Here is a 57,671-nt window from a genome sequence, read left to right on the forward strand (position 1 = left end):
CAATTTCAGCTCATCTGGTTGCAGGTATCTGGGGCACATTGGCTGTGGCCATTACAGATGCAGACGCAAGTCTCGCTGTTCAGGCAACCGGAATTGTCGCAATTGGTATCTTTGTCATCATTACAAGCACCGTGCTTTGGCTTGCATTGAAATATACTGTTGGCATCCGCGCTAGTGAAGAAGACGAGTTTGGCGGGTTGGACAAAGCGGAATTGGGCCTCGAAGCCTATCCGGAATTTGGCCCCTCAAGCAGCTAACAATTCTCTAAACAGGCAGCTGTACCTCCCTCTTTACAGCTGCCCGTTGAAACGGCAAATGCGCAAATTTTAGTCTTATGTTGATTACTATTTGAGCATTTGCCTGTTTTTTATTGGGTAATAATTAGCCAGACGCCCCATTTTTCACCATTCCTTCAACTGGCACATTCCTTGATAGACACCTCTCCATCAGATATCGGACCGATATCGAATGAGGGAGCTCGCCAAAAGATTACGATCAAATCTCATTTTGGTGACCAGAAAACAGGAGTGTAAAAATGGACGCGTCAGTAACAGGAACAGATGTCCTGTTTATTTTGTTGGGAGCCATCATGGTGTTTGCCATGCATGCCGGATTTGCTTTTTTAGAGGTCGGCACTGTCCGACGCAAAAATCAAGTTAATGCACTAATCAAAATTCTTGTCGATTTCGCCGTTTCGACTGTCTGTTATTTCTTCGTCGGATACGGGGTGGCTTACGGAATTGACTTTTTGGTCAACGCTGCTGTGCTGTCGGGTTCCACCCAATCAGAAGGCTACAGCTTTGCATCCAATGGCTACGATCTGGTCAAATTTTTCTTCCTGCTGACATTCGCTGCTGCGATACCGGCCATTATCTCTGGTGGTATAGCAGAAAGAGCCAAATTCTGGCCTCAACTGATTGCAACCGCTGTACTTACTGCTATTGCCTACCCACTGTTTGAGGGAATTATCTGGAATGGTAATTTCGGAATTCAGGAAATGCTGGAAAATCACTTTGGTGTTGGATTTCATGATTTTGCTGGATCTATTGTCGTACATGCTGTGGGCGGCTGGATCGCGCTCGGCGCTGTATATCTGCTCGGGGCCAGAATGGGTCGTTATAAAAAAGATGGCCGGGTGGTCGGAATTCCACCTTCGAATATCCCGTTTTTAGCCCTTGGCTCTTGGATCCTTTGTATCGGATGGTTCGGCTTTAATGTCATGAGTGCCCAAGCAATCGATGGCGTGTCTGGATTAGTTGCCCTTAATTCCCTCATGGCAATGGTTGGCGGAATATTGGCCGCACTGGTAACAGGTAGAAACGATCCCGGGTTTGTCCATAACGGCGCATTAGCGGGTCTGGTGGCAGTCTGCGCTGGCTCAGATATCATGCACCCTCTTGGCGCCCTGGCAACAGGGCTCGGGGCGGGCGCACTGTTTGTGTACGCTTTTACCTATTGTCAGAACAAACTCAAAATCGACGATGTGTTGGGTGTATGGCCACTCCACGGTCTGTGCGGATTATGGGGAGCAATCGCTGCAGGGATTTTTGGTGCTGAGGCGCTTGGTGGTCTCGGCGGTGTTAGCCTTACCGTTCAGATCATCGTCAGTGTGGCAGGTTGCCTTTACGCTTTGATCGCTGGACTGGTTGTTTATGGAATCCTGAAGGCCACCATGGGCATTCGTCTTGATGAACAATCAGAATTCGAAGGGGCCGACCTGAGTATTCACAAAATCGGCGCCTACCCGGAAGAAGATATTAGATAATTTTATTACAACTCTAGCGTTCACGATTTCGTGAACGCTTTTTTTCCCCAAAAAGCAATACAATTTATTAGTATTTAGCGAATACTTGGAACAAAACAAAAACATCCATATATATTGTGGACTCCGAATTTAGCCGAATTGCATTTGCTAAACCAAATGTAAAACCATCCCCCGAAAATTCGCCCTATGCTATAGCATGTTTCCGTTTTGTACCTCCGTTACAAACAGTCACATTTTTCTTGCAATCCATAGCAGAACCGATTTTACAAGCAAAAAACAGGTGTAATTGCACTCAGAAGATGGCACAAGAAAACCAGCAATCTTCTTTCTGACCTGAGGCCACTAATCTATGAATCCTGATCTTGCCAGTCTTAGAAATTCACCGTTCGTCGCGTTGCGGCAATTGCTGGACCCAATTCAGCCTGCTGCTAATCTGGAGCCGTTGGCATTAACAATTGGGGAGCCTCAAAACCAGCCTCCGCAAATCATGAAAGACGCCTTAAGGGAATTTGACCATTTATATGGAAAATACCCACCCGTAGATGGTACCCCCGAACTTCGCCGCTCCATTTGCCGTTGGTTGCAACGCCGCTATAACCTCGACAATTCACTCGTAGACCCGGATGCGAACATTACACCTGTCAACGGAACAAAAGAAGCGCTTTTCATGCTCGCCCAGGTCGTTACAGACCGAAAAAGAGAAAATGAACAGAAACCGGCGATCCTGATCCCCAATCCCTACTATCATGTCTATCACGCATCGGCGATCATGGCCGGGGCAGAGCCAGTATTTTTGAACGCAACCAGCGATACGAATTTTTTTCCTGATTTGGATCTGCTAAGCGAAGAATTATTGCAACGAACTTCCGCCTTTTATCTCTGCAGCCCCTCAAACCCGCAAGGAACTGTAGCAGGATTTGAATATTTAAAAACCGCCTTGAATCTTGCCAGAAAGTACGATTTCACCCTAATCATGGATGAATGCTACGCGGAAATTTATGACAAAGCTCAGCCTCAGGGAATACTGGAAGTCTGCAAAGCAGAAGGTGGCTCCCTTGAAAATTTAATGGCTTTTCACTCCTTATCCAAAAGATCAAGTGCGGCAGGATTGCGATCTGGTTTTATTGTCGGAGATGAAACACTTACTAAAACATTCATCAATTTGCGAAATTTTGCGGGCGCAGCCTCTCCTTTACCAGTGTGCGCGGCAGCTGCGGCTCTTTGGGCAGATGACACTCATGTAGAAATTAATCGTGCGCTTTATCAAAAGAACATTGATATTGCGGAAAAACACCTTGCAGGTCGTTTCGATTTTTACCGTCCACCCGGGGGATTTTTTCTCTGGCTAAATGTTGGCGATGGCGTCGAGGCCACCAAAAAGCTTTGGCGGGAGGCAGCAATCAGAGTATTACCCGGTGAATACCTAAGCGGAACAGATGAAAACGGATTTAATCCCGGGTCTGAATATATTCGGGTGGCATTGGTATTTGATCCAGATATGATGGATGAGGCTTTATCTAGAATTGCGAATTGCTTATAGAAACAGGTTATGACTCTAAAAGGCTCAGATACCAAATCCATCTCATTGCTGCCAAGTGGCAGTACAGATTTTCTTGCTCGACTAGCGTTCAGGCTAATTGGCATATTATTGCTACTGCTCGCTTTGCTCGCAACTGTCGCCCTAATCTCTTATGACGTCGCTGATCCAAATTTCAATCATGCAACTGATACTGCACCCAGCAACTGGTTGGGTATAATTGGTGCCCACGCAGCGGACCTGATGCTGCAGACGATAGGTTTGGGGTCTGCCGGATTAATTCTTGGTATTCTTGCTTGGTCCTGGCGTATTGGAGCGCAACGTGGACTGCGCTGGGGCTGGGCACATCTTGCGGCCATGCCATTTGCAATCTCTTTTTTGTCTGCGACCCTGTCTTCTTTTCCGGTGCCTGATAACTGGCCACTAAATGCGGCGCTCGGCGGAATCGTGGGTGAGGTTATATTCAATAACTTGCTGGTTATGTTCCAACAGGTTGGCGCCCCCATACCGGGATTTGCACTTGCCATAGCCCTAGGCGTGATTTCCATGGCGCTGCTAGTGTTTGCCTACGCATTGCCGTTACATGAATGGCTCGCCATTGGCCGCGGAGTTATGACGGGAGGTCGCGCTGTAGTAAAGGCCTCCTCAGCGGTTCGTTCCTTACGGTTCAAAAAACAAACCAGCGATGAAGATGAAGACCTTCTGGATTTAGGAGGCACGACAGAAGACACCCCGCCTGTTCGCAAAAAAACGGCTAAGCGCAAAAAAGCTGTTGAACCTAATGTGGAAACAAGTAAAGAGCCGAAAATTGAAACTCGCTCCACCAAAGTCAAAGCAAGTAAACGGGTAGCTGCGGAAAAACAGGCTGCACTGGATCTTGGGCCTTCAGATGTATACCAGCTTCCTCCCCTGAGCCTGTTGGCGTTACCAGACAGCAAACTGGTCAACAAACCGCTTAGTGAAGAAGCGTTGCAGAATAACGCTCGAATGCTGGAAGGGGTACTTGATGACTATGGTATCAAAGGAGAAATCACCAGAGTTCGCCCGGGGCCGGTGGTCACCCTTTACGAGTTGGAACCAGCCCCCGGACTGAAAAGTTCCCGTGTCATCGGGCTGGCGGATGATATCGCGCGCTCAATGAGTGCGATTTCAACTCGTATTGCCGTGATCCCGGGTCGCAATGCAATTGGTATTGAATTGCCAAACCAACGCCGCGAAACAGTTCTCCTGCGCGAGTTACTCTCCACAGCCACCTACGAAAGCAACAATTCAAAACTCACACTGGCATTGGGTAAGGATATTGGCGGTGATCCCGTAGTTGCTGATCTGGCACGAATGCCGCATCTGCTGATAGCCGGTACAACAGGGTCGGGTAAATCAGTTGCTGTAAACACCATGATACTGAGCTTGCTGTATCGCCTGCCGCCGGAACAATGCCGTTTCATCATGATCGACCCAAAAATGCTGGAGCTTTCCGTCTACGATGGGATACCTCACCTGCTAGCACCAGTTGTTACAGAAGCGACGAAAGCGGTGAGCGCTCTTAAATGGGCTGTAAAGGAAATGGAAAACCGCTATCGCAAGATGGCCGAGCTCGGGGTTCGAAATATTGACGGCTATAACCAGCGCATCCGTGAGGCAGCCAAACGCGGCGAAGAAATAAAGAGAACGGTACAAACAGGATTTGATGCGACAACAGGTGAGCCTGTTTTCGAAGAAAGGGTTCTCGACACCGAACCGCTTCCCATGATCGTTATCATCGTAGATGAAATGGCTGACCTTATGATTGTCGCCGGCAAGGAAATTGAAGCGACAGTGCAACGGCTCGCGCAGATGGCAAGGGCTGCGGGTCTACATGTAATTATGGCCACACAGCGACCTTCAGTGGACGTGATTACAGGCACCATCAAGGCTAACTTTCCAACCCGAATTAGTTTCCAGGTTACTTCGAAAATTGACAGCCGTACTGTTCTGGGAGAACAGGGAGCTGAACAATTGCTCGGACAGGGTGACATGTTATTCATGCCGGGCGCTGGTCGTGTCCAACGTGTTCACGGACCTTTCGTTTCAGACGAAGAAGTTGAACAGGTCGTTGCTTTCCTTAAAGAACAGGGTGCGCCCGATTATCTGGAAGAAGTCACTGAAGAGAGTGAAGTGGATATTCCCGGTTTGGACACCGGATCCGGCGCGAGCGGTGGTGGCGGTGGAATGGATGACGCCCTCTATGATCAGGCCGTCGCACTTGTCTGCCGCGAACGAAAAGCTTCAACCAGTTTTGTGCAGCGCCATTTACAAATTGGATATAACAGGGCCGCGCGGATCATTGACGAGATGGAAAAACAGGGGGTTATCAGCTCTGCCAATCACGTTGGAAAGCGCGAGGTTCTAGCCAGAAACATCGATGATCGTGAAAGTTAAAGCATTTTGCCATTGTTTTGACCATTTGTCTGATTACCTGTGTTGAAAGCTTACTCACTAAACATAAACGGATTGAATGAATGCGCGTATACAAATGGCTCTTCATTGCACTAATACTCTCCTTTCAAGTCACCGGCACAAAGGCCGCTGAACTTTCACTGGATGATCAGGAGAGTGTGGCCCGTGTTGAAGCTTATCTAAACGAAATTACAACGCTTAAAGCGCGTTTTCTTCAAATAAATGCTGAAGGTCAGTATGCACGCGGGACGGTTTTAATTAATCGACCCGGTCGCGCCCGCTTTGAATATGATCCCCCCGCACAAATTCTTGTTGTCGCAGACGGTACTTGGCTCGTTTTCCACGACAAAGAGCTAGAAGAGACAAACAGGATCCCGCTTTACTCGACACCCATTTCAGTCATCCTGAAGGAAAAAGTCGAATTGAAAGGAGATGTAACTGTCACATCAGTTGAAAAAGATGGTGGCATTTTGCGGATCAATATAATCGACACTGATGAGCCGGATCAGGGTGGACTAACACTCGTCTTCACATTAGCGCCGTTCGAATTGCGAAAATGGCTCGTCACCGACGCACAGGGAAGTACAACAAGTGTAGCCATCTCAGAAGTGGAAGAAGGTCTCAGTTTTGAGCCAAAATTATTTGTCTTAACAGACCCAAGTTATGACTAACCGTTTCAAATCGAATTAAGGCATGTTATTCATATCTTCCTTATTCCAATTTTCGGATTTTCGATTGCAATGACGTTTGACCCAAACGACGAATTTGAAGACCTGCCTGACCTGAACGACTACCCCACGCTCGTCTCAGTCGTTCGCTTTAATAAACTGCTTCCCGCCGTTAACTGGTTTCGATCTGTTGGCTTGCCGATGGGTGCCGCGACCCTTCGCACAGCGGAATTTTATGTTGAGACACTGGGCTTTCCAGGAACGCTTATTGCACCTATAGACAACTGGGAAGATGCTGCCTACGCCGCAGCCAATCCAGATTTCAATTCCCTGTGGTGGGAGACCGAAGAACAAATTCGTGTTGGTCTCACCGCCAGTGCACTGGAACTTATCTCAGAGGAAGATCTGACGGCTGCCCTCACTCATATATCCGCAACGGCATCCCCACTTATTCAAAATGCGGTTGAAAACCTTGCCGAGGAAGAGGGTATTGAAGATGAAGAACTGATCCGTGCCGCCATTGGTTCGGGTATCCAGACTTGCCATCAAGCCGCGTTGGTTTTGGCCGCAGGTGAAGAAGATACCCACCCCTTTGCCCTGAAATACAAACTGTTTGAATTGGGACGCTGGCCTATCGCCATCACAGGCAGCAGCTTCAATCTTTTTTAATCTAACCAATAATGGAAAAATAAAATGCGTTTGGTTACCTGGAATATCAACTCTGTTCGCGCTCGCCTCGCCCATGTTGAAAAAATGGTAGAATCCCATAATCCGGATGTTATCTGTTTGCAGGAAACCAAAGTTGTCGATAATGACTTCCCAATGAAAACATTCAATAAGCTGGGTTACGAATACTCGGCTATTGCGGGGCAGAAAAGCTATAACGGGGTAGCTATTTTCGCTCGATCCCCCTTCACAATTGAAGAAAGCCCATTGTGGTGCAGCAAGGACGACAAAAGGCATTTAGCAGTTCGTTTTGAAAACGGAACAATTATTCATAACTTCTACATTCCTGCCGGTGGTGATGTTCCGGATGCGGAACTAAATGATAAATTTGCCCATAAACTGGCTTTCATCGACGAAGTAACCGAATGGTTTACCGAGAAAAAACACCCTGAGAACAAATTTATTCTTGTCGGAGATCTCAATATTGCTCCTCTTGAACAGGATGTTTGGAGCCACAAGCAATTACTCAAGGTAGTTAGTCACACACCAATTGAGGTGGAGTATCTAAATCGAATGCAGGCCTCCCATGACTGGATAGATGCCATGAGGGAATTCGTTCCAGCTACTGATCCGCTTTTCAGTTGGTGGAGCTATCGCGCCCGTGATTGGCGGGCTTCAAACAAGGGCCGTCGCCTGGACCATATCTGGGTAACCCCTGCCTTGAAGCAGTCACTTAAATCAATGTTTGTCGATTTGGATATACGGGGATTGGAAAAACCATCTGATCACGCGCCGGTCTTTATGGATTTCGATCTGGACCTTTAATTCAGGATTAATCACTGCAAATCGGCGCAGTGAAATCATCTATGTTTTTTGATAAATAAAATACCTGCCCGGCTTAACACCTTCAGGCAGAGGCTGAACAACCCATCCATCGACCTGGATATCCTGATCACTGACAATGTAGCCGCCCGTTTGTACCAGTTTATTCAAATAAACGCTCATTTTCATGGCAAGCGCAATACTCGCTTCCTTGTCACCGGTACCAATATCGCAATGTGCAAGTTTTGCTCTACCTTCAAAGCGATCAACAAAAGCCGGTAAAGTCTGCAACACATCCCCAAGTATCATATGATCATCATCGGGAATACAATCCGGGTGGGCATTCACCTGACGGTCAAAAACATAAATATCCTCAGGTCCAAACAAACTTCTCAAATGATCATATGTTCGCCCGTTACCCAGACCGAACTCCAACACTATTCCCGTACGCCCCTGCATTTCCTTTGACACCATGTTGAGGCAATCGCGCTGCGCACTTACTCTCCTGATGAAACTATCCAGTCTACTCATTTTCAAACTCTTTCAGCGATAACTGCCATTCCTCAACAACAGCAGGGTCCAGTTCATTTCCTATATTTACACTATAGACATTTTCAAACTGCGTTTTCGACGTCAGTCGTCCCAATGCCCAAACCGCAGCCAACCTGACCATAGAGGCCGGGTCACGCAGTAAATCCAGTAACTGCTTCACATATACATTATTTGCGCTATTACCAGTGGCAATGATCACATTCCGAATAAACCGGTTTCGTCCAAGACGTTTTGCGGCAGAACCTCTAAACAGCTCACGAAATGATGCATCATCAAGTTTAAGCAGATCGCTTAAGCTCGGACCGTTCAGTTCTTGCTTCGCTTGCAACTTCAATTCTTTAGAATTGCTGGCGTATTTATTCCATGGACAGACAGCAAGACAATCGTCACACCCATAAATTCTATTCCCGATAAGCGGTCGCATTTCCCTGGGAATATGTTCGCGGGTTTCAATAGTAAGATAGGAAATACAGCGCCGTGCATCCATCTGATAAGGACTGATAAACGCATTTGTCGGACAGGCATCAAGGCAAGCTGTGCACCGGCCACACCCTCCGGTCTCTGGTTCATCTGGCTTAATCTTCAAAGTTGTCAGGATTACACCCAAAAATAACCAGGACCCAAACTGCCGACTAAGCAAATTGGTGTGCTTTCCCTGCCAACCAAGACCGGCTGCGGCAGCAAGTGGTTTTTCCATAACCGGCGCAGTATCCACAAAAACTTTCACATCGCCTTGATATGTCGCGACCATATGGCGGGCAATTTTTTTCAGCCGTTTTTTAATAATGTCATGATAATCCCGGCCGCGGGCATAAACAGAGACAACCCCCACATCAGGATTACTGATATGTTGTAAAGGGTTCTGATCCGGGCCGTAGTTCAATCCCAAGACCAGCGCTGATTTAGCATCTCGCCACAACTCAACCGGATTTTTTCGCCACTCTTTTCGAGCTTCCAGCCAGTCCATATCTCCGTGATAACCAGCTTTCAAAAAAGCCTCGAAACGCTCACCCGGAATTGGACCAAGATCCGCATCAGTAACCCGTATAACATCAAAACCCTGCTCCAATGCAAAATTTATCAGGTCCTGTTTCTGCTCCGCGGTCAGATCCATCGTCATACAAATTAAAAATCCAGATCAGCATAATGCGCTGGTGCAGGCATACCGGGCAAATTATCTGCCAAAATAGGCCGAAATGCTGGCCGGGACTTGATCCTTGAGTACCACACCTTAGCTCCCGGATGTTGGTCCCAAGGTACATCCCCAAGATAATCAACTGCGGAAATCTGCGCAGCCGCTGAGATGTCTGCCAAGGTTAGCTCATCACCCGACAACCAGTTCCGTCTCTCGGTCAAATATTCAATATAATCAAGGTGATAATGAATATTGTGATGTCCTGCACGAATAGCAGCCGTGTTCGGTGTACCTGTTCGGGTCAGGCGCTTGAGAATTTTCTCTTCCACCAGATTGTCTGTCACTTCTTCGCGAAATTTGTGGTCAAACCAGCCAATCAAACGGCGGGTTTCAGCCCTGTCTTTGACGTCTTTTGGCAAGAGAGGAACATCTTCATAGGTTTCTTCAAGATATTCGACAATGGCCTGACTATCAGCCAGAACCGTTCCGTTTTCATCCTTTAAAACGGGGACTTCACCCGCTGGATTTAATGCCAAAAAGGCATCCCGGTGCTCCCACGGCTTTTCAACAACAAGGTCATATTTTAACCCCTTTTCGTTCAGTGCCAATCGCACTTTGCGGCAAGCAGGTATTATCCAGAAATGAAATAGTGTACGCATGCGCACACCATAACTCACACCGCCTGCAAGGAGAATAGCCTGATTGAGCTTTAGGTCATTTTTCGGTGAATTTTAATGGACATCCCGTAAACGATACTTTTCACTGAGCTTTAACAGCCGCACACATTCTTCATGCACGCGTGTAAACATTTCAGCGATATGTAACTTTCCTGCCAGATCAAGACGGTTAATCTCTTTTTTTGCAATTTCCGGTGCCTGTTCTCCAAATAACAGGATAAAGCGACGCGCTGCCCACATCACATCGGAGCGGTCAATTATAGGATCATCAAAACGATCCAGATTTTCAGGTGTTGATGGTGAAATTGTGAACGGAATTTGTTGCATGGAATATTCTCTCCTGACTACTGATACGACATGAAAAGCAAACTTCGTGCCGACTTTCATCGTCCGTGCAAAATGAGCTCAAACCGCTGTAATTCCTGTCAAATAACAACCAACTTGAAAACAGTCCTTTAACGAACAAGTATTCTGATTTTGCTATCAGGGGAAAATTTTTCCCTTAGCCCGGCATAAAAAACTAACCCGGCACAAAAAAACCGGTGATTTTCATCACCGGTTTTTCTGGGAAATCACGCGGTCTCCCGCGCCTCTTCATCCGACAGGGGATGCTCCAATTTCGCAATCATTTCTTTTGGACAAACTTGCCAGAAATGGCCGCGCTCCATCTCCCAATGGGCGAGCAACCGCTCTGCCATTGGGGATCCAGTTTTCTCGTAATGCTCCTGAACCAGTGCCTTGAGATCTTCTTCCCAATAACTTGATTGCAGCCGCTGATAAACAACGCTTTCAGCATTAATATTGGTCGGCAGACTATTATTTTCATCATAAACAAAGGCCATTCCACCGGTCATACCCGCAGCGAAGTTACCCCCTACTGCTCCCAGTATAACGACCTTACCACCCGTCATATATTCACAGCCATTTGTACCGCACCCTTCAATGACCGAAATGGCACCTGAATTTCTCACGGCATAGCGCTCACCAGCTTGACCGGCTGCAAACAGATATCCTGACGTAGCTCCATAAAGCACTGTGTTGCCAATGATTGTGTTTTCATTCCAAGTAATCGGACTGGATGTCATGGGCCGAACAACGATTGTTCCGCCCGAAAGTCCCTTACCGCAATAATCATTGGCATCCCCCAGAACCTCTAGCTTAAGACCCTGAACAGCGAAGGCGCCCAAAGACTGACCAGCAGAGCCACGCAAGCGCACAGTGATGTGACCTGGCTCAAGTCCGGTCATGCCAAAAGTGCGTACAATCTGCGAAGACAATTTCGTTCCGATCGCACGGTGAGTGTTCCGAATGCTATAGGCCAACTGACGCTTTTCACCGCCTTTATTAAAGACGTTTGCCGCATCCATGATCATCTGCGCATCAAGAGTTTCCGGAACAGGAACCGGTCCTGTATTCGTACAATAGCGCGGTTTGTCACCCGCATCGGCTTCTGCGAGAAGCGGGTTCAGATCGAGATCATCCAGATGTGCAGCACCGCGGCTCACCTGTGTAAGCAGATTACTACGCCCAATGATCTCCTCAAGTGATCTATAGCCAAGGGACGCAAGGATTTCACGAACCTCTTCGGCCAAGAAACTAAACAGATTGACGACCTTATCAGCCGTACCCTCATACTTTTTGATCAGCTCTTCATCCTGTGTGCAAATTCCGACAGGACAGGTGTTTGAATGACACTGACGAACAAGAATACAACCCAGCGCAACCAGTGCACCAGTTCCGAGACCATATTCCTCACCGCCCATCATAGCGCCAATAACAATGTCCCGTCCGGTCTTCATACCACCGTCCACACGAAGTAGTACGGAATGTCGTAATTTGTTCAGTGTCAGAACCTGATTAACCTCGGGCAAACCCATTTCCCATGGAACGCCGGCATATTTGACAGATGTCTGCGGGCTCGCACCAGTACCACCGGAGTTACCAGAAATCATAATCACATCGGCTTTAGCCTTGGCCACACCTGCGGCAACCGTTCCAATTCCCGCTTCAGCTACCAACTTCACGCAGACGCGCGCTTCTGGGTTAATCTGTTTCAAATCATAAATCAGCTGCGCCAGATCCTCGATAGAATAAATATCATGATGAGGTGGCGGTGAAATAAGCGTCACACCAGGAGTGGAATTGCGCAATTTAGCGATCATTTCAGAGACCTTAAAGCCCGGCAGCTGACCGCCTTCACCCGGTTTAGCACCTTGAGCGACTTTAATCTCAATTTCTTCACAGTTATTGAGATATTCTGCAGTCACGCCAAATCGTCCGGAAGCTACCTGTTTGATCGCAGAATTGGCGTTATCTCCATTAGGTCTCGGCGTAAAGCGATTCACATCTTCACCGCCTTCACCACTATCGGATTTTGCACCAATACGGTTCATCGCAATCGCAAGTGTTTCATGCGCCTCTTTAGAGAGGGCACCAAGGCTCATTGCACCCGTTACAAACCGTTTCCTGATTTCTGTGATACTTTCAACCTCATCAATCGGAATTGGTTTACGGTCAGATTTAAAGTCAAGCAAATCACGCAAATTCACCGGCGGCAGTTTCCGTTGCCCTTCACTGTATTTCTTGTAAAGAGAGTAGCTGTCCTTCTCCACAGCACTTTGCAAAATATGGATCAGCTCGCCATCGAAAGAATGTACCTCGCCGCTTGCCCGGTTCCTATAAAGACCGCCGATTGGCAACGCCACTACATCTTCCATATAGGCTTTGCGATGTTGTTCTATCACCATCTGCTGAATACCGGGCAAACCAATCCCAGACAGCCTGGATGGCATACCAGGGAAAAATTCAGCTACCAGAGCACGGGATAGGCCAACCGCCTCAAAATTATAACCACCACGGTAGGAGCTCAGAACAGAAATGCCCATTTTGGACATGACTTTCAGCAGTCCCTTGTCGACGGCTTTCTTGAAATTGGTAAGGCACGTATTCAGGTCCAGACCTTCAAACAGGTTCCGCTCAAAACGATCAACAATTGAATCCTGCAGAAGATAAGGGTTGATTGTGGTTGCACCCACACCTACCAACACGGCAAAATACTGTACATCCAGACATTCTGCTGTCCTGATATTGATCGACGTGAACGTCCGAAGGCCTTCATTTACAAGATGAGTATGAACACCCCCTGCGGCCAGAATACTGGGGATTGGAGCGCGTTCTGCAGTTGCATCCATGTCGCTCAGGATCAAATGTGCACAACCGCCGCGAACTGCGTCTTCTGCCTCATCGCGAATTCTGCGAAGCGCTTGCGATAGCGCATTTTGACCACCATTTACGTCGAAGGTACAGTCAATAACATGGCAATCGTCCCCCATGTAGCGCTGCATGGCTTCAAACTCACCACTAGTCAAAATCGGACTTTCAAGTGACAGAATTTCGGCCTGACTTGGATCCTCATCAAGAATATTATTGAGGTTACCAAGACGGGTTTTCAGGGTCATCACCGCCCGCTCACGCAAACTGTCAATTGGCGGGTTGGTCACCTGACTGAACCGCTGACGGAAGTAGTGATGTAGGCCGCGGTATTTTTTTGACAAAACGGCAAGGGGTGTATCATCACCCATAGACCCAACAGCCTCATTACCTTCTTCCGCCATGGGCTGCAGTATCAGCTCAAGATCTTCAATGCTCCAACCAGCGCACATCTGGCGCTCACGCAATTCCTTGCGATCAAATTTTCGCTCTTCCTTGACGTCAGTGAGTGTTTCTTCCAGCTCGACAACATTTTCCACCCATTTTTCAAATGGATGCGCTGCAGCCATCTTGTCTTTAAGCTCACGTGAGGCGTAAAAATTACCTTTTTTCAGATCGACGCCGATCATTTCACCGGGTCCAACACGACCCTTGCGGACCACGTTCAGTTCATTGACAGGCACCATTCCTGTCTCTGACCCAACAACCAGCATACCGTCTTTGGTCAAAGTATAGCGAAGTGGGCGCAATCCATTGCGATCAAGTCCGGCAATAACCCACCGCCCGTCTGTGGCGCAGATCGCAGCAGGCCCATCCCATGGCTCCATAACAGAGTTACAATAAGCATATAAAGCTTTATGCGCCTCTGGCATAGATGGTGAGTTTGACCAACTTTCCGGAATAAGAAGGGTTTTAGACATAGGGGCACTACGCCCCGCGCGCACCAGTACCTCAAATACAGCATCCAGCGCCGCACTATCGGAGCTACCGGCCTGAATAATTGGTTTCACATCATCCGAATGATCGCCAAATGTTTTGTGGGCCATACGGATTTCGTGGCTCTTCATCCAGTTGATGTTGCCGCGAATGGTATTGATCTCACCATTGTGCGCAAGTACGCGAAAAGGCTGTGCCAAATGCCATGTGGGAAATGTATTGGTGGAATAGCGCTGATGATAAATGGCAAAGTTGGACACAAAGCGCTCATCCAGCAGATCCGGATAGAAAGAGGATAGCTGCTCTGCCAGAAACATTCCTTTGTAAATTATGGAACGGCAGGACAGAGTACACACATAGAACCCGGTGATATGGGCGTTCAGAACTGCTTTTTCGATACGCCGACGAATTACATAAAGCTCACGCTCAAACGTTTCATCGTCCACACCCCGATTATTGGCGATCATGATTTGCTCAATTTCAGGGCGCGTCGCATTAGCTTTCTCCCCTATGATGCTTGCATCCACAGGGACCTGACGCCAACCGTAAATGTAATAACCAAATTTGAGGACTTCTGATTCCACAATCGTCCGGCAAGTTTCCTGAGCTTCAAAATCTGTCCGCGGCAGGAAAATCATGCCAACAGCGAGTTTACCGTCCAGTGGCTCATGCCCCGTACGTGCGATATGTTCCTTGAAAAAATCCTGCGGGATTTGCACGTGTATTCCGCAACCATCCCCGGTTTTTCCATCCGCATCCACAGCACCGCGATGCCAAACTGCCTTCAAAGCATCAATACCAGCTTCCACAACTTTGCGACTTGCAGATCCATCCATAGACGCGACAAGGCCAACACCACAGTTGTCATGCTCTTCTGCTGGATCATAGAGACCGTTTTTAGCTAGATGTTCAGCATTTTCCGCCCAGCTTTTCACAAACTGTTCGCCTGACAATTCCATCATTTCTTTTTTCATCTTACTCATCTCTAACTCCCTCAGGACGCTTTGGCCTGAGTGGCTGCCTGGCGCAAATAATTGGTAACAGATACGGCCGCATCACGGCCATCGCGAATGGCCCAAACAACAAGTGAAGCCCCGCGAACGATATCGCCAATGGCAAATACCCCTTCAAGATTGGTCATCTTGCTGACCGGGTCTGCTTCGATTGTCCCCCAACGTGAAACCGCAAGTTTGGGCTCATCAAACAGCGTCGGTATATCTTCGGGATCAAAACCAAGTGCCTTGATCGCCAGATCACACGGGACATTAAACTCAGATCCTTCAATCTCGACAGGAACCTGACGGCCAGTTGAATCTGCGATTCCCAAATGCATTTCGATCGCCCGAACTGCAGTAACCTCTCCATCTCCGTGGAAGGCTTTCGGCGCACTTAACCAGACAAACTCCACACCTTCCTCTTCGGCGTTGGTTGTCTCCCGCAAGGAGCCTGGCATGTTTTTGCGATCCCGGCGATACAGACATTTCACCGATTTAGCGCCTTGACGAACAGCCGTGCGAACACAGTCCATCGCCGTGTCACCACCGCCAATGACAACGACATCCTTCCCATCAGCATTCAACTCACCACTATCAAAGGCTGGCACCTCATCGCCAAGACCCTTGCGATTGGAAGCTGTCAAATAGTCGAGCGCCGGAACAATGCCTTTTTGTCCGCTACCGGGCAGGGAAATATCACGCGCCTTGTAAACACCGGTCGCAATAATAATTGCATCATGTTTTTCACGCAGCTCTGAAAGTGTTGCATCCCGGCCTACTTCGAAATTCAGGTGGAATGTTACACCACCATCGGCAAGCAGTTTGGCCCGGCGTTCCACAACGTCCTTTTCAAGTTTAAAACTTGGAATACCGTAAACCAGCAATCCGCCCACACGATCATAGCGATCGTAAACATGAACCTGATACCCTCTTTTGCGCATTTCATCAGCAGCGGCCATACCACCTGGACCAGCGCCTATAATCGCAACCGATTGATCGAGCTCTACTCTTGGGGCATTGGGTTTAACCCAGCCATTTTCCCACGCAGTATCCGTGATATATTTTTCCACAGCGCCGATTGTGACCGAGGAGAAACCTTTTTCGATCACACAAGAGCCTTCACACAAGCGGTCCTGCGGACAAATTCGGCCACAGATTTCAGGCAGGCTGTTTGTTGACTGACTAAGTTCATACGCCTCTTCAAGACGACCACTTGCCGTCAGGTTGAGCCAGTCCGGGATATTATTCTGTACAGGGCAATGAACCTGACAGAAAGGAATACCGCACTGCGAACAGCGACTTGCCTGCTCAACCGCTTTTTCGGGAGCAAACTCATCATAAATCTCGTTAAAGTCCTCACGCCGCTCAGATGCTTCCCTCTTTGCGGGCATCTGTTTTTCCAACGTGACAAATTTCAACATTTTTTTTGACATTGGCGTCTCTAACTCACTCCCGGAAATACCGGTTTATAATTTAACTCTTCGGCGTTTTCTGATTTTTGATCAGCCATCCTGACCGATGAAGCTGTCGCAATCGACCAGCAATTCCTTGCTGTTTCCCGGTTGCCATCAGACCATGCACCGTCTTCGAAATGAAGTGGATACCTGAATTTACTCTCTAGCTCTATCTTTGACTAGCAAATTCACACATATTAGTCAACAATAGTGACCTATTTTTCAAAAAACCATCACAGAATCTCGGGAATTCTACAAATATTTTCCAGAATTCGGAAAATTATAGTTCCGAAACGGACCTATAGAAATAATATTACTCAATCGCCAAGCGATTTTAAAGAATCTGTGAAATTCGCACAAAAAAAGCCGCCAACATTTCGTGTGGCGGCTTTTCAGAAGATTATTTAGGCGAATTTAAGCGTGCAGTTCGCTTAAACCACCACCTTTTTGGAAGCGTTTCAGATAGCTCAAGGCGACCGGCTAAATCGGGTTGGTGTAATTCCCAATTCAGCAAAACCAGCCTCAGATCCTGATACGATATTATCGCTCTTCAACAATTTCACCTGATCAATTGTTAGCATTGGCGCACCGGGAAGCAGTCCCAATACAAAACCAGCAATCTTCATCAGCCCCTCTGGCAGCGGTAAAATGAAAACTTTGCGCTTGGTTACATTTGTGATCCGACCAATTATCTCCGCAAGTGAAAGCTGCTCTGGCCCACCAAATTCATAGACCTTGCCTTGCGCCTCAGGCGTGTTAATGATTTTAACAATGGCCTCTGCCAGGTCTTCAACAAATACTGGCTGCATCAAATTTTTCCCGCCTTCCAGCAACGGTAAGACCGGCGAAAATGTGCTAAGGCTTGCAAATTTCAGGGTAAAACTATCATCACAACCAAACACGACGGACGGGCGAATAATACTAACTCCCGGAAATGCCTCGGTCACGGCGGCCTCTGCCTCCGCTTTCGTGCGGGCATATTTAGAAGGCTCTTCACATCCGCTCCAAGCGCCGACATATGCACAAGTTGCTTAGCTCCTGCAGCAGCTGCCGCCTCTGCCACCATAGCCGCACCGTTTCTGTGTACGGCGTCAAATTTCTGGGCGCCTGCTTCATACAACAACCCAACCAGATTAATGACAATATCTGCACCAGCCACAGCTCTCTCAATAGAGGCCCGATTGCGAATATTGGTCTGGACGCCGACAATCTGCCCGACATTACCCTGCGTCATCAACGCGGCCGCTTTTTCGGTGTCGCGCACAGCAATCCTGATCCGGTGCCCCTGCGCGGCCAGTCGGCCAACAAGGTGATGCCCAATAAAGCCGGAACCTCCAAAGATGGTAATCAGTTGCGTTGACATTATCGCTACCCTCTCATGCTCAGTTTGGAAACCTGTGTTTCCCTGTTTGATGACTGCTATTTAACGGCATATCCCGCGCCCGCCAAGCCAAAAGCACAAATATTTTTGAATCTTTTCAAAAGAATGTTGACAGGCAACCCCTATATTTATATCAGAGTGCCACGCAGCCTGTGCCCAGGTGGCGGAATTGGTAGACGCGCTAGCTTCAGGTGCTAGTTTCCGTATGGAAGTGGAAGTTCGAGTCTTCTCCTGGGCACCATCTCTCAAGTTTATTGAAATTAATAGAACAAACACTCCATTCAGAGGAGTAAAGAGAACTGGTATAGTGACTTCCTAAAGCCTCTTAATTTATACTGTTGACCATTAATTGACCTGACCTTTCTCGGAAAGGCTGTTGTGGCCAAACCACTATACGTTGACAGGGTTCTGAAACAAAGAATCTCAGCTCCGGTACATATTCCAAAAGGGCTTTGCCAGAGGAAAACCATTAAGTAGTGATAAAAGGTGGGACGCTATTTTTTTAGGTGGCAAGTTGCCGCCACTCGGCAAGGGCTACTTCACGTTTTAACTCGAAGCTTTTGCGGCTGTTGAGGTGCCGTTCCTGATTGAAATTGGTTGTGAATTGAAGATTGGGTCAAAGCAACTATCTATAATGATTATACGCTTCGGAATTTGATCATCGCTTGTTCCCCTCGTCGGAACGGTTGGTGAGAGTTTTCCGCTCTATTATTCAGCCAACGACCCGTCTCCTAGCGATTTTCAATACCAATCATCTTCAACGCTGCCCTGTACGAGCGAAGTTTGTCTGTTGCTATAATCTTTGGTGAACCATATCACTTCATGGTTTTCTTCAGTAACGTCAGTGCAGCTCTCCAATCACGCCTCTTTGTTACGAACTCTTCGAGAACCTCTCCTTCGTGATCCACTGCTCGCCATAGATAATATAATTCACCGTTAATCCTGACGAAAACTTCGTCCAGATGCCATTTCCATTGCAGCCAAGCGAATGATTTCAGGTGAAGTCTTTAAATAACAAAATGGATTTTCATTTGGCGACGGTAAAACTAACGTCACCAAGCCACAAGCAATTTTCCTCTGACAATGCCGTAGCATCTCTTTTAAAGTAGCCTACTGGTCTTATTTACTGCACACTCATGCCAGCATGAAGGGGGATGCGGGTATCCGTTAGGGTACCGTCTTCTGAATAGAGATCGGACAGGGTCAGCCTGCTTTTATTAAGGATATAGTCTGCCGGTTCCGGCACCTCACCGAACCAGTAGAGCGGATGAGGCTCTTCCCCGTCTTTCGCAATAAGGCCCGTCTCAAAAATCTGATAGCCTTCATTTTTAAGCGCGTCCATAATCCGCCAGTCACCCTTGCCGTCCTGACCCACCATCAGGGTACCAAGGCGCATTTTAGCATGAGAATAAACATCTTGTGATTTGTCAGTGATATAGGCGACCTCAATAAACCGGTCCCCTTCACTTCCCACCGGCAGGTTGGTCGCCGCCCGGATAAGTCTTCCATCCCGATCCACTACAGCCCCATCAGCAAGGATAATATCCATAAGCGGTATATGCGCGCCCTTGTTCGGCCCATCGCCACACAAGGTCGAATGGCCCGGTGTCATCTTAACCCCATGAAAATCAAGGAGATCATCCACGATATTGGTCATGGTCCGGGTCACCTTCGCCGACCGCAATCCGCCAAGTCCGTAATTGGCTCCCGGATCATAGGCCGCAACCTCGTTGCCGATCTCGATGGATTCAATCGGCTTCTGCGATCCGTCGGCCATATCGATCAGCGTGCCAGCAGAAAAGCAACGTTCAATTGGTTTAAAGATTTTACCATTTGATTTAACATCTTCAGGCTCAATTCCTAATTCTGCGTCTGGGATTTCGCCCCTAAGCCTTTCCAATTGCCTCTTAGTTAGCTCAAGTATTACTGGATCATCGGTAGAATTAATGAACTTCATTTCAGAATGGCTAATTCCTGCCCTCTTTAGGGCCTGATAGGTGCGGGTATTATGTACAATATCAACACCATCAATAGTTACAATGTGTACAGGGAGATCATTGACGGTTACAGCCCCAGTACGAAGCAAACGACTCCTATCATCTATAGTCTCAATAGCTGTTCCAAATTTTGCTGAATAGTCACTTCTTCCATAGGCGGAAAAAGATTCGCTAAAATCAGCTTGCGCCAATCGTAGCGGCCGACCACTATAAACAAGCTTTGGAAGAAAATCAAAAGCAGCGAGACTAACAAGCTCAAAGATATCAGTTACAATATCTCCATTGGTTCGCATTGCAGATCTATATTCGATATTTGCTAGTTCAGTGCGACTTAACCACTGATTTTTATCAATCTCACCTGAATAGTATGCTCTATCATATCTAAGTAGTTTTTGGTAATTGTCATTTACAATCCTAGCTGTTTCAGACGCAGTCGGCCCCTCACCCCACCAATCAATAAATTTATTTGCTAAAGTTAGCTGATATTCATATGGCTTATAGCCTTGGTAAGTTTCAAATGCCTGCTGCAGTTTTAAGTAGCTATTTTCGATCAGTTCTTGGATACTATCAGACATTGAGAATTCCACCATTTAGATTAAGGGATTGTTACTTTATTCAACTACCAGCTATTTTTCAACAACTTGAACCGTGTTATTTCATGCCAACCAATTTTATTGATCTTTGCCCAATTGGATACAGAGTTTGTGAAGCAAAACTAAACTTCGATGGCTATACCTTAGCAATTGAAATTGAAACGTTCTCCAAAAATAAAGAAACAGTCTGCAAGCGCTTTGAATTCCCTAAAGTACAGAAGTTTGAATTTTCTCAGACACATGCTTTAGGTAGCTTTGAACTGTATAAACTCAATCAAATTGAAGAGAGAAAAGCCGAAAACAAAATAGACTATTTGTACATCGGGTATTGTGAAGATTTTGGAGCATTTATAGTGACCTCAAGCAAGATAAATATAGCCAGTACAATTGCCAACTAAATCCAATGATGTCAGAAACCCATGCTAAACTATAAACGCCTTAGCAAAGTAATCTCCCATGCATTACGACATGAGCCCGAGAAATACGGAATTAAACTTGATTCAAATGGTTGGGCACCAATTCAAACATTGATTGAAGGAATAAAACGTCAAGCACCTGTTTTCTCAGCTATTGAAATAGAAGATATTACTAGTGCCATTCAATCTAGTGACAAAGTAAGACATGAGATTAAGTCGGGTCAAATTAGAGCGACGTACGGTCATTCTACGAAAAAAAAAATAAATAAAACTATTGAAATGACTGGTGTTCCAGATCACTTGTTTCATGGGACTTCCCCAGATGCTTGGGCAATAATTAAGGAGGAAGGCTTAAATCCGCAGAGCAGGCAATATGTCCACATGTCTAATAATGCTCAAGTGGCACGGAAAGTTGGTGCTCGAAAATCTAAAAACCCAGTTGTTTTGCAAATCGATACAATTCTTGCCAGAAAAAACTCTGTCCAGTTTAGTCGAGAAAAAAACGGTGTATGGCTCTCCAACGCTATTCCAAGCTTTTGTATTAAAGAGATAGCAAAAAACTAGGCCGTAGACTCATTAAATCTGAGCCAAATATGTATTGCAGCGAGTTTGACCATAGCGAAATAAGATGAACCGAACTTAAAATAGCGGGTTGCGACACCCCTTTCGTGAAGAAGGTCTTCAACTTGACGCAGTGACAACGGATAACGGACATGCATCAACACGGCCAAGCGAATGATTTCAGGTGAAGTCTTTAAATAACAAAATGGATTTTCATTTGGCGACGGTAAAACTAACGTCACCAAGCCACAAGCAATTTTCCTCTGACAATGGTTACTTCTTTGCGGGAAGCGAGTAAGGTGAGAAGCCGGTTAAATCGGTGTTCACTTCCAGTCGGCGGCCTGCCATTGGAAAAGCACGCTGGGAGCAGGCTTCACGTGGACAGACCTTGCACCCTGCGCCAATGGGTGTCGCATCTTCGGGATTGTTGATATCAAGCCCTTTCGAATAGATCAGGCGATGGGCATGCTGAACATCACAGCCAAGCGCAATGGCAAATGTCTTTTTGGGAGCCCCGTATCGCCCATGCCCGCTAGTTACCGTACGGGTGACCCAGAAATACTGACGGCCATCTGGCATTTCTGCCAATTGGGTCAATATTTCTCCCGGATGGTCGAATGCCGAATGCACTTTCCATAAAGGGCAACTGCCACCAATTTTCGAAAAATGAAAATCCGTTGCGGATTGCCGTTTGGAAATATTCCCTGCCCGATCAACCCGAAGGAAGAAGAAGGGAATTCCGCGCTTCGTCGGCCTTTGCAACGTACTCAGTCGGTGACATATTGTCTCATACCCCAGCGAATACTGATGTCCCAGCCATTCAATATCATAAGAGCACGCCTCGGCGTCCTTCCAGAACTGTTGATAGGGCATGAGCAAAGCCGCGGCAAAATAGTTAGCCAGTCCAACCTTCGCAAGCTTGATGGTTCCCTCAATTGTAAATTCTGTGAACCGACTGTTTTGAAGTAATCCATTTATGGCATCTTCATGCTCCAATAATGCAAGCTGAGTTGCCATCTGGTAGGCTTTTTGCCCTTCGTTGAGCGCCTTGGACAGGTAAAGTGTTCGTGCTGCGGAATCATAGTGACGCAAACGGCCGGTTTCGAACGACTCATTCTCTGCAATTTTGATCCCGATTTTGCTGAAATATTGTGACAACCCCTTCAGCTGCTGCCCAATTTCCAGTTTAAGCTCCTCAAAACGATCTTCCGCCAACTGATCAAATTCCGGAAAAAAGTTATGATTATCATAGAAAAAATCACGAACTGCTTCGTATGAGGTAAGCGATGGATAGGCACCAGATGCCTCACCCCCAAGCGTAAGGGTATGGGTAAGCTCTTCCTGCTTTTTAAAATCACGGTGAAGGGAAATAACCTGTCTCGCAATTTCTGGAAGATTTTCAACAAGATTTCGAATTTGCTCAGCGGTAATACCTGACCCTTGGGGAAATGCTTCTCTCAGCTCCGCTACCAGTCGCGCATCACCTTCTTCTGAAAAGAACTGGATATCCAACCCAAATTCCTGGTTAATTCTGAGCAATATCTGAACCGTGAGGGGACGCTGGTTCCGTTCTATCTGATTGAGATAGCTGGGAGATATTTCCAGTCGCTTTGCAAGGGCCGCTTGAGTTAATCCGAGTTCTTCACGCAAACGACGGATACGACCACCCAGAAAAACTTTTTTCATAATCTTCGCAATCTTTGCAAAATTTCCAAGAGCCTTCACAAATGCTCGCATTTTCAGGCCTTCCCACCAAATTAATCTGCAAATATTGTAAATGCAAGATTCATCTTGGCGAAGAGATGAGGAAACGTCTTGGGAAACCTTGGAACATATAACGTCAATGAAATTGACCTCAGCACGATGTTCCGAGCTTGCGGAAAACGCGATACATCCTTGAGATCCTGCCTTTGTCTCAGCGTTCTAAGTTGACCGTCGTTGGCGCTCAGATGGTTCTTGTCAACACTGTTAAAGAGAGAGTTAACCTTATGAAAAACAGAAAAACCTACGCAGAATTGCAGTCGGAACTGATGAAGCGGTATCCGCAAGGTGTGACATCGGGCGGTGTCAGTGTCGACGACATCATCCAGCTCAAAATTCAAAACACTTACGATACCCACCTTGATATCGCCCGTGATATGGCAGGTGTGATGCGCGCTGATATGGCGGCATATGACGAAAATCCAGAAAACTTTACGCAGTCTTTAGGCTGCTGGTCTGGCTTTCACGCTCAGCAGATGATCCGGTCTGTGAAACGTTTAAGAGGCACCACCAAAGGAGCTTACGTATATCTTTCCGGCTGGATGGTTGCCGGCCTTCGCAACCGTTGGGGTCACCTTCCTGATCAGTCAATGCACGAAAAAACTGCTGTCGCTGATTTGATCAACGAAATTTATACGTCTCTTCGTCAAGCTGACGAGGTAGAACTGAATGATCTGTTTAAAGCGCTGTCAGCGGCACGCGAGGCAGGTGATATTGCTGCGGAAAAAGCTGCCATTCAGGCAATCGACAACTTTGAAAGTCATGTCGTGCCAATCATCGCAGATATCGATGCTGGTTTCGGCAATGAGCACGCAACATACCTTCTTGCCAAGGAATTGATCAAGGCGGGTGCCTGCTGCCTGCAGATCGAAAATCAGGTTTCTGACGCCAAACAATGTGGCCATCAGGATGGTAAAGTTACAGTACCACGCGAAGACTTTATCGAAAAATTGCGGGCTTGCCGCCTTGCTTTTGAAGAGCTGGGTGTTGATGACGGCGTCATTGTTGCGCGTACCGACAGCCTTGGTGCGGGCTTGACACAAAAAGTACCTGTGAGCATGGAGCCGGGCGATCTGGCTTCAGAATATATCAAATGGCTGGAAGTTGAACCGATCACTGACACGTCTCCTGCTCGTGAGGGCGAGATGCTACTGTCTTTGAATGGTGAGATTGTAAGACCTGTTCGTTTGCCTAACGGCCTGTTTGCTTTCAAAGAGAATACAGGCCGCGCGAGAGTTGTTGAGGACTGTATTGCATCTCTTACACAAGGTGGAGCTGATCTGTTATGGATCGAAACAGCAACACCGGATGTGGAAGAAATTGCAGGTATGGTAAATGAGATCCGAAAAGTCGTGCCAAATGCAAAACTGACCTACAACAACTCTCCATCCTTTAACTGGACATTGAACTTGCGCAAGCAGGTTCGACAAGGGTGGATTAACGAAGGCAAAATCAGCGAGACTGACTACCCGGACGGGAACGCGTTGATGAGCGCTGAATTTGATGATACCGAACTGGGCAGAGAAGCCGACGCTCGTCTGGCCCGCTTCCAGCACGACATCTCAACAAAAGCTGGCGTATTCCACAACTTGATTACCCTACCAACCTTCCACCTTACAGCCAAGGGTATGGATGAACTGTCCAACGGTTACTTTGGTGAAGATCGGATGTTGGCTTATGTGGGTACCATCCAAAGAGAGGAAATCCGCCGCGGTATTTCCGCTGTGAAACATCAGCATGAAGTTGGTTCTGATCTTGGCGATACTTTCAAGGAAATGGTTGGTGGTGACCGTGCTTTGAAAGCTGGTGGTGCCAAGAATACCATGAACCAGTTTGACGCCGCCTAACGCAATGGGCCCGCACTCAAATGCGGGCCTTCATTAAGGAAATGATCATGTCAGATAACATTTTTCAACGGATTGATGCCCCGGAGCGCACAGATGAAGAACGCGCCATTATACGTGTGGCTGATGCCACGCATCGCTTAAACGAAGCCGTTCAACGAGCTGTTTCAAGTGGTCTGTCTGTAGAGTTGGTCAGAGTATCACGCTTCCATGACTCGAACGGAAACTGGGGCGATCAGGTTGTTCCGACCATCCGTGAAGGCAATTCAAAAACCAAAAACTGAGTGTATGACCATCATTAACTGCCTTGATCGTTGAACCCAGGCAACAGAATTCCGATTACGGAAAACGCCAAGCAGCGATTAAGCTGCATCGCTGACACACCGCCTCTGTCTCCGCCCGAGCTTAGGCGGTGTGTTGCGTCTGGCAATAACTGAACGCCAATTACAGTGGTTTTATAAGCTGTGGACAGGCATCTCACGGAAGTTAAACAAAACCAAAAACTCGACATTTAAACCTGTTAAGGTTTCAGAGCATCTATTTTGTCAGACCGTAAAACTTCAATAAGCTTTTTGACTAAAGGTTCCTCCATTGCTTCTGGCCTAACAATACAGGAACATTCCCAATTATATGTTGTTGGCCCGTCCACAACTCTCATTCGCCCCGCATTAATATCATCACTAAACAAGACTTCAGGCCCACCAGAAATGCTGTCTGTTCCCAAAACAACACTTTTAAGAGTAGGATAGTTTTCACATATTACTCTTTTTCGATCAGATGATGAGGCTCTGTGGCCCATCTGTCCCTGCATGCCGCCTAATTTTGGAGCTGCAAATGGATAAGCCAATAGGTCTTCTCTGGTAAGAGGTGATTTCTTCTTAAAAATGGGATGTCCCTCACGAGCCACCGTAATTGTCCTGGAATTGGCAAGCGGTATCCCAACATAATCGTCCCCAATATCTTCTGTACCAAACGGGCCAATTACCGCATCCACTTCCGAACTTTCCAACAGTTTCATGAGTATCTGTAAATTCTCAGTACGAACAGTAATCATACTATCCCCGGTTTGATTAACCAGCTCAGGCAATAAACGCGGAAGAAACAGATGCTCAACAATGGGGCCAACCGCCACAGACAGGCTGCCCATTGTACCTGATGAAATCTGTTTTAAGTGTCGTTCAATTCTCTTCATTTCTGAAAATATACTGCCCGAAGCGTCAATCAGGTATTTTGCAGCCTGTGTAGGCATAAGCCCTTTCGCTGCCCGATAGAACAACTTGCTACCCAACTGATCTTCTAACCGAGAAATCCTTTTGCTTAAAGTCGGTTGCGACAGGTTTAGACGCAAAGCAGCTTTACTAATACTGCCTTGCTCGCAAATCGTTTTAACTTCAATGATGTCGGAAATATCTAGCATGTGATCTTCCAATTTTCGTATTGTTATGCATATTTTTAGTATATTTAATAAAATCTATTCATTTTATTTGCATCCATAAAATATCTAACCTCCTGCGAAATAGAAAAACGCGGGAGAGAAAATGAGTACAGCAATCATATTAGGGGCGGGTGATGGTATCGGCGGGGCACTCGCCGAACGCTTTGCCGAGGAGGGCTATCACTCCGTCATCGTTCGCCGAGATATAAACAAAGCCAATAAAGCGGCCGAAATCTTAAAATCCAAAGGCTACAAAGCAAGCGGACACAATGCAGACGTTAGAGACCCTGAACAGGTTAAAAATCTTTTTGATCAAGCGGAGTCCACATGGGGGAAAATAGAAGTCTGCATTTACAACGCCGGGGCAAATGTTCAAAAAGATTTAATCGACACGAGCCCAAAACTTTTCAGACAAGTCTGGGAATTAGCTTGCTTTGGAGGTTTCCTCGCTGCTCGTGAATGTGCACTACGAATGCCAAAAAATGGAAAAGGCACTCTTTTGTTTACCAGCGCCACTTCTTCTCAACGATCTGGCAAAGGGTACTCTGCTTTCGCAAGTGCCAAATTTGGCTTGAAAGCAGTTGCCCAAGCCGCAGCGAAGGAACTGGGCCCTAAAAATATTCATGTGGGTCATGTGGTTATTGATTGTGGCGTTTATACAGAAGCCATACGTAAGCGCTTTGAACTACGTAATATCGATATCAATGACTTACCAGATGATTCCCTAGCCTCTCCACAAAGTATCGCACAAGCATACTGGTATCTCCACACCCAACCAAGGGACGCTTGGACGCATGAATTAGACCTGCGACCCTTTAGTGAGGCTTGGTAATGCCTGTTAAAAATTCAAATAGCTCTTCCAGCATTCATCTATGGGGAGTGGGAACAACCAGATCACTGCGTCCCATTTGGGTCGCTGAGGAATTGAACCTTCACTACCAACTTAGTGCAATCGGCGCACGAACGGGTGAAACAGCGTCAAAAAAATTTACAAAACTAAACCCAAAACAAAAAATTCCCTTTCTGACGGACCATCAAATAAACCTGTCAGAAAGTAATGTAATTTGTCAGTACTTAATAGATCAGTATGACCACGACAACCGATTTTACAAACCACACAACATCGTAGAAACAGCCAAATACAATGAATGCTGTTCATATATACTAAACGAGTTGGACGAGACCAGCCTCTACGTCATAAGGCGCCATCACGACCTGAAACACATCTACGGCGACGCCCCAAAAGCAGTTGAGGCAGCGAAACAGTATTTTTGTAAATATCTTCATGTCTCTGCTAACGAGTTTAAAGGGCCTAATTTGCTGGGTGATCGTTTTTCGCTCGCCGATATAATTCTCACTTCATGTTTGATCTGGGCTCAAAAATACCAAATCAACATCCCCAGAAACCTCATACCATACTTCAAGCAGGTAACCCAAAGGGATGCATTCAAGAAAGCTGTCTCAATTAACAATACCGATTTCGAAGGAGTCAAAAGATGGGAGCCTTAAATGGAGTGAGAATTGTTGATCTCACAACGATGGTATCCGGCCCGGTTGCCGCCACAATCCTCGCCGATCAAGGAGCGGATGTTATCAAAATCGAACCTCTTCAGGGAGAGCAGATGCGCCACTTACGCGCGTCTAAAAACGGGGTCAACCCAATGTTTTTCTCCTGCAACAGAGGAAAAAAATCACTCCCACTGGACCTTAAAACTAAAAAAGGAAAAGCCGTTCTTTGGAAACTCATAGAAACTGCAGATGTCTTTATTCAAAACTTTCGTCCCGGAGCTATTGACCGAATGGGCTTTAGTGATGAAGCCCTGCGTAAAGTGAACCCTAACCTAATAAATGTTGCAATCAGCGGTTTTGGAGAGAAAGGTCCCTATGCTCAGAAACGGGTCTACGATCCTGTAATTCAGGCCCTTTCGGGTGCAGCAGATATTCAGGCGGATCGAAGCTCAGGAAAACCACAAATGTTTCGTCTCATTGTCGCAGACAAAATCACATCAATTACGGCAGCGCAAGCAATCACCGCGGCCCTTTATACCCGAGAGAAGACAGGTAAAGGGCAACTCATTAAACTTTCGATGCTTGACTGTATGCTTGCCTTCATGTGGCCCGAAGGCATGACCGGAATTACATATGCTGAACAGGAAGTAGATGTTACGAAAAACCAAAGCGCAACAGACTTGGTATTTCCTACCCTCGACGGACATATTACAGCAGGGGCTGTCTCCGACGCGGAATGGCAAGGAATGTGCCGGGCATTCAAGCGTGAAGAATTGATCAATGATGAAAGATTCAAAACGTCCCTGGACCGCTTTAAAAACGCTGAGTTAAGGCGCACCATTATGGCTGAAGAAATAGCTAAATGGAAGTCCGCGGAAATACTGGAACGACTGGATCGAGAAGACGTTCCATGCGCACCAATCCTTATGAGGATGGAGCTGTTGGAAAACGAACAAATTAACGCAAATAATAGTATTACAAGGTTGCATTTCGAAGATTTTGGTGAAGTTCGGCAAGCTAGACCACCTGCAGATTTTCAAATAACACCAAGTAACACAAATTGTCCCGCGCCTAAGTTGGGTGAGCACACATTCGCCATCCTTAACGAGCTTGGTTATAGCAAGCAAGAGCAACAAAAGCTTCTTGAAGAGAAAATTACTAAAGCAATCTGAAAATTACACTTTCGCAATAAAACCCAGAAAAAAACAGCGCCGGTAGATTTACGGCGCTGTTTCTAAATTGAGAAAATCTGCTTAAATTAGCTCGCTAGTGGCGGAGCAAATTCTGTCAGATCAATGCCTTTAACGGCGGCCTTATACTCATCGCTGCTGGGGGTACGGCCCAGAACAGTAGAAAGTACCACAACCGGTGTAGAGGCCAGCAGGGATTCGCCTTTTTTCTCGTCACTGTCTTCAACAACGCGGCCCTGGAAGAGACGCGTGGATGTCGCCATCACCGTATCTCCCTTTTCAGCCTTTTCCTGGTTACCCATGCACAGGTTACAACCGGGACGTTCCAGATACAGAATATTGTCGTATTTGGTGCGAGCAGCCGTTTTCGGGTTAGCATCGTCAAATTCAAATCCCGCATATTTCTTCAGAATTTCCCAGCTACCCTCAGCTTTCAGCTCATCCACAATGTTGTAGGTTGGCGGTGCCACCACCAATGGAGCCTTAAATTCAACCTTACCATGGATCTCTTCAAGATTTTTAAGCATCTGAGCAACGATTATCAGATCGCCTTTATGAACCATGCAGGAACCAACGAAACCCAGATCCACTTTTTTCTCTGCGCCGTAGTAGGAAATTGGGCGTATGGTATCATGAGTATAGCGTTTGGAAACATCCGGATTGTTTACGTCCGGATCTGCGATCATTGGCTCGTCAATCTGATCAAGATCAACAACAACTTCCGCATAATATTTTGCATTGGCATCGGGTTTAAGCGCTGGCTTTTCACCTGAGCGAATTTCAGCGATGCGAGCATTTGCCTTGTCAATCAACCTTGCAGGGTCTTCGCGGCATTATCCATTCCCTTGTCGATCATGATCTGGATCCGGCTTTTCGCGATTTCCAGCGACTCGATCAGGGTTTCATCTTCAGAAATACAAATGGATGCTTTCGCCTTCATTTCAGCGGTCCAGTCCGTAAAGGTAAAGGCCTGATCCGCCAGCAATGTTCCGATGTGAACCTCAATAATACGGCCCTGGAACACGTTTTCACCAAACTGTTTAAGCATCTGCGCCTGTGTTGCATGCACAACATCGCGGAAATCCATATGCGGTTTCATGCCACCTTTAAAGGTCACCTTCACAGATTCCGGGATCGGCATCGTCGCCTCGCCCGTTGCAAGGGCTAACGCCACTGTTCCTGAATCTGCACCGAACGCAACACCCTTTGACATGCGGGTATGGGAATCACCACCGATAATGATGGCCCAGTCATCCACCGTAATGTCATTGAGAACTTTATGAATAACGTCTGTCATAGGGTGGTAAACGCCTTTAGGGTCCCGCGCCGTAATCAGACCGAACTTGTTCATAAAGCTCATAAGTTTTGGGATATTTGCCTGAGCCTTGCTATCCCAAACAGATGCTGTATGACAACCTGACTGATACGCCCCATCAACAGTTGGCGAAATAACAGTTGCTGCCATTGCCTCCAGCTCCTGAGCTGTCATCAGACCTGTTGTATCCTGCGATCCAACAATATTGACTTTCACACGGACGTCTGATCCCGCATGCAGGACTTTGCCTTCCGCGACACCCACTGCATTTCTGTTGAAAATCTTTTCAACCGCAGTAAGACCTTGACCTTCATGCGAGATTTCAGTGGACGGAGCAAATACTGCCGGCATTTGGACTCCGAGCGTCTGAGCCGCAAAAGTCTGCAATTTCTTGCCAAAAACAACAGCGTAAGATCCACCAGCCTTAATGAACTCCAGTTTCTGAGGCGTCAAGGCAGATGAAATATCGACCAATTCCTTATCACCGTTATACAGTTTTTTGGTTTTGGTATTTATCGTGAGAACTGTGCCCGTATCTACAGAATAGACCTGTTCCAGAACTGGATCACCAGCATCGTTCAGTACTGGATTGCCATCAGCATCCGTTTTCTTGACCCAGTTTTTCAAATCAATACCAATGCCGCCGGTCACACCTACAGTCACCTGAAAAATTGGGGAAATACCGTTGGTTCCGCCAACGATCGGGAAAATATTCACAAATGGCACATAAGGACTGGCTTGTTTACCAGTCCAAAGAGCCACATTGTTCACCCCGGACATCCTTGAAGACCCTACGCCCATTGTTCCTTTTTCAGCGACAAGCATAACACTCTTGTCAGGATGAGCTTCTTTAAGAGCTGTAATTTCAGCCTGTGCTTCTTCTGAAATCAGGCATTTCCCGTGCAGTTCCCGATCGGAGCGTGAGTGAGCCTGATTACCCGGGGACAAAAGGTCTGTTGAAATATCTCCCTCAGCCGCAATATAGGTCACAACCTTGATTTCTTCTGCCACGTCTGGAAGTTTTGTGAAAAACTCAGCTTTCGCATAGCTTTCCAAGATGTCTTTGGCAATTTCATTGCCCGCTTCATAAGCTGCTTTCAAACGGTCCGTATCCGCCTCATACAGAAAAACCTGAGTTTTCAGAACGTCCGCGGCGGAAGAAGCAATACCACTATCATCACCCAGCGCCAGATCTAGCAACACCTCAATTGAAGGCCCTCCTTTCATGTGGGAGAGCAACTCGAAGGCAAATTCAGGAGAAATTTCGTCGACAACTTCGTTGCCCAAGATAATCTCTTTTAAGAACTTGGCTTTTACACCTGCCGCACTGGTAGTTCCGGGAATAACATTGTAGATGAAGAAATCAAGACAGTCCTTGCGATGCTCACTGCCGCTATTTTGGATATGTGAAATGATCTCCTGAACCAGCGCACCATCCTCAACCGGCTTGGGATGCAGACCGTTGGCCGTGCGAAGTTCAATCTCGTTCAAGTAATCTGTATAATAGCTCATGACTTTCCCGATACTTTTATAATTGAATTAACTTAACACCGGGCGGCAGATATTTCTGGCAGGCCGGGAAAAGCTTGCTGCGCGCAGTAGTAATTTATCCCTCATTAGCTTGCAAGGTGTTTCAGCATTTTTAGTGCGGAAAAACCTGAAAAATTGCCATTTAGCAGACCATTTTATCCAATGTTTGCGGCACTCCACCAAGATTTTAATAATAGTGGGATTGCATATTCATGACATTACATATACAGAACCGCTAAAGTATTTATGTATATGGCTCGTTTCATGAAGTTAATCCAAATAAAAGCACCTGTATTTCTGTCTCTCACAGTTGTGTTTTTTATTCTATGGGGTAGTGCAGCATGTTCAGCCAATTCTGATGTCATACCAACAGCCAACCAAGGAGTCCTGGATCTTCGTGACTGGGATTTTAAAAAAGCGGCACTCTGGAAATTACAGGGGATCTGGAATTTTTCTTCGGCCACTTTTTAAACCCGAACCAAAACACACCTGTGCCTAATCGGACAGGATTCCTTCAAATACCGGGGACATGGCTGGGTTATAAAGCTAAAGGCACGTTCTTGGATAAATATGGATTTGCCACCTTTCGCCTGAAAATTCTGCTTCCCGAAGATCATGGAAATTTAGCCTTTTATTTAAAACGCGTGCAGGATTCCTATCGGATTTTCGTTAATGGGAAACTCTGGATGCAAGCGGGTAACCCCAGTAACAGCCAACCCGGCTCCGTTGCAGAAATCACCCGGGAGTTTGCCAGTCTTAAGGGTGTTAAGGGTGATCTGGATCTGGTTTTCCATATCTCAAATCATTCAAGTTATGCTGGCGGCGGCTTTTTCAACGCTTTTACCATGGCCGAACGAGATCAATATCTTGCCTATCTTGGCGATATCGCACTGGATCTGTTTTTATCTGGATCGTTAGTTTGTCTCGGTATTTTTCTGGTTACCTTGCATGCAGGCCGGTTTCGCGAGAAAGCCTATTTCGTGCTGTATGTCATGGCTTTCAGCGCTGCGACTTATGTCATCACGTCAAATGCGACGCTTGTAACGCTCTTTCCCGCTCTGTCTTACCACTGGAATGAGAGGATCGCCTATATTGGCGGCACTTTTCTTATCGCTTTGGCTTTTGAGTTCATTTATCAGGTGAACCCTCAATCAAAGGGCCACTTTTTCTCTTCTTTGATAATCTATCAAGCAGCATTGATTTCAGCCGCAGTAATATTCTGGCCAACAGGACTTCCTGTGGAATTAATCTACGCACTTGGCGCTCATCTGCTAATTGTAACCATCGCCTGCATCTTTGAAATACGCCAGATCCTAAAGACCAAACTTCCTGGTCGCTGGTTTGTTATCGTTGGAATTGGTACGCTTGTTGTCTCCGCAATAAACGACCTTCTATATGCCAATGGCCTCATCAGATCCGTATATATTGGCCAGTTTTCGATATTATTACTTTTGTTTTGTTATGGCGCAATTCTGGCACTTCGGGTCAACAAAAGCATTCAGCAGAATGATCGGCTGGCACAGGCTATTTCGGCAATGAATGACAGCGTCGCCATTTTTGACAGTAAAGATCATGCCGTTCTATGGAATGAAGCGTACGAAAAGCACCTACCGGAAGCGGCACTAAAAATTCTAAGACCCGGGATTTCTTTTGCTGACCTGGTACGCGCAGATGCCTATTCCGGAGAAATGCCAAATATTGTGGGTCGGGAACAGGATTATATTCGCCAGCGAAAACAACAGCATTACCAAGCAAGCGAAGCATTTGAAATCCAGCGGCAATCAGGTTGGTATCTATACAGAGAAGCGAAAACTCCGGATGGCGGGCGCATTATTCTGGCTTCTGATCTTTCTAAGCAGAAGACCAGAGAGCTTGAACTGATGAAAACCTATCAGGATCTGATGGCAGCCAACCAGTCTAAAAACAGCTTTCTTTCCAATATGAGCCATGAACTCCGTACGCCGCTAAATGCCATTAATGGTTTCTCCGAAATGATGGCAAAGCAGGTACTAGGGCCGTTGAACGAAAAATATCAGGAATATTCCGAACATATCTATCGATCAGGCCAACATTTATTGGGTTTGGTGACGGATATGCTGGATGTCGCCCGTATTGAAACAGGCCGTCTGCAGGTATCTCCTGAACATGTCGATCTTGTGAAGTTGCTTGAGGGGTGTGCCCGTATGGTCAGTGACAAAATGAAGCGCGCGTCCCTTGATTTTCACTTGAGCATTCCTGATGAATTTCCATCCCTCTATGCGGACCCGGTCCGAATCCGCCAGATTGTGCTAAACCTTTTAGACAACGCCATTAAATTTACGGATAAAAACGGCCAAATCGACTTAGGCGCCACAGTAGATATAGATGGAACAACACGTATATTTGTTCGCGATACCGGTATCGGAATTGCAGAAAAAGACTTTGAAATAGTCATGCAGAAATTCGGGCAGGCCCGATCAACTCATCTCAACACCCACGAAGGTCTTGGCCTTGGTCTCTCTATCGCACAGGTTCTTATGCAGTTACAGGGCGGCACGTTGGAACTGAAAAGCAAACCTGGCTCCGGCACTGAAGTCACCGCTGTGTTTCCACCCAAAGAAAAAGCACAGCAATTCTTCGCACTAAACGCCACCCTTGGTGAAAAAGGCCAATAGCCTTTTGGCAACCTCTTGAGGTTGATCTTCTTGTGAAAAATGCCCCGCTCCCTTGAGTATTGTAAGCATTGATCCAGGAATGGCAGAATGTAGCTTTCTTCCCCATTCGCAAGGAAGCCATTCATCATTATCCCCCCACAGGATCTGAACCGGTATCTCTTGCAGTTCTGCCAGTCGATTAGAAACTTCCATCATATGCTTCTTATCGTAATGTCTGGCTTGATGCTGAAAATAGCTGGCTTGTCCAACAGGACCACAAATCATATCCAGATAAGTCTCTAAAACTTCACGGGCAAATTTGTCTTTGTTCTGTACAGCGTTCAATATCCAGTTTCGAAAATGGGCCCTATGTTCCGCCGCAGGAATTCTAATCATTTGCTCAAGGCCGGCATTAAGCTGCTTTTGGGCCTGTTCTGATGGAGAGCTATCAAAACAAACCGTATCTATGAGCGAAAGCGTGCGAATCCTGCCCGGAGAAAAAATAGAAAATCGCTGGGCAATACCGCCCCCATAATCATGTCCAACCAGATGTACCCTGCCAAGACCCCAGTGGTTTAGCATTTTCTCAAGAATGGGCACCTGAGCGGAGATAGAAGTATCAATCGCTGGATTGACAGGACGTTCCGATGCTCCATATCCCAACAAATCGTATAAATGAACCTGATAACCCGCATCACAAAGCTTCGGTATTACATTGCGCCATACAATGGAAGATGCAGGTGTCCCATGAAGAAGAACAACAGGTTCTCCCACTCCATGAATGCCGTATGCAATTCGGTTTTCCTCAACGATTACGTGTTTGTTCAATATCTGTGTCATGTCGGTTTCCGTATCTAGCAATATTGGTTAATCATAGATCGATCAAATAAATGACAAAAATGAATGATATTGATCATCTGATTAGTTTATGTCATATATTGCTCATGACTCAGAAACTGGACTTGAATGCCCTGAACGCCTTATGTGCAATCCAGGATTATGGTGGTGTAACTCGAGCAGCCTCAAAGCTTAATTTATCTCAATCCGCCGTATCCCATAAAATTCGGCGCTTGGAAAAGGCACTTGGCTGCACCTTGCTAGACAGACGCTCCGGTCACCCGCTCTTTACCAACGAAGGAGAGCGTCTGCTCCAATATGCCCGGCGCATGTTGAGACTGAATGATGAAGCTGTCTACGGGTTAAGCTTGCATCCTCTTAGTGGCAAAATTCGTTTAGGATTAACCGAAGAGACGACCCACAGCGCTTTAATCAATGTGCTCGGTCGTTTTTCTCGCCAGCAGCCAAATGTCACCGTAAGCACGGAAGTCTCACAAGGCCTGAAAATAGCCCGGCAACTTGAAAAAGGTGAAATTGACATTGGTATCTTTCAAGTGTTTCGCGAACATCAAGTTTCAGATGATGTAATCCTGTCCGAAAACAAATTATGTTGGGTAAAATCCGTTGATTTCCAACTCAACTGGAATGAACCCATTCCCTTTCTGGCCTTTGACGATAGTTGTTTTTATCGCAATTGGGTCTTTGACAAAGCCGCAATTCCAGCGCATGGATATGTTACAGTTTTAAAATGTGCTAGCCTTGCCGGGCTTCTATCAGCACTCAGATCTGGCCTTGGCATTACACTGATCAGCTCAACCCATATTACTGATGATCTGGAAGAAATTACTGAAGGATTTGAATCTCCACCTCCTGTGTCAACAATTGTCCGAACAAGCCCCCATAACAAAAGCTCTGCAGTGAAAGAAATGCTCAGGCAGATTTCTCTCGAAGAGGGATATAAATCATAAATCCTTTCAGTCTTCAGTTTGACCCAAGGCTAATTTTGCCTTTGCGTAAACGCCCATAGAGACTATGGTCTTAAAAATTTTGCAACAAGGACATGTTACAATGAAAGTTCAGGCAAAGTGGGTGGAAGGATACCGCTTTATTGGCAGTAATGAACAAGGCCATGGGTTGGTTATGGATGGCTCCGGCGGGGAAACTCGTCTCGGTAACAGCCCGATGGAACTACTGCTTCTCAGTCTCGGAGGCTGCTCCGGCATTGATGTCGTTCACATTTTAAAAAAATCTCGACAAGATGTTGTGGATTGCGTAGTGGAAGTCACTGGCACACGCGCAGACACTGAGCCAAAGGTCTTTACCGATATTCATATGGTGTACCGGGTAATTGGAAATAACCTGTCCATGGATAAGGTCGAAAGGGCCGTAGAACTATCTGCCGAAAAATACTGTTCCGCATCCGTAATGGCCGGAAAAGCCGCCAATATCACCCGAGAAATATTCGTGCAGGAAGCTGAATAACTATCATAGCTTTTCAGCTTCCAGGTAATATCGCACGTAATCCTGTACACGGCGGAAACGGTCACCACCCAGTTTAACCCCTCCGAACCAACGGGTAACAATAATCACGTGATTTCGGATATTGTTACCCTCCAGCATTTGCAGAATTACCTGACCAGCACCCCCTTCACCGTCATCATTTTTAACGGGCCCTTCATCTTCGAAAATAACGGCCCAAGTATTATGGGTTGCTTTAGCAAATTTTTTATCCTTTTTCAAAGACTTGATCAAATCCGCGACTTCTTTGCGATTGCGAACGTCGGCCCCTGAAACCGCATATTTCGAACCCCGGTCATTTATAATATTCTTGTAAATTCTCATCACCGGAACTGATCGTGCACCGCAACCAGCGTCAAGAGAAAAGGGCGCCGCAATTAAACGGCACCCCAGTGTCAGGCGAGGAAACGATCGTGCTGGTGTCATGCACCTCTACCTTTATTTAAACCGATGTTGACGCTTGTTATTGCCTTCATTTGTTTCCGCAACTTTTTTATCAGGGTCAATATACACAACAGAGGTGGAAGATTGTTTGGGCAAGCGTAATGTCACCCATTTTTTCTGCCCCTTCTTTAAGGCGGGTAACGGTTTAGTCACCTGATTTCCCTTACTGGCGGTAAAAGAGATGGATGTCGCAGCCGATGGGCCAACACCTTTATTTTTCACCAAAACCTTGATCCGCTGCTTTCCGGTCTGCTGAATTTTCTGGATGGCCAAATCTGGTAGCAAAGCGCTTGCGTTCATCATCACAGAGCTTGATAAGCTTGGTGCGTTTGTTGCGGGATCCGTCGACGTCACTGACGTTGCCGCGCCCGCAGCAACCGGCGCGGTTTGCACGATCACGCATTTCAAATCAATAGCCTTTTCCGTCAGAACTCCGGCGCCCGTCTCACCTTCCCTCAACAGCGCAAGAGTGTAGTTCAATTTCTGCTCACGAGGCTCTTCCTGATTGATCTGGTTCGCAAATCCGGTAGGTGCAGATCCCCAAGTTACATTATAAGGCATTCCAAAAAAGGCGGTTCCACTTGCACTAAGAGAAACATCATGATTACCCGTTGAATGCAGCTCACCAGCCTCATTTCGCACAGTTAGTCTGGCAATACCCTCAAACGGAGTACCGGAGCCTTTTAGAATGATGACCATGTGCCCGGCTACCGGACAGACCTGATCGGCAAATTTTTGTGTTTTGTTCTGTTCAAATTTAACAATCTTTTCAATGGGCTTTTTCGCCTGCACGCTAAGGTTTGGGGAACATTCCATTTCAAAGCTTTTGGCTGAGCTTTGCCGCACATTTGGACTGACGGATTCCACCCGGATGGATCCCGTCTCAGGTCCATCAACCACAGGGACATCAAAAACATCAGAAACCATCACAATTTTGCTGTGACTGGTTGTAGCATGTCGGGTGTCGCTGTAGCGATCCGGAGTATTCGGATTGTTGTCCGAATATCTGTATCGGTAGCTCAGAGGCATGTTGATCTTGTTACTTCCCAGAACAGCCGATAGGCGCACACGGCAATAGCTGCCATCCATCGAAGCCTCCGGGAAGACAGCAACGGATGCTTGTGTAACTTCAGGCAAAGTACCAGGAACTGCGGCTACAGAATGATTTGTGGTTTTCGGCGTATATTTCTTACAGGTTACAGCAATCTTTCGATTACCTAGTTCCCCAACACCAATAAACTGTGCGCCCGGTATTCCGGATATGTCATAATTCATTTCCGCGTCGACAAGCAGATCATATGTCCGATCCTGCGACAGGATCCAATCTATTGATTTACCAGCTGTCAAATAATTACGCCGCATGGCATTACAATAGCTCTTGGCTACTGTACCAACTTCATTTCCGGTTAGTATGAATGTAAAATGACGAGTTACCCTTTTGGGGCGCTGTCCCACAGGATAATTAGCGCTTACCTGATGGTTTTTAAAATCAATTTTCTCTCCTTCAAACCCAATTCCAATAATGCTCGGCCAGGCTTTCCAGCTTCTCACCCGCCCACTAAACTCGCCGTCCAACTCCATATTAGCGTTTACAAACAAAGCCGGTGCATTAACTGTGCTGTATGAACTACCATTCGATTCAACTTCAATGGAATTATAGGAAATCGAAGTTATATCGATTACAGCATTATCTGCTGCCGCTGCCGCAGAGTAAAATGACACGAACAAGGCTGCTGCCATCCTTGCAGGTGTTCCCGTTGATAATTTGATAGGCATGTGAAGTATCCCCTGATTTATATTAGAGTAGTTTAATTTTTGAACGAGTACAACCAAAACGCACCCTTCCTGATAAATTGGTCGGGCCGGAGGTCCATCTGGTTCAAAAATAAATCACTCCTCCAAACACAGATTGCTTAAGGTCTTCTTCAATTTGCCTGTTGATCCAGCAGATCGGCGCGAATAGTATCGGCGGCACTAAGAACATTGCCGGAATTACCAGATGACCATTTACCTTCACCATAATGATCTGCCTGACGATGTGGATCTTGGCCCCGAAATCGCAATAGATTCCGAAACCATGGGCCTAAACCCGCATCGGGACCGATTGTGCGTTGTGCAACTCTCTGCTGGTGACGGAGATGCCCATCTGGTGAAGTTTGACGGCAAGTCATATGATGCCCCAAATCTTGTAAGGCAGTTATCCGATCCGAAGCGCCTGAAACTCTTTCACTTTGGCCGTTTCGACATAGCCGTCCTGAAAAAATATCTTGGGGTTACTTGTACGCCCGTTTATTGCACAAAAATCGCCTCTCGCTTGGTGCGCACCTATACTGACCGGCATGGCCTCAAAAACCTCTGTCAGGAACTGATTGGGGTCGACTTGTCAAAACAGCAGCAAAGTTCGGACTGGGGAGCTGATGAACTCAGCACCGCGCAGCAGGAATATGCCGCTTCCGATGTCCTGTATCTCCATCAGTTACGCGACAAACTGGCCGTCATGCTTGAGCGCGAAGGACGCACAGAAATGGCGCAAAAATGTTTCGAATTTCTGCCCATGCGCGCCGAGCTCGACCTGGCCGGTTGGGAAGAGACTGACATCTTTGCCCATTCCTGACGATTAACATGGCTCTGCTAGTGAATACCCTTGTGGAAAAGCGGCCCCTTCCCTATATTCTAGCCGGTCCCTGCACAAAAATATTCAGCGACAATTTTATCAAATAACAGCGACAGACAGATGACAGGCTCACAAGACACGGCAGCAAACAACGCGCAAGATAACCCTGATCTTGTATCCGCAAGGCGGGTTTTGCAAATTGAAGCAGATGCGCTTGTCGCCTTGAAATTGTCTCTAAACGGCGATTTTATCAAAGCCCTTGATCTTATGAGCGCTGCCAAAGGCCGTGTGGTTATATCAGGCATGGGAAAAAGCGGCCATATTGGCAAGAAAATTGCTGCAACCCTTGCCTCTACTGGAACTCCATCGCATTTTGTCCATCCAGGCGAAGCCAGTCATGGCGATCTGGGCATGATCATGACTGATGACGTGGTGGTTTGTTTGTCCAATTCCGGCGGCACAAAAGAATTATCCGATATCATTGCCTATACCAGACGGTTCAACATTCCGCTGATCGCCATTGTCGGCAAAGCAGACAGCACTCTTGCCCGCCGTAGCGATGTAGCGCTGATTTTGCCCGATGCCCCGGAAGCCTGCTCAATCGGGCTTGCACCAACGACCTCAACGACCCTGACCCTCGCATTGGGAGATGCCCTCGCCGTTGCGTTACTTGAGCGAAAAGGGTTTTCTGCGGATCAATTTCATGTCTTTCATCCGGGCGGCAAACTTGGCGGTTCTCTGATCAAGGTGAGCGATTTGATGCATACGGGTTCAGAAATGCCGCTCATCGACGAAAACGTACTGATGGAACAGGCCTTGCTTGAAATGACAACGAAAGGCTTTGGTACAGTTGGATTGACCAGAGCTGATGGAAGCCTGAGCGGTATAATCACGGATGGCGACTTACGCCGTCACATGGGCTCTGACCTGCTTAGCAAAAAAGCCTCTGAGGTCATGACAAAGAACCCGCAGACAATAAGCCCAAAATCGTTGGCGGCTGAAGCTCTGGCCCAGATGAACAACAAGGGAAATAATGGCATTACCTGCCTGCTGGTCGCCGAAGACAACAGGCCTGTTGGAATTCTTAGCGTTCACGACTGTTTGCGCGCTGGTGTGATGTAATAATGCAAAAGCCTCGGGATAATTCGGCCACGAAGGGTTCTACTCCATCAGAGCAGGATAAGGCTTTTCACATTAATTCCCAGATGGATGCGTTTCGCAAACATGCCCTTCATTCTGGTCGCCATACCCGTTTCGTTTCCGTTATGAAATGGATGCTACCTACCTTGGCCCTTCTGCTTCTTGGTGTCGCTTTCATCATGCCGGGGCTGAAAGACCAGAACGATGAAATAACCCTGGAATATTCCAGCATCAACCAGCAAGATAGCAAGCTAACGATGACCAACCCCAGATTTCTCTCCAGCGATCAGGGAAATCAGCAATATATGGTCACCGCGGACAGTGCCTCACAGGTGGATGCTGATAGCAACCGCATTGAACTTGTAAATCTGCAAGCGGATATTACCCTTTCCACCGGACAGTGGTTTTCAGTTTCTGCACCAAAAGGCTGGCTTGACCAATCACAGGAAACGCTCGATCTGGTTGGTGGAGTTGAAATTTTTTCCGACGATGGCAATCAGATTTATGCCAAAACTGCACGTATTCTATTGAATGAAAAGCGGGTGCTGAGCCCCGATGGCCTTCAAGGCCACGGACCTTTGGGCGAATTGTCCTCTGACAGCTTTGTTGCCAACCAGCTAACAGGTACGCTAAAGTTCGAAGGAAATGTAAAAATGACCCTGTATCCATAAAGCGCACGGACTATTATGACACTGATCAACTTTTTTCGGACAGCTTCAAAGGTATTCACAGTCCTGTTTGCGCTGCTATTGCTGACCTCCGTGACGAAAGCCCAGTCAGCACTTTCCGGTGGTGGCTTTGACACTGACCAGCCAATTGAAATTCTTGCAGATTCCCTGGAAGTCCAGCAAGAACAACAGATTGCGACATTTGCAGGAAATGTACAGGTCATTCAGGGTGAAATTCGCCTCAAAGCAGCCCGCCTGCAGGTCCATTATTCAACAGATGATACACCTCAGAAAACGGTGGACGGCGAAGACGCACCTAAAATAAAGCGAATTGACGCAACGGGTGATGTTTTCCTCTCAAGCCCGAGGGAAACTGCAAAAGGTGATCGCGGAACTTACGATGTACTTAATAAACAGATCAATTTGCAGGGAAATGTGGTATTAACTCAAGGTCAGAACGTATTGCGCGGTGAGCGAATGGTACTGGATCTGGTGTCGGGACGCAGTCGAATTGATGGCAGCGGAACAGGAAACAGCAGCGGACGTGTCCGCGGCATTTTCGTACCACAGAAAAAACAGTAACCCTTGGGGGCGGGGCAACATGTCAAACATAACAAATGCTGAAGAAAATGGCCCTCGTCTGATTGCCGAAAACACAGGACTGTCAGCTCGGAATATCGGTAAATCTTTCAAAAAACGCCCTGTGTTGCGCGGCGTGGATGTATCTGTACATCGAGGTGAAGCCGTTGGTCTTTTGGGACCAAATGGTGCGGGTAAAACGACCTGCTTCTATATCATGTCAGGACTTCTGAGCGCAGATTACGGCAGTATAACCCTTGATGGAGTAGACGTAACCCATCTTCCCATGTACAGACGGGCGCGTCTTGGCGTTGGATACCTACCTCAGGAGGCCTCGATTTTCCGAGGGCTTTCAGTAGAACAGAACATCCGATCAGTTCTTGAACTTATTGAACCAATCCGTGAAAAACGGGAAAATATGCTTGAAGAACTCCTCGCCGAATTCTCAATTAGTCATTTGCGCCGGACACCGGCAATTGCTCTATCGGGTGGTGAGCGCCGTCGGGTGGAAATTGCTAGGGCACTTGCCGGCAAACCCGGCTACATCATGCTCGACGAACCCTTCGCTGGTATTGATCCCATTGCCGTGGGCGATATTCGGGACCTGATTTCCCATTTGAAAGATCGGGGGATTGGGGTTCTGATTACCGAGCATAATGTTCGCGAAACGCTGGAAATAATCGACCGGGCCTATATCCTTAATGATGGACATGTCATTAAGGAAGGTAACCCCTCTGAAATCATCGAAGATGAAGGTGTTCGGCGGGTTTACTTGGGAGACCGTTTTAACCTTTGATTTGCAAACTATGTGTAACATCAAAGAAAACCGGGAGTGATTATGGGTTTAGCCCCCAGACTGGACATAAAACAGAGTCAGCAGCTTGTCATGACTCCACAACTGCAACAGGCAATCAAACTGCTGCAACTGTCCAATTTGGACCTTGCAAACTATGTCGAACAGGAACTTGAAAAAAACCCGTTGCTAGAGCCGGCGGATGCGGATCTGCAAACCGACACCCCAGCCGAGATTGTTCGAACGGATACTGAAGGCTTTGGAGAGGAAACTCCAAATAGCGAAGGGCTTGCCGACCTGTCACTGACCGAAGGTGCGGCGGTTGAGTATGAAAAAGACTCACCTCTCGATACAGACTACGACAATCTGTATAACAACGACGCTGACAGCGATGCTCCGCAACCTCAGAATAGCCCAGAGCAGGATTATATATCCGGCTCTATGTCAGGTACCGCTTCGGGTTTTTCCGATTATTCTTTTGAAGATTCCCTAACGGAAGAAAAAACTCTGCAGGATCATTTAACGGATCAATTGCAGCTAATGAATTTGCCTGTCACCACAAAGTTTATTGCTGCCTACCTCATCGACCTGATTTCAGACACTGGCTATTTTACTCATCCCATCGAAGAGGTCGCCAACTCGCTGGGTTGCGAGAGGGAACTGGTCGAAACCACCCTTGAAATTCTTCGCGACTTTGAACCTGCCGGTGTTTTTGCCCGAGATCTGGCGGATTGTCTCGCTTTGCAGCTCAAGGAGAAAAACCGTCTGGACCCGGCCATGCAGGCATTTCTTGAAAATCTTGACCTGTTGGCAAAACGCGACTTGAAGTCCCTGATGCAGATTTGTGCCGTCGATCAAGAAGATCTCACGGAAATGATTTCAGAAATCAAGGAGCTCGACCCAAAACCCGGCCTGCAATTTCAATCAGCCGAAGCTGCAACACTCATTCCTGATGTCTTTATCAGCCAAAATCCGGACGGGACATGGAATATTGAACTCAATAGCGAAACTCTGCCAAAAGTCCTTGTAAATAACAGATACTATGCCCAGATATCTGGTAAGGGACTGAAAAAAAATGAGAAAGAGTTCATCTCCGAATGTTTGAATTCCGCAAACTGGCTGGTGAAATCACTCGACCAGCGAGCCAACACCATCCTGAAAGTCGCCACAGAACTGGTTCGCCAGCAAGAAATGTTTTTTCGCTATGGGATCGCCCATCTGCGCCCCTTGAACCTCAAAGCCATTGCCGATGCAATTGAAATGCATGAAAGCACTGTCAGTCGTGTTACCGCCAATAAATACATGGCAACACCCAGTGGTGTGTTCGAGCTTAAGTATTTCTTCACTTCTGCCATTAATTCTACAGGTGGAGGAGATGCTCACGCAGCAGAATCTGTCAAATTTAAGCTTAAGCAGCTTATTGACGAAGAGAAGCCAAACGCTATCCTGTCTGATGACAAGATTGTTGAACTCATGAAGAAGGAGGGAATCGATATTGCCCGGCGCACCGTAGCCAAATATCGGGATGCTTTGAAAATCCCGTCCTCGGTAGAGCGCAGGAGACAAAAGAAACTACTGACAACCTGACAAAAAAGGAGCTTGGAAAATGAAACCACCTCACTGTTCACTCAGTTTGAAATGGTTACGAGACTGACCGAATCAGTCCAGGTCGCAATCGTCATACGATAGACTAACGATTGCCAAGTATCACTTTTAAGAATTGGGTCAAAATATGCATGTAATTGTCAAAGGAAAACAAGTTGATGTCGGTGCTGCTCTTACAGAGTATGTAGAAGCCACCCTGAATGAAAGGGTTTCAAAATATTTTGACAATGCGGTGGATGCGACCGTGACACTCAGTCGTCGCGGGCATGATTTCCACATAGAATGTAACGTTCACCTAAGCTCAGGCATTACCGTCGCGGCCTCAGCGGAACATAATGATGCACACAGTTGTTTCGATGCAGCAGCAGAGCGCATTGACAAACAGCTCAGAAGATATAAAAGACGGCTCAAAGATCATCACAGCAAGGAGCGGGTAAAGGCAAAGCAGCTTATGGCAGCACAGTCTTACGTCCTTGCCGCTGAACCAGAGGAACCGGAAGAAGAGGTTGCCAATGATGACTGGCAACCCATGATCATTGCAGAGCGCAGTGAATATATTCCCGAATGTTCTGTAGGTGAAGCCGTGATGCGGATGGATCTGGCAAATTTGCCAGCAATGATGTTCCACAACTCTGGAACGAAAGGACTTAATGTTGTATATCGTCGTGCAGATGGTAATATTGGCTGGATAGATCCAAAACTGGATAACGGCTAAGAAACCCAAATTGATCCCACGGCGCGAGCGATTGGACAACTAGTTAGAGACTCATGGAAATAGCTGATATTGTCAGCCCTGAAGCTGTATTTACTGATATCAAGGCAACCAGTAAAAAACAGGTATTGCAGGAGCTATCCCGTCGGGCAGCAGCCCATATCAATTGTGATGAGCGGGAAATTCTAAATGTGTTGATTGAACGCGAACGCCTCGGCACAACAGGTGTCGGTCAGGGGATCGCTATTCCTCATGGCAAACTGGAATCCCTGAAAACTGTTCAGGGATTCTTTGCCAAGCTTGAAACTGCGGTCGATTATGACTCCATGGACGATATGCCGTGGATCTCATCTTCCTTCTTTTGGCACCGGCTGAAGGCGGAGCGGATCATCTCAAAGCCCTCGCGCGTGTCTCAAGGACTCTCCGCAATGCTGAACGCTGTGAGCGAATTCGCGGCACTGAAAATACGGATGCGCTCTTTGCCATTCTGACAGACGACGCGCTTGCAGCCTGACTACCCTTTTTGCAAACCGTGTCAAATGTGAAGGACTGCACAGCTGCGAGGATTAAAATCTGATAGTTTTCAGAATACACGATTTCAATTGTTAGGGCGCTCCATGAATAAACTTTGGCAACTGTCACTAAGTGTATTTTTCGGGATTCTAATCACTTTCAGCATGGCATCGGCCCAGAAAGGCCGACCTCCCCAGTTGGATTTTCCCTTGAAATGTACACTGGGAATGGACTGCCACATACAGCATTTTATGGATATTCAAGCTGGACCTGGTGCTGCTGATTTTAACTGCGGATCACTAACCTACAACAATCACAGCGGGACAGATTTTCGCATCCTGACACTGAAGCAGATGGAAAAAGGCGTTCCTGTTGTGGCCGCAGACGATGGCGTCGTCTTTAACCTTCGCGATGGAGTTCCAGATCAATATTTTAGTGAATATTCTAAAAAGAAACAGAAGGAAGTATATAGCAAAGGGCGTGGAAATGTTGTCGTCATTCAGCACGGGGGTGGCTGGAATACCTTTTATGCCCATCTGAAAAAGGGATCCATTCGCGTGGTAAAAGGACAACGCGTCTCCAAAGGGCAGGTACTTGGACTTGTTGGTATGTCCGGATTAACAGAATTTCCCCACCTGCATTTCGAACTGCGCCATCGCAACTCCAGAATTGACCCCTTCACAGGCCTGGAGGCGCAAAGTGATTGCGGAAAATCTGATAGAACGTTCTGGAGCGAAGCGGCCTTACGCCAAATGCCCTACAAAGAAACTTTTTTTGTTAATACAGGATTTTCAGAAACTCGGCCTGCAGATCGCAAAGATCTTGAAACGGGCCGTAAAAAAGTGGCTGATTTTTCCGCAATTGCCCCAACAATATATTTCTGGTCCTACTATATTGGCAGCCGTATGGGAGATAAGACAAAAATCGAAATTATCGGGCCCGATGGCAGCGTCCTCAGGTCTCACACATCCAAACCTGCGGGTAACAACCAGATCAGCCGCACCATGTTTATTGGTATGAAAAAACCGGCAACGGGTTGGGAGTCGGGAACATATGTGGGGAAAATCACCATCAGGCGAACCGATGGGTCTGTATTTGAAGACAGCGCCAGCATTAACATGCGGTAGGCGCTGCCTATCAGATTATTTATTCAGCTTACCAAAAAAGCGTCCAGATCATTTTGACGAGCGATGATCAGGCGACTTCCGCACTGTCTTCCTCACCAAGACGCTGACCGTCGGCCGAGTAAATCGCGTAGACGATATTTCCATCCTCTTCGACTTCCCGGACATAAGCTGTGTCCATCGATCCCAGAACTGCGAGGGCCGCCGGACTAATTTGGCGTAACGTCGCTTCCTGATACTGCATTACTTAACTCCTGTTACCCCATCTGGGGCCGCCCACTATTCTGTTGACCGGCTAGAACCGATCGTTTTCATACTTTTCTCACCGTTTTTGTCGGTGATCTCAATTTCCTTAACGTCAGATTTCTCAATCGGTAGACGTAAATCAATATGCAATAGGCCGTTGTCCATCTCTGCACCGGTAACTTTCACACCTTCGGCCAGCACAAATTTCCGTTTGAACTGGCGTGATGCAATCCCGCGATGAATGTAGACGCGCCCCTGCTCCTCATTCTGCTTACCATGAATGATTAGTTGGTTTTGTTCCAGCGTTATCTGCAAATCTTTCTTAAAAAATCCGGCTACAGCCAGGGTTATGCGCAAATCACACTCTGAAATCTGTTCAATATTATAGGGGGGATAGCCTTCACCGTTGGATTTCGCCAATTGCTCAAGCATATGCTCAAAGCGGTCGAATCCCAACAAAAGAGGACTGTTAAATACAGACATTGTCGACACCACGTATTCTCCTCGGTTGAGCGAGTAAAACTGAAGCCCAAAATTGGCGCTTCCGTGACAGCCACTATGGCACTGTCACTGACTTTAATGTAGGTTGCCTTGTCATCTTCATCAAGGAGCCAATTGAAGAAGATGTAAAAAGACATCTTTTCTGGGCTCCGCAACGAGAAAAACAAGCAGGAAACTGAAGAAAATGAGTATTGACCCACATAAAGAGAATCTGAAAGTCGGCGTAATCGGTGCCGGCGCCATGGGCCGCGGAATTGCACAAGTTTCCGTCACAGGCGGAATGCAGGCGCTGATTTTCGATACTGCAGATGGGGCAGCGCAGAAGGCATGCGACTTTATTGGCGGTATGATTGACCGCTCCGTCGAAAAAGGACGCCTTTCTGAAACCGATGGTTCAAATGCCAAAAATAATCTGATTGCAGCGGAAAAACTGGAAGATCTATCTGACTGCGACCTCGTCGTTGAAGCTATTGTTGAAAATCTGGACGTTAAGCAAAAAGTCTTTCAGCAGATCGAATCGGTCGTACGAAAAGAAACGATTATTGCTTCCAACACATCCAGCATTCGCATCGCTTCAATTGCATCCGCTTGTACCCACAAGGATCGTATTGCTGGTCTGCATTTTTTTAACCCTGTTCCCCTGATGAAACTGGTCGAAGTCATTAATGCGACTGAAACATCTGCGGAAACGATCGAAGCCCTGAACGTTATTGGGAAAAGAATGGGCCGAGTTCCTGTTGTCGTAAAAGACGCTCCAGGCTTTTTGGTTAATCTTGGCGGCCGAGCCTACACAACAGAAGCTATGCGCCTCGCGGCGGAAGGCGTTGCGCAGCCACATGAAATTGACGCTATTATGCGCGATGCCTGTGGTTTCAGAATGGGACCTTTTGAGCTGGCGGACCTTACCGGGATTGATGTGAACTTCCCGGTTAGTCAGATCATCTACAGCGGTTATTTTTACGACAAACGCCTTGCGACAAGCCCAATCCATGAATCCATGATGGAAGCAGGGCGTCTGGGCCGTAAAACAAAAGCCGGTTTCTACGATTATGATGATAACGGACAGATCATCTATCCTGACCTTGATCCCAAAATCAAAGATAATCCCGCTGCACGAGCCTATGTCCCAGAAGACATCGAAGGCCTGGAGCCCATTGCTCGTGATATCGGCCTCTCTATCCTGAAAGAAGACGACGGAATCTCTCCGATACTTGTGGCTCCTGTAGGTGAAGATTGTACAAGCGTTGTTCATCGGCTTGGCTTGATGTCAAAAGAACCGTAGCCGTGGATATGCTGAGCGGCATTTATCAGCATACCACTGTCATGGCAGCGCCAGGCGCCGACGACGCCGTTGTAAGGTCCATCATGGCCGCGTTCCGCAAGGTTTCCAACCGTGTCACTCGTATCAAGGACAGTCCAGGATTTGTCGCACAGCGGCTGCAGGCAATGATTGCCAACCTTGGCTCTGAAATGGCGCAAATAGGAATTGCCAGCCCTGAGGATATAGATAAAGGAATGAAGCTGGGCCTGAATTACCCTCACGGTTCAGTCGAGCTGGCAGAACATCTGGGAGTAAAAAACACCCTGAAGATTCTTGAAAACCTTCAACAGATTACAGGTGAGGAACGTTACCGCCCCAGTCTGTGGCTTCGCCGCCGGGCACTGCTCAACCTGCCAATCCACACTCCAAATTAACGGTCTGGGCGCCTTCGGGCGCCCTGCCTTTTATGGCTAGTTACTTTGTTCTGCTTCTCTTTCCGCCTGCAAAGAGGCAATTTCCGCCATTTGATGAAGAGCGCCGGCAACTGCAGCCGATCCACCCAAGCTGGTTTCCATAGCCTGCATCAGGGTTGCAACCACACCGGCATTGAAATAATCGCGCTCAAGTCCTTCCTCAACGCATTTCTCCAGCGCCTTATCCAGATGCTCCGTAATAATCTGGGCGGCTTTGTCCAGTTTCTCCTTGGTTTCCATATCTGGCATGGAAAACGAATTTGACTCGCTCACAATACTATCCAATCCTTGAGTTTTGCTGGCCCACACATAAGGTGATTTGAGCAAAGAGGCAAAGAAATTATTCTCGTCCCTTCAGCATCACCGGCTCGCCATGTGGTGTATGAAGATGTGCGTCTAGCCAATCCTGTTTGCGTTTATTTCTTTCAGGCTCAGAAACAAATTGCTTTTCATTCATCAATTTTTCAAATGCTGACAACCAGCACATATAGTAATCGCTATTGCCACATCCACGGCCTTGCCGGGTTGCTTTTTCGATCTCTGCACCGAAGATGTCCGCCCATTCTGCCCATTCAAAATAACCCGCTTCATGCATTTGAACTGTCATGGCAAAGGCCTGAGCCTGCCAGGGTTCATCAAATACGGGACCGTCCTCATCCATCGGGATTGGCGTATTAGCAAGGCGTCAATCATGGCTTGATCTGTCACGATAAAGCCTCCAAATGGTCATCCCATAAATCCAAATGAATATAGTCACCTGCAGTTCCATCTTCCCCCCATAACTCTATGGAAGAAAAACGGACACAATATAAATGCTGGTGTGCTTCACGGCCATGGGCACTGGCATCGGCAAAGACCTGAATTCCATAATCAGCGATGATTTCACCCTGCTTACCCCTTGCATACCGAGGTAGTCGGGTATGGCCCGGCGGATGGATGTTTTTCGCTCGGACCTGATCGCCCACAGTGAAGCTGGCTGGCTTTCCCTCGTCTCGATAAAAATATCCACCGCGGGCCAGAAACTCATCTACCTTTTCCGGTGTCAACTTGGGACCATGCGGTATGGAAACCGGTTGCGCAGGAACGTTTCCTTTCAACTCATCTATCGAAAACAAACCCTTTTCCGCCAATATCCTCTCCAGCGCATCCAGCCAAATTTGATAATAGCTACTCGTCATATATTTCCGGGGGTCCATACGTTCGCGGGCATGACGTGATTCATCAATATTACGTATTTTTAAGGGGCCAACTGCATTATTAACGGCAAAAACCCGCTTCTCCCATTCGGCATGGAATACTTCACGTTCATCTTCATTCACATCAATGGGACCCATACCATGCATTCCGCCCATGTCGTGCACACCGTTCATGACGCACCTCCCGTATTTGGCTGTCCAGCGCCAGCCAAGCGGACCCCGATCATACTATCGCGGCTGATCAACTCCTTAAGTTGCTCTTCACTCATGCCTTCTGAACCAAGAGGAGGCTTTGGTATGACAAGATAACGAGTTTCCGCTGTGCTATCCCACACACGGACCTCCACATCCGCCGGTATATGAGTTCCAAACTCTTCCAACACTTTGCGCGGCTCACGAACAGCACGTGCCCGATAGGGGGCCGATTTATACCAGACGGGTGGCAAACCCAATACAGGCCACGGATAACAGGAACACAGGGTGCAAACGACCATATTATGAACCCGATCCGTATTTTCCACAGCAACGATCGTCTCACCGCCAGCGCCCGAATAACCAAGCTCGGCAACTGCCTTTGTGCCATCCTCAAGCAACCTCGCCTTGTAGTCGGGGTCCCGCCAGGCTTTAGCAACTACGGCTTTTCCGTTTTGGGGTCCTATTCGGTTTTCAAACCGATCCACCAATGTATCCAACGTCTCTGGATCAACGAGACCCTTCTCAACAAGCAGACTCTCCAGCGCCTTTACTCGTAAAACCGTATCTGACGGGGGGTCATTGTGATCATGATCGTGGGCCATGGTAGTCTCCTGCAGCGAATAGGCTTTAACACTTTATATCAAGCCAAGCGAAGAACAAGAGTGCCACGGTTCAATTTTACATTTTCAACTATTTAGTGATTATTTATGCTACCATAATAAGAAAATTCTTACTCTATTTTGAAACACGACTGATTGGATATCGGTTTTTTATAAAGCGCGGGGTTCATTTCTAACCTAAACAACGGATAACAGGGTTTTCCGTTTTGAGCGCCGACAATGAATTGTTTTTTATGGATTTCTTTAGTAGAGGATCGTTGAAGGATGAGCGCTGAAGATTACATACAACAAAACTTTATTGAGTATAATTTAGTGATAATATTAATAGCGAGCATTCTTTGCTACAGGCTAGGAGCTCGAACCCGACGACAGATCACAAAAATTATTTTCTATTTGCCGGCCGCGCCAATTATAGGCCCGCTTGTTTCAAGCGTTGCTCTTTGTGTCCTTTCTATTTTATTTACTTTTTCTGGCGTTTTATATGCTGTTTCAGAGGATCTTCTAGGTACTGTTCTCTATTTTTTAGAAACAGGCGTAGAGTATTCCGCCCTTTCAATGGTTTTTGGGATTATTTGTTATTGTGTTGGATGTTTTAAGGCTGAAAAAGTTAAGGTTGTGAAGAATTGGCAAGCTCAATAACCGCCGTAAATAAATACTTTAAATTTAGGGTACTAACTCAGGTTTCACATCGGAGGTTTTGACTACATTCGATAGTCATCCTTCCGCTAAACCAACCAACTAAAGATCCTTTGAATGGAAATATCTCTTTCAGTTATTCAATCTTTAGTTTAGATTTTTCTTTTTCGTCACATAAAACATATCAAACTGTTCTCGTGAAGAATTCACGTCATTGTAAAAAGGATCCTTATGCGCCGACAAACTCCTTCTTTCCTTACCGCTGTTTTTCTTCTGCTTTTTACTCTCCCACCTGCTACAGCCGACACCGCGGAGGATAGTAAAAAATATGCAGTGATTTATGAATTGTTTGAAGTGACTGGCCTGCAGCACAATATGATTACCGTCACGCAGGATCTGATTGCAAAGGAGATAAAGAAACAACTAGGGAAAAACCCTCAGATTTCCGCTAGTGATCTTCAGTCAGTTACGCGCATTTTCCAGCAAACCTTTGAGGAACGGTCCAGTGAGGTTTTACAACCCATTGCGAATCTCTATGCAGAAAATTTCACCACTGAAGAATTGATTGCCATTCTGGAATTTCAAAAAAGTCCAGCAGGGCAAAAAGCAAATCGCCTGTTTCCATCCCTCTTTCAACAGGGAATTCTACTAGGTCAAAGGTGGGGACGGGAAGTCGGCCAAACAGCCTTTGAACGAATTAAGAAGCATTTCACCGACAAAGGCATCGATATCTGATATCGGTCAGTGACACTACTGGCCAAAAAGTCTTACAGGTTTTTCAATCTGGCTTTAGTCTCAGGTAGCCGTGCCAGAGAACGCTCCAGTCTTTCTTTTCTAACTAGCAGCCCGTCGGACCCGCACCGGCTTTCCTTGAATGCCTTTGTAACAAGCCAGCCTTATGTTCAACAAAAATCAATTTCGTTGAACATCGCAGCTCACAAAAAAAACCCCGGCATCAGCCGAGGTTTTTCTAAAATTCTGGTGGAGCCAGACGGGATCGAACCGACGACCTCTTGAATGCCATCCAAGCGCTCTCCCAACTGAGCTATGGCCCCACAAAATAAAGACAGTGCGTCTTTAATGCGCGGAAACTAAGCTGAACCTTTCACAAATTCAAGTCAAAAATTCAGCCTGCCGCGCGATTTTTCATGGCCCTGTTACAGGTCCTCATCATCCTTACCGCGAACGACAACGCCCAGATCACCGTCATCATCATCGTCATCCGCCAGATCCACATCGTCCTCGGAGAGGATTTCATCATCATCCAGCAACAGATCAACGTTTTCCTCGTCATCGTCGTCACCAACAACCGGCTTCACAGGCTTTACCTTTGGCTTTTCAGCAGGAGCCGCTTCGGCCTTTGATGGTTTCAACAGTTTTTCGGGAACATGTTCCGTGCCACAGGACGGACAAACGATCGGGTCACGCTGCATATCATAGAAAGCTTTACCACAAGATTTACAGCGATGCTTTGCACCCCATTCCGGTTTCGCCATTTTTTCCTCACACCGAATTAAAGGAATAAAACTTGTAAAATTTTTTGCTCGTTTGCCAGAAACGATCCCGCCTGTCAAAAGTTTCTTGCATCGTAGACCTACGAATATGTGACAAATGTTTAAAAGCTTGTTAAAACCGGGATTATTTTCAACCGATTAAGTAAAACGCCTGCTATTTGATCAAGGGCGAGACAAAATTCAGATTTCAATGACATCGAACCAAACAAAAGCTGGCCCGGTTAGCTCCCACGCCTGCAAAGCAATCGCGGGCAAGGTTACCGTTCCGGGCGACAAATCCATTTCCCATCGTTCCCTGATTTTAGGGGGGCTTGCCTTGGGCACGACGCGCGTATCTGGCCTGCTGGAGGGCGAAGACGTTCTGTGTACTGCAGAAGCCATGCGAAAGCTCGGCGCCCAGATTGATAAAAAGGAAAATGGCGAGTGGCATGTAACGGGTGTGGGTGTTGGCTCGTTAAGTGAGCCGGATGCCGTTCTGGACATGGGAAACAGCGGAACTGCCGCGCGTCTGTTAATGGGTCTGGTTGCCAGCGCACCGTTTAACACTTTCTTCTGTGGTGATGCTTCTTTACACAAGCGCCCCATGAGACGGGTCTCCCAACCGTTAGAGCAAATGGGCGCAGTTGTCACAAGCCGTTCAGGTGATCGTTTTCCCTTATGCGTTAGCGGTCAGAACCTGATGCCAATCACCTATGAATTACCCGTCGCGTCAGCGCAGGTTAAATCCTGTATTTTACTGGCAGCACTTGACACCCCGGGAGAGACAACCGTGATCGAGCCCAAACCCACGCGCGATCACACGGAAAACATGCTACGCCATTTCGGAGCCGAAATATCTGTCACCCAACCCGATGATGGAAGCCGTACAATTTGCTTACAGGGGCAGCAGGAACTGAAAGCCGCGGATATTCTGGTTCCCGGCGATCCATCTTCGGCTGCATTTCTGGCTGTTGCGGCGGCGATCCTGCCAGGATCAGAAGTAACAATCGAAAATGTCGGACTTAATCCTTTGCGCGATGGCCTGTTTGAGACATTGGGCCAGATGGGCGCAGATATCAGTATAAATAACCTTCGCGATCAAGGAGGCGAACAGGTTGGAGATATTCGGGTCCGTGGAGGCCTGTTAAAAGGGGTTGTTGTCCCACCGGAGCGGGCCATTTCCATGATTGATGAATATCCCGTTCTGTTTGTCGCCGCAGCGTTTGCGCACGGTACGACAACCATGCTCGGGCTAGAAGAGTTACGGGTCAAGGAAAGCGACCGTATAGCAGTCATGGCCGAAGGTTGAAAGCTTGCGGTGTAAATCTGGAAGAGCGTGAAGACGGACTGATCATTCATGGACGCGCCGTTCCTCCAAAAGGGGGGGCTGTTGTCAAAACCCACCTTGATCATCGCATCGCCATGAGTTTTCTGGTTATGGGAATGGGGTCGGAAGATCCTGTTACGGTTGATGACGGCTCGGTAATGGAGACAAGTTTCCCCGGCTTCACTGAGCTCATGAACAGTCTCGGCGCAAAAATCGGGAGTACGATTGACTGATGATTATCGCTGTAGACGGACCCGTTGCCGCAGGAAAAGGAACCCTCGCCAGGCGAATCGCTGAACGATATGGCCTGAAATATCTGGATACAGGCGCCCTTTATCGGGCCGTTGGTCTTCTAGTGTTGCGCCGCGCTCAGGATCCAGCGGATGAGGCAAACGCCATTGCCGCGGCACTTGATGTGGACCAGATTGACCTGACCGATCCCGAGCTGAGAGACGAGCGCACCGGCAATGCAGCCTCCACTGTTGCGTCCATACAGGGCGTGCGCGATGCATTGCTTGATTATCAACGAAACGTAGCAAACTCAAGGCCTGGCGCCGTGTTGGATGGCAGGGACATAGGAACTGTCGTATGCCCTGACGCCCCCGTGAAGCTATTTGTCACTGCCAGCGCAGAAGTACGGGCCATGCGCCGTTTCGAAGAGCTCAAGGCCAAAGGTGTGGCTACAACTTTTGAAGAAGTCTATGCCGATTTACAGGCCCGGGATGAACGTGACAGCAACAGGGCGTCGGCCCCACTTGTGGCTGCAAAAGACGCACACTTGCTTGATACAACAAAATTGGATATAGAAGCGGCACTTGAAAAAGCCTACGAAATTATAGATGCCCGATGAGGTAAATTTCCACGGCTCGTTTTGGGCGATCACGCTCACGCAGTGATCATTCGTAAACAGCGTTTTCCAAGCGTGAACAGAAAACTGGAAAACAAGTGGCCATCGATCCACCGGAACGCCGGTTTGGCCTGATACTGGATCAATTGAGGAATTCAAAATATGTCAGATACCAAAATTGCCGAAGAAGGCATGCCAGCAATGGAAGATTTTGCAGCATTGCTGGAAGAGTCCTATGGGACAAATGATAGCCTTGAGGGAACAGTTCTCAAGGGTACAGTCGTCAGCATCGAAAACGACTTTGCCGTCATCGATGTCGGACTGAAATCAGAAGGTCGTGTACCTTTGAAAGAATTCGCAGCTCCTGGTCAGGACGCCGAGTTGAAAGTTGGCGATACAGTAGAAGTATTCCTAGAGCGCATTGAAAACTCTGCTGGTGAAGCTGTTCTGTCTCGCGACAAAGCTCGCCGTGAAGAAGCATGGGAAAAACTCGAAGTTGCCTTCGATGCAAACGAACGTGTGGATGGTGTTATCTTTGGTCGTGTCAAAGGTGGCTTTACAGTTGACCTTTCCGGCGCTGTGGCTTTCTTGCCAGGCAGCCAGGTAGACGTTCGCCCAGTTCGCGACATTGCACCACTTAAAGGTATTCCACAGCCATTCCAGATTCTGAAAATGGACCGCCGCCGCGGTAACATTGTTGTCTCTCGTCGTGCTGTTCTGGAAGAAAGCCGTGCGGAAGCTCGCGCTGAACTGATCGGAACTCTTGAAGAAGGCCAGACACTGGAAGGTGTGGTCAAGAATATCACCGATTACGGTGCATTCGTTGATCTTGGCGGTGTTGACGGCCTGTTGCATGTCACTGACATTGCATGGCGCCGTGTCAATCACCCATCAGAAGCTCTGACAATTGGTGAGACTGTACAGGTTCAGGTTATTCGCCTGAACAAAGATACACAGCGCATCAGCCTGGGTATGAAACAGCTTCAGACAGATCCTTGGGATAGCCTTGAAGCCAAATACCCACTACACGCCAAATTCACTGGCCGTGTCACAAATATCACTGATTACGGTGCATTTGTTGAGCTGGAACCAGGTGTTGAAGGTCTTGTCCATGTCTCCGAAATGAGCTGGACCAAGAAAAACGTTCATCCAGGTAAAATTGTTTCTACTTCTCAGGAAGTTGAAGTCATGGTTCTGGAAGTGGATGAATCCCGCAGACGGATCAGCCTTGGTCTGAAACAGTGCCTTGACAATCCTTGGGAAAAATTCGCTGAAACAACTCCTGTTGGCAGCACCATCAAAGGTGAAGTT

At 47.2% G+C, this 57,671-nt stretch carries 52 protein-coding genes, 2 tRNA genes and 4 pseudogenes (2 of these 58 cut by a window edge); 34 read left to right on the forward strand and 24 right to left on the reverse strand.

Features of this window, described 5'->3' with window-relative positions:
• From JCM23214_RS02020 to xth, 7 genes are all read left to right on the forward strand, one after another.
• On the forward strand, positions 1-257 hold the final stretch of the coding sequence (locus JCM23214_RS02020) for an ammonium transporter (protein WP_025897264.1). Its footprint begins 1,063 nt before the window's first position; only the last 257 of its 1,320 coding nucleotides appear in the window; the start codon falls outside the window, past its left edge; the stop codon is at positions 255-257.
• 278 nt (positions 258-535) lie between these two features.
• Positions 536-1,765: an ammonium transporter gene (locus JCM23214_RS02025; protein WP_025897266.1), complete on the forward strand. Its 1,230-nt coding sequence runs from the start codon at positions 536-538 to the stop codon at positions 1,763-1,765.
• Positions 1,766-2,114: 349 nt separating this feature from the next.
• The gene (locus tag JCM23214_RS02030; protein WP_025897267.1) at positions 2,115-3,305 is read left to right on the forward strand and encodes an aminotransferase class I/II-fold pyridoxal phosphate-dependent enzyme; all 1,191 of its coding nucleotides are present in this window, start codon (positions 2,115-2,117) and stop codon (positions 3,303-3,305) included.
• Positions 3,306-3,314: 9 nt separating this feature from the next.
• Positions 3,315-5,720, forward strand: coding sequence for a DNA translocase FtsK (locus JCM23214_RS02035; protein ID WP_025897268.1), 2,406 nt, complete (start codon positions 3,315-3,317; stop codon positions 5,718-5,720).
• Positions 5,721-5,800: 80 nt separating this feature from the next.
• Entirely contained in the window at positions 5,801-6,409 is a 609-nt protein-coding gene (locus JCM23214_RS02040; RefSeq protein ID WP_025897269.1) for a LolA family protein, read from the forward strand.
• Positions 6,410-6,478: 69 nt separating this feature from the next.
• Positions 6,479-7,075, forward strand: coding sequence for a hypothetical protein (locus tag JCM23214_RS18665; protein WP_025897270.1), 597 nt, complete (start codon positions 6,479-6,481; stop codon positions 7,073-7,075).
• 24 nt (positions 7,076-7,099) lie between these two features.
• On the forward strand, positions 7,100-7,897 hold the full coding sequence (xth, locus tag JCM23214_RS02050) for an exodeoxyribonuclease III (protein ID WP_025897271.1): 798 nt from the start codon (positions 7,100-7,102) through the stop codon (positions 7,895-7,897).
• A 39-nt stretch (positions 7,898-7,936) separates the two neighbouring features.
• Here xth and JCM23214_RS02055 read toward each other — a convergent pair whose 3' ends face one another.
• The 8 genes from JCM23214_RS02055 to JCM23214_RS23745 form a co-directional block, all read right to left on the reverse strand.
• Positions 7,937-8,425 (reverse strand): class I SAM-dependent methyltransferase, encoded by a 489-nt coding sequence (locus JCM23214_RS02055; protein WP_025897272.1) that lies wholly within the window; start codon positions 8,423-8,425, stop codon positions 7,937-7,939.
• Positions 8,418-9,566 carry a tRNA epoxyqueuosine(34) reductase QueG gene (gene queG / locus JCM23214_RS02060; protein ID WP_025897273.1) on the reverse strand — a complete coding sequence of 383 codons (1,149 nt, stop codon included), beginning with the start codon at positions 9,564-9,566 and terminating at the stop codon, positions 8,418-8,420. The genes JCM23214_RS02055 and queG overlap by 8 nt, the downstream gene beginning before the upstream one ends.
• Before the next feature lie 5 nt (positions 9,567-9,571).
• Positions 9,572-10,240, reverse strand: coding sequence for an FtsZ-binding protein FzlA (gene fzlA, locus JCM23214_RS02065; RefSeq protein WP_025897275.1), 669 nt, complete (start codon positions 10,238-10,240; stop codon positions 9,572-9,574).
• A 72-nt stretch (positions 10,241-10,312) separates the two neighbouring features.
• Positions 10,313-10,585, reverse strand: coding sequence for a hypothetical protein (locus tag JCM23214_RS02070; RefSeq protein WP_025897276.1), 273 nt, complete (start codon positions 10,583-10,585; stop codon positions 10,313-10,315).
• A gap of 245 nt (positions 10,586-10,830) precedes the next feature.
• Positions 10,831-15,387 carry a glutamate synthase large subunit gene (gltB, locus tag JCM23214_RS02075; RefSeq protein ID WP_037492556.1) on the reverse strand — a complete coding sequence of 1,519 codons (4,557 nt, stop codon included), beginning with the start codon at positions 15,385-15,387 and terminating at the stop codon, positions 10,831-10,833.
• 11 nt (positions 15,388-15,398) lie between these two features.
• The gene (locus tag JCM23214_RS02080; RefSeq protein WP_025897279.1) at positions 15,399-16,832 is read right to left on the reverse strand and encodes an NAD(P)-dependent oxidoreductase; all 1,434 of its coding nucleotides are present in this window, start codon (positions 16,830-16,832) and stop codon (positions 15,399-15,401) included.
• Positions 16,833-17,320: 488 nt separating this feature from the next.
• Positions 17,321-17,800: a Rossmann-fold NAD(P)-binding domain-containing protein gene (locus tag JCM23214_RS23740; protein WP_199899220.1), complete on the reverse strand. Its 480-nt coding sequence runs from the start codon at positions 17,798-17,800 to the stop codon at positions 17,321-17,323.
• Positions 17,797-18,216 carry an SDR family NAD(P)-dependent oxidoreductase gene (locus tag JCM23214_RS23745; protein ID WP_199899221.1) on the reverse strand — a complete coding sequence of 140 codons (420 nt, stop codon included), beginning with the start codon at positions 18,214-18,216 and terminating at the stop codon, positions 17,797-17,799. Before JCM23214_RS23745 ends, JCM23214_RS23740 begins: the two co-directional genes overlap by 4 nt.
• A gap of 172 nt (positions 18,217-18,388) precedes the next feature.
• Between JCM23214_RS23745 and JCM23214_RS02090 the strand changes: the two genes are divergently transcribed.
• Positions 18,389-18,475, forward strand: a tRNA-Leu gene (locus JCM23214_RS02090).
• Positions 18,476-18,736: 261 nt separating this feature from the next.
• On the opposite strand, the pseudogene JCM23214_RS26425 reads toward JCM23214_RS02090, so the two are convergent.
• Both JCM23214_RS26425 and JCM23214_RS02095 read right to left on the reverse strand, forming a co-directional pair.
• Positions 18,737-19,211, reverse strand: a pseudogene (locus tag JCM23214_RS26425) (IS6 family transposase); the annotation flags it as partial.
• A gap of 146 nt (positions 19,212-19,357) precedes the next feature.
• Entirely contained in the window at positions 19,358-20,806 is a 1,449-nt protein-coding gene (locus JCM23214_RS02095) for a Hint domain-containing protein (protein WP_025897280.1), read from the reverse strand.
• 83 nt (positions 20,807-20,889) lie between these two features.
• Between JCM23214_RS02095 and JCM23214_RS02100 the strand changes: the two genes are divergently transcribed.
• Complete coding sequence (locus tag JCM23214_RS02100; protein WP_025897281.1) at positions 20,890-21,222, forward strand: hypothetical protein; 333 nt, start codon at positions 20,890-20,892, stop codon at positions 21,220-21,222.
• 21 nt (positions 21,223-21,243) lie between these two features.
• Positions 21,244-21,804, forward strand: a complete 561-nt coding sequence (locus JCM23214_RS02105; protein ID WP_025897282.1) for an RNA 2'-phosphotransferase — start codon at positions 21,244-21,246, stop codon at positions 21,802-21,804.
• A 270-nt stretch (positions 21,805-22,074) separates the two neighbouring features.
• On the opposite strand, the gene JCM23214_RS02115 is transcribed toward JCM23214_RS02105, so the two are convergent.
• The gene (locus tag JCM23214_RS02115) at positions 22,075-23,538 is read right to left on the reverse strand and encodes a short-chain fatty acyl-CoA regulator family protein (protein ID WP_199899222.1); all 1,464 of its coding nucleotides are present in this window, start codon (positions 23,536-23,538) and stop codon (positions 22,075-22,077) included.
• A 251-nt stretch (positions 23,539-23,789) separates the two neighbouring features.
• Between JCM23214_RS02115 and JCM23214_RS02120 the strand changes: the two genes are divergently transcribed.
• The gene (locus JCM23214_RS02120) at positions 23,790-25,409 is read left to right on the forward strand and encodes an isocitrate lyase (RefSeq protein ID WP_025897285.1); all 1,620 of its coding nucleotides are present in this window, start codon (positions 23,790-23,792) and stop codon (positions 25,407-25,409) included.
• A gap of 47 nt (positions 25,410-25,456) precedes the next feature.
• Positions 25,457-25,690, forward strand: a complete 234-nt coding sequence (locus tag JCM23214_RS02125; RefSeq protein WP_051547985.1) for a hypothetical protein — start codon at positions 25,457-25,459, stop codon at positions 25,688-25,690.
• Between the two features lie 236 nt (positions 25,691-25,926).
• Here the strand turns inward: JCM23214_RS02125 and JCM23214_RS02130 are convergent, their stop codons facing one another.
• Positions 25,927-26,823 carry a LysR family transcriptional regulator gene (locus JCM23214_RS02130; RefSeq protein ID WP_025897288.1) on the reverse strand — a complete coding sequence of 299 codons (897 nt, stop codon included), beginning with the start codon at positions 26,821-26,823 and terminating at the stop codon, positions 25,927-25,929.
• Between the two features lie 121 nt (positions 26,824-26,944).
• On the opposite strand from JCM23214_RS02130, the gene JCM23214_RS02135 reads away from it, so the two are divergent.
• The 3 genes from JCM23214_RS02135 to JCM23214_RS02145 are packed head-to-tail and all read left to right on the forward strand — an operon-like array spanning position 26,945 to position 29,522.
• On the forward strand, positions 26,945-27,673 hold the full coding sequence (locus JCM23214_RS02135) for an SDR family NAD(P)-dependent oxidoreductase (protein ID WP_025897290.1): 729 nt from the start codon (positions 26,945-26,947) through the stop codon (positions 27,671-27,673).
• The gene (locus tag JCM23214_RS02140) at positions 27,673-28,350 is read left to right on the forward strand and encodes a glutathione S-transferase family protein (protein WP_025897291.1); all 678 of its coding nucleotides are present in this window, start codon (positions 27,673-27,675) and stop codon (positions 28,348-28,350) included. Before JCM23214_RS02135 ends, JCM23214_RS02140 begins: the two co-directional genes overlap by 1 nt.
• Positions 28,338-29,522: a CaiB/BaiF CoA transferase family protein gene (locus JCM23214_RS02145; protein WP_025897292.1), complete on the forward strand. Its 1,185-nt coding sequence runs from the start codon at positions 28,338-28,340 to the stop codon at positions 29,520-29,522. Before JCM23214_RS02140 ends, JCM23214_RS02145 begins: the two co-directional genes overlap by 13 nt.
• A gap of 86 nt (positions 29,523-29,608) precedes the next feature.
• Here JCM23214_RS02145 and JCM23214_RS18680 read toward each other — a convergent pair.
• Positions 29,609-32,367 (reverse strand): annotated as a pseudogene (locus JCM23214_RS18680) (bifunctional aconitate hydratase 2/2-methylisocitrate dehydratase).
• Between the two features lie 578 nt (positions 32,368-32,945).
• Between JCM23214_RS18680 and JCM23214_RS02160 the strand changes: the two are divergent.
• Complete coding sequence (locus tag JCM23214_RS02160) at positions 32,946-35,039, forward strand: sensor histidine kinase (RefSeq protein ID WP_025897294.1); 2,094 nt, start codon at positions 32,946-32,948, stop codon at positions 35,037-35,039.
• Here the strand turns inward: JCM23214_RS02160 and JCM23214_RS02165 are convergent.
• Positions 35,007-35,858, reverse strand: coding sequence for an alpha/beta fold hydrolase (locus JCM23214_RS02165; protein ID WP_025897295.1), 852 nt, complete (start codon positions 35,856-35,858; stop codon positions 35,007-35,009). The two genes, JCM23214_RS02160 and JCM23214_RS02165, sit on opposite strands and share 33 nt — an antisense overlap.
• A 50-nt stretch (positions 35,859-35,908) precedes the next feature.
• Between JCM23214_RS02165 and JCM23214_RS18685 the strand changes: the two genes are divergently transcribed.
• Positions 35,909-36,823 carry a LysR family transcriptional regulator gene (locus tag JCM23214_RS18685; RefSeq protein ID WP_199899225.1) on the forward strand — a complete coding sequence of 305 codons (915 nt, stop codon included), beginning with the start codon at positions 35,909-35,911 and terminating at the stop codon, positions 36,821-36,823.
• Between the two features lie 100 nt (positions 36,824-36,923).
• A complete protein-coding gene (locus JCM23214_RS02175; RefSeq protein WP_025897296.1) occupies positions 36,924-37,337 on the forward strand; it encodes an OsmC family protein in 414 nt (137 codons plus the stop codon).
• Positions 37,338-37,340: 3 nt separating this feature from the next.
• Here JCM23214_RS02175 and JCM23214_RS02180 read toward each other — a convergent pair whose 3' ends face one another.
• Together JCM23214_RS02180 and JCM23214_RS02185 are read right to left on the reverse strand one after the other, a co-directional pair.
• Positions 37,341-37,799: a YigZ family protein gene (locus JCM23214_RS02180; RefSeq protein WP_199899226.1), complete on the reverse strand. Its 459-nt coding sequence runs from the start codon at positions 37,797-37,799 to the stop codon at positions 37,341-37,343.
• 12 nt (positions 37,800-37,811) lie between these two features.
• Positions 37,812-39,593: a CARDB domain-containing protein gene (locus tag JCM23214_RS02185; protein ID WP_025897298.1), complete on the reverse strand. Its 1,782-nt coding sequence runs from the start codon at positions 39,591-39,593 to the stop codon at positions 37,812-37,814.
• A 223-nt stretch (positions 39,594-39,816) separates the two neighbouring features.
• Here JCM23214_RS02185 and JCM23214_RS02190 point away from each other — a divergent pair, with 223 nt between their 5' ends.
• The 9 genes and pseudogenes from JCM23214_RS02190 (at position 39,817) to JCM23214_RS18695 (ending at position 47,568) form a co-directional block, all read left to right on the forward strand.
• Positions 39,817-40,431, forward strand: a complete 615-nt coding sequence (locus JCM23214_RS02190) for a ribonuclease D (RefSeq protein WP_025897299.1) — start codon at positions 39,817-39,819, stop codon at positions 40,429-40,431.
• A 120-nt stretch (positions 40,432-40,551) separates the two neighbouring features.
• Positions 40,552-41,553 carry a KpsF/GutQ family sugar-phosphate isomerase gene (locus JCM23214_RS02195; RefSeq protein ID WP_025897300.1) on the forward strand — a complete coding sequence of 334 codons (1,002 nt, stop codon included), beginning with the start codon at positions 40,552-40,554 and terminating at the stop codon, positions 41,551-41,553.
• 2 nt (positions 41,554-41,555) lie between these two features.
• Complete coding sequence (gene lptC, locus JCM23214_RS02200) at positions 41,556-42,242, forward strand: LPS export ABC transporter periplasmic protein LptC (RefSeq protein ID WP_084264505.1); 687 nt, start codon at positions 41,556-41,558, stop codon at positions 42,240-42,242.
• A 15-nt stretch (positions 42,243-42,257) separates the two neighbouring features.
• Positions 42,258-42,821: a lipopolysaccharide transport periplasmic protein LptA gene (gene lptA / locus JCM23214_RS02205; RefSeq protein ID WP_025897303.1), complete on the forward strand. Its 564-nt coding sequence runs from the start codon at positions 42,258-42,260 to the stop codon at positions 42,819-42,821.
• Between the two features lie 19 nt (positions 42,822-42,840).
• Positions 42,841-43,614 carry an LPS export ABC transporter ATP-binding protein gene (lptB, locus tag JCM23214_RS02210; RefSeq protein WP_025897305.1) on the forward strand — a complete coding sequence of 258 codons (774 nt, stop codon included), beginning with the start codon at positions 42,841-42,843 and terminating at the stop codon, positions 43,612-43,614.
• Between the two features lie 42 nt (positions 43,615-43,656).
• On the forward strand, positions 43,657-45,198 hold the full coding sequence (rpoN, locus tag JCM23214_RS02215; protein ID WP_025897307.1) for an RNA polymerase factor sigma-54: 1,542 nt from the start codon (positions 43,657-43,659) through the stop codon (positions 45,196-45,198).
• 145 nt (positions 45,199-45,343) lie between these two features.
• On the forward strand, positions 45,344-45,931 hold the full coding sequence (gene hpf / locus JCM23214_RS02220; protein ID WP_025897308.1) for a ribosome hibernation-promoting factor, HPF/YfiA family: 588 nt from the start codon (positions 45,344-45,346) through the stop codon (positions 45,929-45,931).
• Positions 45,932-45,984: 53 nt separating this feature from the next.
• Positions 45,985-46,442, forward strand: a pseudogene (locus JCM23214_RS18690) (PTS sugar transporter subunit IIA).
• A 250-nt stretch (positions 46,443-46,692) separates the two neighbouring features.
• Positions 46,693-47,568 carry a M23 family metallopeptidase gene (locus JCM23214_RS18695; protein WP_159104283.1) on the forward strand — a complete coding sequence of 292 codons (876 nt, stop codon included), beginning with the start codon at positions 46,693-46,695 and terminating at the stop codon, positions 47,566-47,568.
• Between the two features lie 67 nt (positions 47,569-47,635).
• Here JCM23214_RS18695 and JCM23214_RS23395 read toward each other — a convergent pair whose 3' ends face one another.
• Both JCM23214_RS23395 and JCM23214_RS02240 read right to left on the reverse strand, forming a co-directional pair.
• Positions 47,636-47,809, reverse strand: coding sequence for a hypothetical protein (locus tag JCM23214_RS23395; protein ID WP_159104284.1), 174 nt, complete (start codon positions 47,807-47,809; stop codon positions 47,636-47,638).
• 35 nt (positions 47,810-47,844) lie between these two features.
• Positions 47,845-48,294: an Hsp20 family protein gene (locus JCM23214_RS02240; protein WP_037492557.1), complete on the reverse strand. Its 450-nt coding sequence runs from the start codon at positions 48,292-48,294 to the stop codon at positions 47,845-47,847.
• 202 nt (positions 48,295-48,496) lie between these two features.
• On the opposite strand from JCM23214_RS02240, the gene JCM23214_RS18700 reads away from it, so the two are divergent.
• Both JCM23214_RS18700 and JCM23214_RS23760 read left to right on the forward strand, forming a co-directional pair.
• Positions 48,497-49,594 carry a 3-hydroxyacyl-CoA dehydrogenase NAD-binding domain-containing protein gene (locus tag JCM23214_RS18700; RefSeq protein ID WP_199899228.1) on the forward strand — a complete coding sequence of 366 codons (1,098 nt, stop codon included), beginning with the start codon at positions 48,497-48,499 and terminating at the stop codon, positions 49,592-49,594.
• An 8-nt stretch (positions 49,595-49,602) separates the two neighbouring features.
• Positions 49,603-50,007, forward strand: a complete 405-nt coding sequence (locus JCM23214_RS23760) for a 3-hydroxyacyl-CoA dehydrogenase family protein (RefSeq protein ID WP_234397660.1) — start codon at positions 49,603-49,605, stop codon at positions 50,005-50,007.
• Between the two features lie 36 nt (positions 50,008-50,043).
• On the opposite strand, the gene JCM23214_RS02250 is transcribed toward JCM23214_RS23760, so the two are convergent.
• The 4 genes from JCM23214_RS02250 to nthA all read right to left on the reverse strand — a co-directional run bounded on the left by JCM23214_RS02250 (position 50,044) and on the right by nthA (position 52,039).
• Positions 50,044-50,319 carry a hypothetical protein gene (locus JCM23214_RS02250; RefSeq protein ID WP_148301749.1) on the reverse strand — a complete coding sequence of 92 codons (276 nt, stop codon included), beginning with the start codon at positions 50,317-50,319 and terminating at the stop codon, positions 50,044-50,046.
• 67 nt (positions 50,320-50,386) lie between these two features.
• Entirely contained in the window at positions 50,387-50,707 is a 321-nt protein-coding gene (locus JCM23214_RS02255) for a nitrile hydratase accessory protein (protein WP_025897312.1), read from the reverse strand.
• A 43-nt stretch (positions 50,708-50,750) separates the two neighbouring features.
• Positions 50,751-51,416 (reverse strand): nitrile hydratase subunit beta, encoded by a 666-nt coding sequence (gene nthB, locus JCM23214_RS02260; RefSeq protein WP_025897313.1) that lies wholly within the window; start codon positions 51,414-51,416, stop codon positions 50,751-50,753.
• Positions 51,413-52,039 carry a nitrile hydratase subunit alpha gene (gene nthA / locus JCM23214_RS02265; RefSeq protein ID WP_025897314.1) on the reverse strand — a complete coding sequence of 209 codons (627 nt, stop codon included), beginning with the start codon at positions 52,037-52,039 and terminating at the stop codon, positions 51,413-51,415. Before nthA ends, nthB begins: the two co-directional genes overlap by 4 nt.
• Positions 52,040-52,321: 282 nt before the next feature.
• On the opposite strand from nthA, the gene JCM23214_RS02270 reads away from it, so the two are divergent.
• Positions 52,322-52,696: a hypothetical protein gene (locus JCM23214_RS02270; protein WP_025897316.1), complete on the forward strand. Its 375-nt coding sequence runs from the start codon at positions 52,322-52,324 to the stop codon at positions 52,694-52,696.
• 228 nt (positions 52,697-52,924) lie between these two features.
• Positions 52,925-53,428 (forward strand): DUF2059 domain-containing protein, encoded by a 504-nt coding sequence (locus tag JCM23214_RS02275; protein WP_025897317.1) that lies wholly within the window; start codon positions 52,925-52,927, stop codon positions 53,426-53,428.
• Positions 53,429-53,672: 244 nt separating this feature from the next.
• Here JCM23214_RS02275 and JCM23214_RS02280 read toward each other — a convergent pair.
• Positions 53,673-53,748 (reverse strand) — tRNA-Ala (locus tag JCM23214_RS02280).
• Positions 53,749-53,850: 102 nt separating this feature from the next.
• Positions 53,851-54,189, reverse strand: a complete 339-nt coding sequence (locus JCM23214_RS02285) for a TIGR02300 family protein (RefSeq protein WP_025897318.1) — start codon at positions 54,187-54,189, stop codon at positions 53,851-53,853.
• Positions 54,190-54,397: 208 nt separating this feature from the next.
• Here JCM23214_RS02285 and aroA point away from each other — a divergent pair.
• From aroA to rpsA, 3 genes and pseudogenes are all read left to right on the forward strand, one after another.
• Positions 54,398-55,746 (forward strand): annotated as a pseudogene (gene aroA, locus JCM23214_RS18705) (3-phosphoshikimate 1-carboxyvinyltransferase).
• On the forward strand, positions 55,746-56,363 hold the full coding sequence (cmk, locus tag JCM23214_RS02295) for a (d)CMP kinase (protein WP_025897319.1): 618 nt from the start codon (positions 55,746-55,748) through the stop codon (positions 56,361-56,363). The pseudogene aroA and the gene cmk overlap by 1 nt, the downstream one beginning before the upstream one ends.
• A 159-nt stretch (positions 56,364-56,522) precedes the next feature.
• A protein-coding gene (gene rpsA, locus JCM23214_RS02300; protein WP_025897321.1) for a 30S ribosomal protein S1 crosses the window boundary here: on the forward strand, positions 56,523-57,671 show its 5' portion. It continues 564 nt past the right edge of the window; only the first 1,149 of its 1,713 coding nucleotides appear in the window; it begins with the start codon at positions 56,523-56,525; its stop codon lies beyond the right edge, outside the window.

The sequence above is a fragment of the Sneathiella glossodoripedis JCM 23214 genome, from assembly GCF_000616095.1.
Taxonomy (GTDB): Bacteria; Pseudomonadota; Alphaproteobacteria; order Sneathiellales; family Sneathiellaceae; genus Sneathiella; species Sneathiella glossodoripedis.

What these genes read in the sequence shown, in the direction of transcription:
- JCM23214_RS02025 (WP_025897266.1), top strand. Translation starts at nt 536, where the DNA reads ATGGACGCGTCAGTAACAGGAACAGATGTCCTGTTTATTTTGTTGGGA.
- JCM23214_RS02030 (WP_025897267.1), top strand. Translation starts at nt 2,115, where the DNA reads ATGAATCCTGATCTTGCCAGTCTTAGAAATTCACCGTTCGTCGCGTTG.
- JCM23214_RS02035 (WP_025897268.1), top strand. Translation starts at nt 3,315, where the DNA reads ATGACTCTAAAAGGCTCAGATACCAAATCCATCTCATTGCTGCCAAGT.
- JCM23214_RS02040 (WP_025897269.1), top strand. Translation starts at nt 5,801, where the DNA reads ATGCGCGTATACAAATGGCTCTTCATTGCACTAATACTCTCCTTTCAA.
- JCM23214_RS18665 (WP_025897270.1), top strand. Translation starts at nt 6,479, where the DNA reads ATGACGTTTGACCCAAACGACGAATTTGAAGACCTGCCTGACCTGAAC.
- xth (WP_025897271.1), top strand. Translation starts at nt 7,100, where the DNA reads ATGCGTTTGGTTACCTGGAATATCAACTCTGTTCGCGCTCGCCTCGCC.
- JCM23214_RS02055 (WP_025897272.1), bottom strand. Translation starts at nt 8,425, where the DNA reads ATGAGTAGACTGGATAGTTTCATCAGGAGAGTAAGTGCGCAGCGCGAT.
- queG (WP_025897273.1), bottom strand. Translation starts at nt 9,566, where the DNA reads ATGACGATGGATCTGACCGCGGAGCAGAAACAGGACCTGATAAATTTT.
- fzlA (WP_025897275.1), bottom strand. Translation starts at nt 10,240, where the DNA reads ATGCGTACACTATTTCATTTCTGGATAATACCTGCTTGCCGCAAAGTG.
- JCM23214_RS02070 (WP_025897276.1), bottom strand. Translation starts at nt 10,585, where the DNA reads ATGCAACAAATTCCGTTCACAATTTCACCATCAACACCTGAAAATCTG.
- gltB (WP_037492556.1), bottom strand. Translation starts at nt 15,387, where the DNA reads ATGAGTAAGATGAAAAAAGAAATGATGGAATTGTCAGGCGAACAGTTT.
- JCM23214_RS02080 (WP_025897279.1), bottom strand. Translation starts at nt 16,832, where the DNA reads ATGTCAAAAAAAATGTTGAAATTTGTCACGTTGGAAAAACAGATGCCC.
- JCM23214_RS23745 (WP_199899221.1), bottom strand. Translation starts at nt 18,216, where the DNA reads ATGTCAACGCAACTGATTACCATCTTTGGAGGTTCCGGCTTTATTGGG.
- JCM23214_RS02095 (WP_025897280.1), bottom strand. Translation starts at nt 20,806, where the DNA reads ATGTCTGATAGTATCCAAGAACTGATCGAAAATAGCTACTTAAAACTG.
- JCM23214_RS02100 (WP_025897281.1), top strand. Translation starts at nt 20,890, where the DNA reads ATGCCAACCAATTTTATTGATCTTTGCCCAATTGGATACAGAGTTTGT.
- JCM23214_RS02105 (WP_025897282.1), top strand. Translation starts at nt 21,244, where the DNA reads ATGCTAAACTATAAACGCCTTAGCAAAGTAATCTCCCATGCATTACGA.
- JCM23214_RS02115 (WP_199899222.1), bottom strand. Translation starts at nt 23,538, where the DNA reads ATGCGAGCATTTGTGAAGGCTCTTGGAAATTTTGCAAAGATTGCGAAG.
- JCM23214_RS02120 (WP_025897285.1), top strand. Translation starts at nt 23,790, where the DNA reads ATGAAAAACAGAAAAACCTACGCAGAATTGCAGTCGGAACTGATGAAG.
- JCM23214_RS02125 (WP_051547985.1), top strand. Translation starts at nt 25,457, where the DNA reads ATGTCAGATAACATTTTTCAACGGATTGATGCCCCGGAGCGCACAGAT.
- JCM23214_RS02130 (WP_025897288.1), bottom strand. Translation starts at nt 26,823, where the DNA reads ATGCTAGATATTTCCGACATCATTGAAGTTAAAACGATTTGCGAGCAA.
- JCM23214_RS02135 (WP_025897290.1), top strand. Translation starts at nt 26,945, where the DNA reads ATGAGTACAGCAATCATATTAGGGGCGGGTGATGGTATCGGCGGGGCA.
- JCM23214_RS02140 (WP_025897291.1), top strand. Translation starts at nt 27,673, where the DNA reads ATGCCTGTTAAAAATTCAAATAGCTCTTCCAGCATTCATCTATGGGGA.
- JCM23214_RS02145 (WP_025897292.1), top strand. Translation starts at nt 28,338, where the DNA reads ATGGGAGCCTTAAATGGAGTGAGAATTGTTGATCTCACAACGATGGTA.
- JCM23214_RS02165 (WP_025897295.1), bottom strand. Translation starts at nt 35,858, where the DNA reads ATGACACAGATATTGAACAAACACGTAATCGTTGAGGAAAACCGAATT.
- JCM23214_RS18685 (WP_199899225.1), top strand. Translation starts at nt 35,909, where the DNA reads ATGACAAAAATGAATGATATTGATCATCTGATTAGTTTATGTCATATA.
- JCM23214_RS02175 (WP_025897296.1), top strand. Translation starts at nt 36,924, where the DNA reads ATGAAAGTTCAGGCAAAGTGGGTGGAAGGATACCGCTTTATTGGCAGT.
- JCM23214_RS02180 (WP_199899226.1), bottom strand. Translation starts at nt 37,799, where the DNA reads ATGACACCAGCACGATCGTTTCCTCGCCTGACACTGGGGTGCCGTTTA.
- JCM23214_RS02185 (WP_025897298.1), bottom strand. Translation starts at nt 39,593, where the DNA reads ATGCCTATCAAATTATCAACGGGAACACCTGCAAGGATGGCAGCAGCC.
- JCM23214_RS02190 (WP_025897299.1), top strand. Translation starts at nt 39,817, where the DNA reads ATGACCATTTACCTTCACCATAATGATCTGCCTGACGATGTGGATCTT.
- JCM23214_RS02195 (WP_025897300.1), top strand. Translation starts at nt 40,552, where the DNA reads ATGACAGGCTCACAAGACACGGCAGCAAACAACGCGCAAGATAACCCT.
- lptC (WP_084264505.1), top strand. Translation starts at nt 41,556, where the DNA reads ATGCAAAAGCCTCGGGATAATTCGGCCACGAAGGGTTCTACTCCATCA.
- lptA (WP_025897303.1), top strand. Translation starts at nt 42,258, where the DNA reads ATGACACTGATCAACTTTTTTCGGACAGCTTCAAAGGTATTCACAGTC.
- lptB (WP_025897305.1), top strand. Translation starts at nt 42,841, where the DNA reads ATGTCAAACATAACAAATGCTGAAGAAAATGGCCCTCGTCTGATTGCC.
- rpoN (WP_025897307.1), top strand. Translation starts at nt 43,657, where the DNA reads ATGGGTTTAGCCCCCAGACTGGACATAAAACAGAGTCAGCAGCTTGTC.
- hpf (WP_025897308.1), top strand. Translation starts at nt 45,344, where the DNA reads ATGCATGTAATTGTCAAAGGAAAACAAGTTGATGTCGGTGCTGCTCTT.
- JCM23214_RS18695 (WP_159104283.1), top strand. Translation starts at nt 46,693, where the DNA reads ATGGATATTCAAGCTGGACCTGGTGCTGCTGATTTTAACTGCGGATCA.
- JCM23214_RS23395 (WP_159104284.1), bottom strand. Translation starts at nt 47,809, where the DNA reads ATGCAGTATCAGGAAGCGACGTTACGCCAAATTAGTCCGGCGGCCCTC.
- JCM23214_RS02240 (WP_037492557.1), bottom strand. Translation starts at nt 48,294, where the DNA reads ATGTCTGTATTTAACAGTCCTCTTTTGTTGGGATTCGACCGCTTTGAG.
- JCM23214_RS18700 (WP_199899228.1), top strand. Translation starts at nt 48,497, where the DNA reads ATGAGTATTGACCCACATAAAGAGAATCTGAAAGTCGGCGTAATCGGT.
- JCM23214_RS23760 (WP_234397660.1), top strand. Translation starts at nt 49,603, where the DNA reads ATGCTGAGCGGCATTTATCAGCATACCACTGTCATGGCAGCGCCAGGC.
- JCM23214_RS02255 (WP_025897312.1), bottom strand. Translation starts at nt 50,707, where the DNA reads ATGGATGAGGACGGTCCCGTATTTGATGAACCCTGGCAGGCTCAGGCC.
- nthB (WP_025897313.1), bottom strand. Translation starts at nt 51,416, where the DNA reads ATGAACGGTGTGCACGACATGGGCGGAATGCATGGTATGGGTCCCATT.
- nthA (WP_025897314.1), bottom strand. Translation starts at nt 52,039, where the DNA reads ATGGCCCACGATCATGATCACAATGACCCCCCGTCAGATACGGTTTTA.
- JCM23214_RS02270 (WP_025897316.1), top strand. Translation starts at nt 52,322, where the DNA reads ATGAGCGCTGAAGATTACATACAACAAAACTTTATTGAGTATAATTTA.
- JCM23214_RS02275 (WP_025897317.1), top strand. Translation starts at nt 52,925, where the DNA reads ATGCGCCGACAAACTCCTTCTTTCCTTACCGCTGTTTTTCTTCTGCTT.
- JCM23214_RS02285 (WP_025897318.1), bottom strand. Translation starts at nt 54,189, where the DNA reads ATGGCGAAACCGGAATGGGGTGCAAAGCATCGCTGTAAATCTTGTGGT.
- cmk (WP_025897319.1), top strand. Translation starts at nt 55,746, where the DNA reads ATGATTATCGCTGTAGACGGACCCGTTGCCGCAGGAAAAGGAACCCTC.